At 69.1% G+C, this 43,477-nt stretch carries 38 protein-coding genes and 1 pseudogene; 14 read left to right on the forward strand and 25 right to left on the reverse strand.

Going from position 1 to position 43,477, the window contains the following annotated elements:
- A pseudogene (locus WU80_RS26390) lies at positions 1–183 on the forward strand (hypothetical protein); the annotation flags it as partial.
- A 1-nt stretch (position 184) separates the two neighbouring features.
- Here WU80_RS26390 and WU80_RS11925 read toward each other — a convergent pair.
- The 4 genes from WU80_RS11925 to WU80_RS11935 form a co-directional block, all read right to left on the reverse strand.
- Positions 185–1,630: a lipase maturation factor family protein gene (locus WU80_RS11925; RefSeq protein ID WP_055402821.1), complete on the reverse strand. Its 1,446-nt coding sequence runs from the start codon at positions 1,628–1,630 to the stop codon at positions 185–187.
- A 126-nt stretch (positions 1,631–1,756) separates the two neighbouring features.
- On the reverse strand, positions 1,757–5,980 hold the full coding sequence (locus WU80_RS11930) for an alpha-(1->3)-arabinofuranosyltransferase (protein WP_231633814.1): 4,224 nt from the start codon (positions 5,978–5,980) through the stop codon (positions 1,757–1,759).
- 64 nt (positions 5,981–6,044) lie between these two features.
- Positions 6,045–6,218: a DUF2613 domain-containing protein gene (locus WU80_RS25405; RefSeq protein ID WP_065443914.1), complete on the reverse strand. Its 174-nt coding sequence runs from the start codon at positions 6,216–6,218 to the stop codon at positions 6,045–6,047.
- Positions 6,219–6,300: 82 nt separating this feature from the next.
- Positions 6,301–6,510 carry a DUF2613 family protein gene (locus WU80_RS11935; RefSeq protein WP_055402822.1) on the reverse strand — a complete coding sequence of 70 codons (210 nt, stop codon included), beginning with the start codon at positions 6,508–6,510 and terminating at the stop codon, positions 6,301–6,303.
- A gap of 125 nt (positions 6,511–6,635) precedes the next feature.
- On the opposite strand from WU80_RS11935, the gene WU80_RS11940 reads away from it, so the two are divergent.
- The 3 genes from WU80_RS11940 to WU80_RS11950 all read left to right on the forward strand — a co-directional run bounded on the left by WU80_RS11940 (position 6,636) and on the right by WU80_RS11950 (position 9,780).
- On the forward strand, positions 6,636–7,772 hold the full coding sequence (locus tag WU80_RS11940; RefSeq protein ID WP_055402824.1) for a glycoside hydrolase family 3 N-terminal domain-containing protein: 1,137 nt from the start codon (positions 6,636–6,638) through the stop codon (positions 7,770–7,772).
- Positions 7,773–7,859: 87 nt separating this feature from the next.
- Complete coding sequence (locus WU80_RS11945) at positions 7,860–8,513, forward strand: TetR/AcrR family transcriptional regulator (RefSeq protein ID WP_055402826.1); 654 nt, start codon at positions 7,860–7,862, stop codon at positions 8,511–8,513.
- A gap of 16 nt (positions 8,514–8,529) precedes the next feature.
- On the forward strand, positions 8,530–9,780 hold the full coding sequence (locus tag WU80_RS11950) for a chloride channel protein (protein ID WP_055402828.1): 1,251 nt from the start codon (positions 8,530–8,532) through the stop codon (positions 9,778–9,780).
- 10 nt (positions 9,781–9,790) lie between these two features.
- Here WU80_RS11950 and WU80_RS11955 read toward each other — a convergent pair whose 3' ends face one another.
- Positions 9,791–10,633: a MaoC/PaaZ C-terminal domain-containing protein gene (locus tag WU80_RS11955; protein WP_055402830.1), complete on the reverse strand. Its 843-nt coding sequence runs from the start codon at positions 10,631–10,633 to the stop codon at positions 9,791–9,793.
- 15 nt (positions 10,634–10,648) lie between these two features.
- Positions 10,649–12,013 (reverse strand): 3-oxoacyl-ACP reductase, encoded by a 1,365-nt coding sequence (locus WU80_RS11960; RefSeq protein ID WP_055402832.1) that lies wholly within the window; start codon positions 12,011–12,013, stop codon positions 10,649–10,651.
- 144 nt (positions 12,014–12,157) lie between these two features.
- On the opposite strand from WU80_RS11960, the gene WU80_RS11965 reads away from it, so the two are divergent.
- Positions 12,158–13,504: an acetyl-CoA C-acetyltransferase gene (locus tag WU80_RS11965; protein WP_055402834.1), complete on the forward strand. Its 1,347-nt coding sequence runs from the start codon at positions 12,158–12,160 to the stop codon at positions 13,502–13,504.
- A 266-nt stretch (positions 13,505–13,770) separates the two neighbouring features.
- Here the strand turns inward: WU80_RS11965 and WU80_RS11970 are convergent, their stop codons facing one another.
- Positions 13,771–15,606: an acyl-CoA dehydrogenase gene (locus tag WU80_RS11970; protein WP_055402836.1), complete on the reverse strand. Its 1,836-nt coding sequence runs from the start codon at positions 15,604–15,606 to the stop codon at positions 13,771–13,773.
- 202 nt (positions 15,607–15,808) lie between these two features.
- Here WU80_RS11970 and WU80_RS11975 point away from each other — a divergent pair, with 202 nt between their 5' ends.
- Together WU80_RS11975 and WU80_RS11980 are read left to right on the forward strand one after the other, a co-directional pair.
- Positions 15,809–16,834 carry an isopenicillin N synthase family oxygenase gene (locus WU80_RS11975; protein WP_055402838.1) on the forward strand — a complete coding sequence of 342 codons (1,026 nt, stop codon included), beginning with the start codon at positions 15,809–15,811 and terminating at the stop codon, positions 16,832–16,834.
- A 6-nt stretch (positions 16,835–16,840) separates the two neighbouring features.
- Entirely contained in the window at positions 16,841–17,329 is a 489-nt protein-coding gene (locus WU80_RS11980; protein ID WP_055402840.1) for a flavin reductase family protein, read from the forward strand.
- Between the two features lie 6 nt (positions 17,330–17,335).
- On the opposite strand, the gene WU80_RS26100 is transcribed toward WU80_RS11980, so the two are convergent.
- From WU80_RS26100 to WU80_RS12000, 5 genes are all read right to left on the reverse strand, one after another.
- Positions 17,336–17,491 carry a hypothetical protein gene (locus tag WU80_RS26100; protein ID WP_197281207.1) on the reverse strand — a complete coding sequence of 52 codons (156 nt, stop codon included), beginning with the start codon at positions 17,489–17,491 and terminating at the stop codon, positions 17,336–17,338.
- 72 nt (positions 17,492–17,563) lie between these two features.
- On the reverse strand, positions 17,564–18,310 hold the full coding sequence (locus tag WU80_RS11985; RefSeq protein ID WP_055402842.1) for a succinate dehydrogenase/fumarate reductase iron-sulfur subunit: 747 nt from the start codon (positions 18,308–18,310) through the stop codon (positions 17,564–17,566).
- The gene (locus tag WU80_RS11990) at positions 18,310–20,226 is read right to left on the reverse strand and encodes a fumarate reductase/succinate dehydrogenase flavoprotein subunit (protein WP_055402844.1); all 1,917 of its coding nucleotides are present in this window, start codon (positions 20,224–20,226) and stop codon (positions 18,310–18,312) included. The genes WU80_RS11985 and WU80_RS11990 overlap by 1 nt, the downstream gene beginning before the upstream one ends.
- A gap of 44 nt (positions 20,227–20,270) precedes the next feature.
- Positions 20,271–21,098: a hypothetical protein gene (locus tag WU80_RS11995; RefSeq protein WP_055402846.1), complete on the reverse strand. Its 828-nt coding sequence runs from the start codon at positions 21,096–21,098 to the stop codon at positions 20,271–20,273.
- An 89-nt stretch (positions 21,099–21,187) separates the two neighbouring features.
- Positions 21,188–21,484 carry a hypothetical protein gene (locus WU80_RS12000; RefSeq protein WP_055402848.1) on the reverse strand — a complete coding sequence of 99 codons (297 nt, stop codon included), beginning with the start codon at positions 21,482–21,484 and terminating at the stop codon, positions 21,188–21,190.
- A 90-nt stretch (positions 21,485–21,574) separates the two neighbouring features.
- Between WU80_RS12000 and WU80_RS12005 the strand changes: the two genes are divergently transcribed.
- The gene (locus WU80_RS12005; RefSeq protein ID WP_055402850.1) at positions 21,575–22,333 is read left to right on the forward strand and encodes an isocitrate lyase/phosphoenolpyruvate mutase family protein; all 759 of its coding nucleotides are present in this window, start codon (positions 21,575–21,577) and stop codon (positions 22,331–22,333) included.
- Between the two features lie 71 nt (positions 22,334–22,404).
- Here WU80_RS12005 and WU80_RS12010 read toward each other — a convergent pair whose 3' ends face one another.
- Complete coding sequence (locus tag WU80_RS12010) at positions 22,405–22,854, reverse strand: Hsp20/alpha crystallin family protein (RefSeq protein ID WP_055402852.1); 450 nt, start codon at positions 22,852–22,854, stop codon at positions 22,405–22,407.
- A gap of 227 nt (positions 22,855–23,081) precedes the next feature.
- On the opposite strand from WU80_RS12010, the gene nirB reads away from it, so the two are divergent.
- Positions 23,082–25,661 carry a nitrite reductase large subunit NirB gene (nirB, locus tag WU80_RS12015; RefSeq protein WP_082459834.1) on the forward strand — a complete coding sequence of 860 codons (2,580 nt, stop codon included), beginning with the start codon at positions 23,082–23,084 and terminating at the stop codon, positions 25,659–25,661.
- Complete coding sequence (gene nirD, locus WU80_RS12020; protein ID WP_055402857.1) at positions 25,658–26,014, forward strand: nitrite reductase small subunit NirD; 357 nt, start codon at positions 25,658–25,660, stop codon at positions 26,012–26,014. The genes nirB and nirD overlap by 4 nt, the downstream gene beginning before the upstream one ends.
- On the opposite strand, the gene WU80_RS12025 is transcribed toward nirD, so the two are convergent.
- The 8 genes from WU80_RS12025 to WU80_RS12060 form a co-directional block, all read right to left on the reverse strand.
- Complete coding sequence (locus WU80_RS12025) at positions 26,011–26,463, reverse strand: hypothetical protein (RefSeq protein ID WP_055402859.1); 453 nt, start codon at positions 26,461–26,463, stop codon at positions 26,011–26,013. The genes nirD and WU80_RS12025 overlap by 4 nt on opposite strands.
- 73 nt (positions 26,464–26,536) lie before the next feature.
- Positions 26,537–27,313, reverse strand: a complete 777-nt coding sequence (locus WU80_RS12030; RefSeq protein WP_055402860.1) for a sirohydrochlorin chelatase — start codon at positions 27,311–27,313, stop codon at positions 26,537–26,539.
- Positions 27,304–28,455, reverse strand: a complete 1,152-nt coding sequence (locus WU80_RS12035) for a uroporphyrinogen-III synthase (protein ID WP_055402862.1) — start codon at positions 28,453–28,455, stop codon at positions 27,304–27,306. The genes WU80_RS12030 and WU80_RS12035 overlap by 10 nt, the downstream gene beginning before the upstream one ends.
- Before the next feature lie 77 nt (positions 28,456–28,532).
- Positions 28,533–29,921 carry an MFS transporter gene (locus WU80_RS12040; RefSeq protein WP_055402866.1) on the reverse strand — a complete coding sequence of 463 codons (1,389 nt, stop codon included), beginning with the start codon at positions 29,919–29,921 and terminating at the stop codon, positions 28,533–28,535.
- A gap of 296 nt (positions 29,922–30,217) precedes the next feature.
- Positions 30,218–31,135, reverse strand: coding sequence for a 5-oxoprolinase/urea amidolyase family protein (locus WU80_RS12045; RefSeq protein WP_055402888.1), 918 nt, complete (start codon positions 31,133–31,135; stop codon positions 30,218–30,220).
- A 14-nt stretch (positions 31,136–31,149) separates the two neighbouring features.
- Positions 31,150–31,824, reverse strand: a complete 675-nt coding sequence (locus tag WU80_RS12050) for an allophanate hydrolase subunit 1 (protein WP_055402868.1) — start codon at positions 31,822–31,824, stop codon at positions 31,150–31,152.
- Positions 31,825–31,935: 111 nt separating this feature from the next.
- On the reverse strand, positions 31,936–32,934 hold the full coding sequence (locus tag WU80_RS12055; protein WP_055402870.1) for an ABC transporter substrate-binding protein: 999 nt from the start codon (positions 32,932–32,934) through the stop codon (positions 31,936–31,938).
- 57 nt (positions 32,935–32,991) lie between these two features.
- Entirely contained in the window at positions 32,992–33,576 is a 585-nt protein-coding gene (locus tag WU80_RS12060) for a TetR family transcriptional regulator (protein WP_055402874.1), read from the reverse strand.
- Between the two features lie 136 nt (positions 33,577–33,712).
- Here WU80_RS12060 and WU80_RS12065 point away from each other — a divergent pair, with 136 nt between their 5' ends.
- Positions 33,713–35,122, forward strand: a complete 1,410-nt coding sequence (locus WU80_RS12065; protein ID WP_055402876.1) for an MFS transporter — start codon at positions 33,713–33,715, stop codon at positions 35,120–35,122.
- 7 nt (positions 35,123–35,129) lie between these two features.
- On the opposite strand, the gene WU80_RS12070 is transcribed toward WU80_RS12065, so the two are convergent.
- Positions 35,130–36,380, reverse strand: coding sequence for a DNA polymerase domain-containing protein (locus WU80_RS12070; protein WP_369808514.1), 1,251 nt, complete (start codon positions 36,378–36,380; stop codon positions 35,130–35,132).
- Between the two features lie 59 nt (positions 36,381–36,439).
- Here WU80_RS12070 and fadD2 point away from each other — a divergent pair, with 59 nt between their 5' ends.
- The gene (fadD2, locus tag WU80_RS12075) at positions 36,440–38,119 is read left to right on the forward strand and encodes a long-chain-fatty-acid--CoA ligase FadD2 (protein ID WP_055402892.1); all 1,680 of its coding nucleotides are present in this window, start codon (positions 36,440–36,442) and stop codon (positions 38,117–38,119) included.
- 9 nt (positions 38,120–38,128) lie between these two features.
- Here the strand turns inward: fadD2 and WU80_RS12080 are convergent, their stop codons facing one another.
- A complete protein-coding gene (locus WU80_RS12080) occupies positions 38,129–38,494 on the reverse strand; it encodes a hypothetical protein (RefSeq protein ID WP_055402878.1) in 366 nt (121 codons plus the stop codon).
- Positions 38,495–38,981: 487 nt separating this feature from the next.
- Here WU80_RS12080 and WU80_RS25830 point away from each other — a divergent pair, with 487 nt between their 5' ends.
- The gene (locus tag WU80_RS25830) at positions 38,982–39,287 is read left to right on the forward strand and encodes a hypothetical protein (protein WP_156349524.1); all 306 of its coding nucleotides are present in this window, start codon (positions 38,982–38,984) and stop codon (positions 39,285–39,287) included.
- Between the two features lie 142 nt (positions 39,288–39,429).
- On the opposite strand, the gene WU80_RS12085 is transcribed toward WU80_RS25830, so the two are convergent.
- Positions 39,430–41,640 (reverse strand): acyl-CoA dehydrogenase, encoded by a 2,211-nt coding sequence (locus WU80_RS12085; protein ID WP_055402880.1) that lies wholly within the window; start codon positions 41,638–41,640, stop codon positions 39,430–39,432.
- Positions 41,641–41,741: 101 nt separating this feature from the next.
- Entirely contained in the window at positions 41,742–42,875 is a 1,134-nt protein-coding gene (locus WU80_RS12090) for an alpha/beta hydrolase (protein WP_055402882.1), read from the reverse strand.
- Positions 42,876–42,987: 112 nt separating this feature from the next.
- On the opposite strand from WU80_RS12090, the gene WU80_RS12095 reads away from it, so the two are divergent.
- The coding region (locus WU80_RS12095; protein ID WP_055405761.1) for a VOC family protein at positions 42,988–43,477 on the forward strand (490 nt) is incomplete at its 3' end.

Here is a 43,477-nt window from a genome sequence, read left to right on the forward strand (position 1 = left end):
CATCACCGCCTACTCACACCCGCCGGCTGGCGCACCCGCAAAAACACCAAAGGTGACACCGTCTGGATCCCCCCACCCCACCACGACCGGGGCCGCCCCAGAATCAACACCTTCCACCACCCCGAAAAACTCCTCCGCGACGGCGACGGCGACGGCGCCGACGATGACGACGACGCCGCATAGCTCAGCCTTGCCGTGACGTCGCCGCCGGCAACGCCATCGGCCGGACGTACCCGCCGATCAGCGTCCGATGCCACCAGGCCCGGTCACGGCGCAGCTCGGCGGGTGTGGTGAACCGATACTCGTAGAGCAGCGCACGCACGTACCGCGGCGGCGCATCGGCAAATGGGTTGCGCCGCAACAGGCGCAGCGTGGGCCGATCGTTGCGCAGCAGCCGCTGCAGGAACGGCGTCAACCACGGCTGCGCGTATCCCGGCGAGATGGCGGCGAACCACATCAGCCAGTCCAGGCGCAGGTGATAGGGCGCCCACTGTCGCGGGAGCCGGCGCACGGCGCCGGGCTTGCCCTTGAATTCGTATTCCTTCCACACCGTCTGGCTCGTCAGGTGGGTTTCGTCGGTGCCTTCGATCACCACCTCGCGGCGGATGCGCCCGATGCTGCCGAACGCGCCATAGGTGTTCACCAGATGAAAAGAGTTGAAAGAGGCGTTCATTCGCTGCCGCGAGGACAACATGTTGCGCATCGGCCAGTAGCTCATGAACAGCACCGCAGCCGCGAACGCGACCACTAGGGCCGCGAACCACACCGGTGTAGCCGAAAACACCGGACGATCGAGCCGGCCGACCACCGCGGACGCCGAGGAATCGTCGATCGCGCTGCACGCCAACAGGATCGTGACCCAGTTGAGCCAGGCGAAGTTGCCCGACGCCACCAGCCATAGCTGGGTGATGACGATGATCGCCGCGGCGACGCTGGCCACCGGTTGCGGCGCGAACAACCCGAACGGCACGATCAACTGCGAGAAATGGTTGCCCGCCACCTCAATTCGATGCAGCGGCTTGGGCAAATGGTGGAAGAACCAGCTCAACGGGCCGGGCATCGGCTGCGTTTCGTGGTGGTAGTACAGGCAGGTCAGGTCGCGCCAGCACGGGTCGCCCCGCATCTTGATCAGCCCCGCACCGAACTCGACCCGGAACAACAGCAACCGGACCATCCACAACGTCAACAGCGGCGGCGCCACTTGGTGATTGCCCAGAAAGATCATCAGGAAGCCGGTCTCCAGCAGCAGCGACTCCCACCCGAACGCATACCAGCTCTGCCCGACGTTGACGATGGAAAGGTAGAGCACCCACAGCGTCAGCCAGAGCAGCATCGCCGCCCACAGCGGCACCGCGTCGGCCGCACCGCCGACGATGGCCGCCGACAGCGCCGCGCCGAACCAGGACAACCCGGAGAACAGCCGATCCGAGTAGCGCAGGTGAAACAGGCTGGGGGTCCGCCAGAACGACTGCCCGGCCAGGAACCGCGGGATGGGCTGCATCCCGTGTTCCCCGATGAGCGCCCGGAATTGGGCCGCGGCCGCGACGAACGCGAGCAGGTAGACCACCGCGACGCCCCGCTCGAGCACCTCTGTGCCGAGCCAATATTCGGGTGCGGAAAACCAGCCCATGGCCGTAACTCCTCGGACGGTGGCGGTCACACAGACCCGCATATCCAGTGAATCAGCCGGTAAACGGCTAGCCAAGCCCCCGAGGCTATTCGGCGCCCGACCGCTCGGGCATCGTCACCGCGGGAGTCAATGCCGCGGTTCCTCCTCCGTCCGCTCCGCGGACGGCATCGTCACCGCGGACGCGGCGAGCACCGCAAGCGAAATCAACGCCAGCAGCTGAACATTCGCCGAATGGCCCGCGTACCCGTCAACCGATCGCCACGGATGCCGCGACAGCACGGCCCCGGCGAGAATCAGCCCGCCCGCGCTGAGCACCATCGCGGCCCGGTCGGGGCCCCGGCGCCGCAGTGCATACCGCAGGCCCAGGGCGGCGCCGATCACCGCGACCCCGGCCACGCCCGCGATCACCGCCCCGCACGCCAGCACCGCGACCGCCGCCGACGGTCCGGGCCGCCACGGTGACGCGGGCACGCCGTCGACCCCCGTGCGACGCGTGCGCCACAGCGCGAGCATGGCCAACAGCGGCAGCAGGGCCAGCCCCACCGCCAGGCCCGCCCGGTACGGCGCGTTGGACGGGAACGTCAGCGTGATGGTGCCGGGGTCGCCCGGGGGCACCACCCAGCCCTGCTGCCAGCCGTTGACGGCCACCGGCGTCAGCCGCGCGCCGGTGCCGGTGCGCGCCACCCAACCGGGGTTGATGCTTTCGGGGATGACCAGCACCCGCGACGTGGGCGACGGGGGCGCCTGCACCTCGCGACGATCCGGGCCCCACGCCCGCCACACCGGGGCCGCGGCGACGGCGGGGGCGCCGGCGTCGGCGGCCGGCGAGGACAGGTCGGCGCCGTCGACGACGAACTGGGCGCCCGGGCTGATCAACAGCTCCTGCTGGCCCGCCGGCAGCGTGATCGGATCGCGGTCGCACGCCTGCGCGGCGACGGGTTCGTCGTCGAGCAGGGCGCCCACGGTGGTGCGAATCGATGTGTGCACGAAGCGGCCCGCGACCGCGATGACCGGGCCGTGGTCGCAGTCGACCGTGATCTCGCGGGCCCGATTGCGGGCGGCGTCGGCGGGCGCGATCGGGTTGCCGTCGGCGCCCAGGGCCGCCACCTCGGCCAGCCCCGGCGGCTTGAGCTGGTCGAAGCCCAACGCGTTGCGGTCGATGACGTCTTCCCAGTCCAGCAGGCTGACGGTGACGCTGTCGGTCACCCGCGGAGTGAGCGAAAGAACCTGCGCCGCACCGGGTTTCAACGCGCGCACCTGCGGGCCGTCGCCCAGGTTGACCGCCACCATCGTCGGGTGGGCGGGCAGCGCGGAGGCGCCGGGCACCAGGCGCAGCCCGGTGACCTGGGTCGGTCGCGGCAGGCTGAGCGTCAACGTGGGCGGCGTCTTGTGCTGCACCACGCGCTGCGGCGCCGTCCACGCGGTGGCCGGGTCGCCGTCGGTCGCCGCATACGCCGAGCCCAGCACGTCCACCAGGTCGGCGTCGCCGCGCGCCCGGGTGGTGTTCGGCTCGGCGATCAGGTCGGCGAGCTTGGGCCCCTGCCGTGGCCGCACCCACACCAGCGGGGTCACCGACATCGGCGCGGGAACGGTCAGCGTCCGGCTGAGGTTGACCGGCTCCTCCGGGGCCAAGGCGATGGGGGCGCAGCGCACACCGTCGGGCGCCCGCGCGCAGCCCGGCCTGCCGAGCAGCTCGGAGCCCAGGTTCCAGCCCGCGATCGCCGAGCCGGGCGGCGGCCCGGGCACCCGCACGGTGTGCCGCAGTTCGACCGGGTGGGCGAATCCCGACGCGTCGTACTGGGTGATCGACAGGTCGGTGATCCCGAATTGCACGCCGGGGGAACCGTCGTCGGTGCCCGCGGCGGTGATCCGCACCCACGGCGTCTCGCCGTAGGGCAGCGCGGAGGCGAGCGGCTTGCCCGGCTCGTCGAACCGCAGGGTCGTGCTGCCGGTCGCGGTTTCGATCAGGATGCGGCGGACCTGCGCGCCGACGGCGGTCGCGCTTGGCGTGAGGGTGATCGCCGCGTTGGTCAGCGGGTGGTCGAAGTCGACCTGCAGCCACTGGCCGACGGCGGACTGCAGCGAGTTGGACACCCACGCGGTCGCCGGGTCGCCGTCGATGGCGGCGACGGACGAGGTGGCCGGCGCGACGTCGGGCATCGCGGTGGAGTCCGACGACGAGCTGGACACGGTGACCCGCCCGCCGCTCCAGGCGCCGACGACCGGGTCGGCCCCGGGGACCGGATAGTCGGGCACGCGGTTATAGGTATGCCGCGCGTCACCCGGGGCCCGGATGGCCGACGAGTGGTGGTCCACCCGGCCGTAGTCGGTTTCGCGGGCCACCGGGGTGTCGGTGACGGTCACCGCAGGCACCGGCAGGCCGGCGCCGCGCGCGTCGGCGCTCATCAGCACCGGCCCCAGCGGCGGCCGGCCCTCGAGCCGGCGCCGCTCGTCGAGGCGCAGCAGCACCTCCGGTCCGCCGTCGACGCGGGGCAGCCGGTCGACGTCGGCGAAGTACGGCGCGCCCGAACCGCCGGTGACCCGATACACCTCGACCGCCGGGTAGCGCGGGCGCAGCCCGCTGTCGGCGACGAACCCCGCCAGGGTCCCGGGGCCCACCGGCGCGCCGAACTGCGCCACCTTCTGCAGCCCCGGCGACCCGTCGATGGCGCGGTGCACCAGGATGGGGCGCGCCGACCGCGACGTATCCGGGTCCAGGTCGTTGCGCAGCACCACATACGAAATGCCTTGGCGCGCAAGGGTATCGGCGAGACCGGGCGAGGGGCGCCCGGCGGCGAACAGGCGTTGCACCGAATCGAGCGCCCGGATGGTTTGCGGCGGGGTCAACGGGATGGAGTCGCGCACCCCCCACGGGCTGCCGCCGAGCACCTGCAACGGCTCGTCGTGGCTGGTGCCCCACACCTGCGTCGCGAACGGCGCCCCCGGGACGACCAACACCCGGCCCGGGGCCGGCGTCCCGGTGTTGTGCCGGTCGAGCCAGTCGGCGGTCTCCTGCCAGTACCGGGGTATGGCGCTGAAAGTGCCCGGCGGGGTCAGCCGGCCGGTCCACGCCAGCGAGGTGCTCACCATCAGCGCCGTCAGCACCACGATCGCGACCGCCACCCGCCGGTCGCGCTCGGGGTGGGCGAACGCGCGCAACCACCCGGGCCGCCGCCCGGGCAGTGGCACCCGGCCCAGCAGCTGGGCCACCCCCAACGCGATCGGGATCCGCACCACCGAGCCCAGCTTGTGCACGTTGCGCAGCGGCGCGCCCCCGGCGTCCAGGAACACCTGCACGGCGTGCGCCACCGGCGAACCCAGCCCGCCGCTGTAGCCGGCGGCCATCAACACCACGCCGGCCAACAGCATCGTCACCAACCGCCCGCGGGCCGGCATCCTCGCGCCGGCCAGCCCCGCCAGCCCGGCCGCCGCGACCAGGCAGGTCGCCAGCACGGCCGCCGAACCGGTCACCAGCGGCGCGCCGGCGGTGGCGGTCGGCGCCACGTACGGGGTCCAGCTGTCGGTGCCGCGCAAGATCTCGGTGAGCGACGACCATTGCGTTGTCACACCGGAAGATTCGATGAAATCGAGGAAGGGCGGGCTGATGGCCCGCAGCATCAGCAGCGCCACCACCCACCACAGCGCCGCCAGCGCCAGCGCCAGCAGCCACCACCCGGTGTAGCGCCACCACAACCGGTTCGGCCGGTGGCAGGCCCACCAGATGACCGCGGGCAGGCAACCGGCCAGCGTGGCGATCGCGTTGACCGCGCCCATCAACGCCACGGCCAGGCCGGCCTGCGCCGCGAGCGCCCGCACCGACCGGTTGGCCGTGCCGCGCAGGGCCAGGATCGTGGGCAGCAACACCCAGGGCGCCAGCATCATCGGCAGCGTTTCCGACGAGATCGATCCCAGCGTGGTCAGCACCCGCGGCGACAGCGCGAACGCGACGGCCCCGATCACCCGGGAGGCGGGGCTGCCGATGCCCAGCGCCTCGGCGACCCGCAACAGCCCCCAGAAGCCGACCGTGAGCAGCAGCGCCCACCACAGCCGCTGGGTCACCCAGCCCGGCACCGCGAGCAGATGGCCGACGGCGAAGAAGGTGCCGTGCGGGAAGAAGTACCCGTAGGCCTGGTTCTGCGCCTGCCCGAACGGCAGCTCGCTGTTCCACAGGTTGGTGGCCCGGGCCAGGAAGCGCAGCGGGTTGGCGGTCAGGTCGAGTTTGGTGTCCGGGGAGATCCGGCCGGGGGATTGGGCGAACGTCAACGCGCAGGCGATCGCCCCGACCAACCACAGCCAGCGGCGCGACACGGGCGCGGCCGGCGACGACGAAGCCGGCGCGCCGGCCTCCAATTCCGCCGCTGAGTCTGACGGCGGCGACCCGCTACACCCGGCTGCGCCGCGCTTGCGATCGCCGCTAGCTACGGTTGCCGTACTCGACCCGGTTGAGCACTGACGACTGCGGATCGCCCCCGGGGAGTGGCGGTTTCGTGTCCTGCTGCACCATCAAGGTGATCCCGAAAATCGCTGCCGCGCCGAGCAACAGGCCGACCACCACGCTCGCGGCGGCGGGCGCAATGATCCGGTTCATCAACGGCTCCTCTATGGCATCTGGGAAAACGGCGGCTTAGCGCCAACCTAGCAGAAGCGCCCTCGGCGTCCCGAGACGCTCGTCAGGGCAGACAGTGCCCGTGAAAGCACCGGTCGCCGTATTGCACCTGGTGTGGCCCGAGCGGGATCAGCGCGGCCGGACCGGCCCGCACCGGGGCCGCACCGTGGTCGGCGACGGCCAGCGTGACGCCGACGGTCGTCGCGACGCCGACCGACAGACCCACCGCAATGCTGGCCGCCGCGGCCAGGGCGAAACCGGTCTTCGCTGGCATCTTGCCCCCTAGCCCCGCTGGCACCAGCCCAGGAGTGCCCCCGCACCCGAAGAAGAAAACCCCCGACGAAACCTCGTCGCTCCCCAGATCCAGAGGCCCGGATAGCGCCATGAAAGCATGGCCCGATGTCATTTTCGCGCACCCTGGCCGTGCTCGCCGTCGTGTCGGCTTTGGTGGCGGGCTGCGCTCACCACACCGGCCACCCGCCCGGCCCGTCGTCGACCTCGGTCAGCAAGCCGGCGGCCGCCCCACCGGCGTGCGGTGACGTCACGACGCTCCCGGTCCGCGACAAGCTGGCCCAACTGCTGATGGTGGGCGTGAAAAACGCCGACGACGCCCGGTCGGTGGTCGACGGCTACCACGTCGGCGGCCTTTTCATCGGCAGCTGGACGGACCTGTCGATCTTCAAGGGCCCGCTGGCCGACATCGCGGCGAAGGCCGGGCCGCTTCCGCTGGCGGTCAGCGTCGACGAGGAGGGCGGCCGGGTATCGCGGTTGCGGGCGTTGATCGGCTCGGCCCCCTCGCCCCGGGAGCTGGCGCAGACCCAGACCGTCGCCCAGGTCCACGACCTGGCGGCCGAGCGCGGCAAGAAGATGCACGACCTGGGCATCACCATCGACTTCGCCCCCGTCGTCGACGTCACCGATTCCAGCACCGGCGTCATCGGGGACCGCTCGTTCGGTGGCGATCCCAACACGGTCACCGCCTACGCCGGGGCGTACGCGCAGGGCCTGCGGGACGCCGGCCTGCTGCCGGTGCTCAAGCACTTCCCCGGCCACGGGCACGGCTCGGGCGACTCGCACACCGGCGGGGTGGTGACGCCGCCGCTGAGCGACCTGCAGAACGTCGACCTGGTGCCCTACCGGACGCTGGTGACCGTGGCCCCGGTCGCGGTGATGCTGGGTCACCTGCAGGTGCCCGGGCTGACCGGCGACGACCCGGCCAGCCTGAGCGCCGCAGCGGTGCGGTTGCTGCGCGACGGGGTCGGTTACGGCGCCCCGCCGTTCAACGGCCCGGTGTTCACCGATGACCTGTCCAGCATGGGCGCCATCTCGGACCGCTACGGCGTCGCCGAGGCGGTGCTGCGCACCCTGCAGGCCGGCACCGACGTCGCGCTCTGGGTCACCACCGACGAGGTGCCCGCGGTCCTGGACCGGCTGCAAAAGGCGGTCGCCGCCGGCGAGCTGCCCGCGCCGCGGGTCGACGAGGCGCTCGGGCGGGTGGCGGCGATGAAGGGCCGCAGCCCCGCCTGCGGCCACTAAGCGGGTCACCGCCGTTGGCACTAGCCGTGTGCGGGCCCCCGCCGTTGCTTACCCTGGAGTCAGATAGACGGGCTAGAGAGGCAAGCGATGGCGGGTGGCACCAAGCGGTTACCGCGCGCTGTCCGCGAACAGCAGATGCTCGACGCCGCGGTGCAGATGTTTTCGGTCAACGGCTACCACGAGACGTCGATGGACGCCATCGCCGCCGAGGCGCAGATCTCCAAGCCGATGCTGTACCTGTACTACGGCTCCAAGGAAGACCTGTTCGGCGCCTGCCTGAACCGGGAGATGGGCCGGTTCATCGATGCGGTCCGCGCCGACATCGACTTCACCCAGAGCCCGAAAGACCTGCTGCGCAACACCATCGTGGCGTTCATGCGCTACATCGACGCCAACCGGGCGTCGTGGATCGTGATGTACACGCAGGCGACCAGCTCGCAGGCGTTCGCCCACATGGTGCGCGAGGGACGCGAAAAGATCATCGAGCTGGTCGCGGGGCTGGTGCGGGCCGGCAGTCGCACCCCACGCACCGACCGCGAGCACGAGATGATGGCCGTGGCGCTGGTGGGCGCCGGCGAGGCCACCGCCAACCAGCTCAGCATCGGTGACATCGACGCCGACGAGGCCGCCGAGCTGATGATCAACCTGTTCTGGCATGGGCTCCGGGGCGCCCCGGAGGAGCGGGAGGCCGCCGTCGCGGCCCGGCCCGAGCAGGGCGGGCCCGGCGCCGCCGGCCGCTAGCCCCTACATTCGTCATGTGGCTCGACCGCCCGCGCGCCCAAACGTCGACTTCTTCTGCGCCGTAGTCATCGTCGGGTTGCTGGCCGGGGCCGCCGGGTTGGCGACGACGTACGTGCTGCGCTTCGTCCAGCACGTCACGTATCACTACACCTTCGGCGCGCTGCTCGCCGGCGTCGCCGCCAGCAGCCCGGTGCGCCGCGCCCTGGGGCCGATGATCGGCGGTGCGTTGGCCGCGATCGGGTGGTGGCTGTTGCGGAGCAGGACCGACGTGCCGCCGCTGGCGGAAACCATTGAACGCCGCGAGCGGATACCTCGGCTGGCCTGGAGCGTCGACGCCATGCTGCAGGTGCTGCTCGTCGGTTCCGGGGCGTCCCTCGGGCGGGAGGGCGCCCCGCGCCAATTCGCCGCGGCCCTGGGCGATTTCGGGACCGGCTGGCTCAAGCGGCTCTCGCCATCCGATCGGGAGGTGTTGCTGGCCTGCGCGGCAGGCGCCGGGCTGGGTGCCGTCTACGCCGTCCCGCTGGCCGGCGCGCTGTTCTCGGTGCGGATCCTGCTCAACACCTGGCGTCCGCGGGCGGTGGGCGCGGCGTTCATCACCTCGAGCCTGGCGGTCGCCGTCGGCTCGGCGGTCACCCGCGACGAGCCCAACCTGCAGTGGCCGGTCGGCGAGTCGACCTACCTGCTGACCGCGCACGGGCTGCTGCTGGCGCCGCTGACCCTCGCGGTGGGGCTGGCCTTCAGCCGGTTGATGGCGGCGGCCCGGCCGGCCACGCCGATGCGGAACTGGGTGCTGGTCCCCGCGCTCGCGGGCGCCGGCCTGGTGATGGGCATCTGCTCGCATTGGTGGCCCGAGTTGCCCGGCAACGGCCGAAGCATCCTGACGGTCAGCCTGGCCAGCGGCATGACGCTGGTATCGGCGCTGGCCATCTTGGCCCTCAAACCGTTGCTGACCGCGTTGTTCCTCCGTGCCGGCGGCGCCGGCGGCATGCTGACGCCCTCGCTGGCCACCGGCGCGGCCGCCGGTGCGGCGCTGGTGCTGACGATCAACTGGGCGACCGGCACCCACCTGCACGTGCCGGCGGTGTCGTTGGCGGGGGCGGCCGGGGTGCTCGCGGTCACCCAGGGCTCACCGATCTGGGCGGCGATCTTCGTCTGGGAACTCGCCCGGCCGCCGGTGTGGTTGTTTCTGCTGTTCCTGCTGACGGCGACCAGCGCCCACGGCCTGAAAGTCCTGGCCAAGGGCCGCGGCCCGACACATTCCGGCTAGTGCCTCAGCACTAAACCGCCCGGACCGTGCCGGTCAGGTACGGGTAACCCTTGGCGATGTTGCGCAGCGAAATGTCCCAGCCGTCATGGCTTTCGTCGATGTAGAGCCCCGCGGTGCCGGGCAACACCAGCGGCTTGCCGAACTTCACCGAGTACTTCACGGCATCCGGCAACCGCGCCTCGATGTTGGCCAATACCGCTGCGGCGCTGAACATTCCGTGCGCGATGACGGTGGGGAAGCCGAACAGCTTGGCGGCGATCGGGTTGGTGTGGATCGGGTTGTGATCCCCGCCGACGGCGGCGTAGCGCCGGATCAGGCCGGGGCTGACGCGCACGACGGTGCTCGGCGGGGGCAGCTTCGGTTGCTTCTGCGGCGGCGGCTTGGGCTCGTCGGACAGGCTGGTGCGTTGCTGGTGCAGGAAGGTGGTCACCTGGTGCCAGGCGGTGTCGTTGCCGACGCTCACCTCGGTCACCAGGTCGACCAGCAGGCCTTTGCGGTGCTCGCGCAGGTTCTCCGCGTGCACCTGCACGCCGACGGTGTCGGTGACCGCGATCGGCCGGTATTGCGTGATGTGGTTTTCGACGTGCACCGAACCCATTGCGGCGAAAGGAAAGTCGAACCCGGTCACCAGCGACATCATCGTCGGGAAGGTCAGCGCGAACGGGTACGTGAGCGGCACGTTGTTGCCGTACCGCAGGCCGGTTACGGCCGCGTACTCGGCCACGTTCGTCTGGTCGATGGGTAGTTCATCGATCTCCACGGTGCGCGTGGGCAGCTGGTTCCCGCGGGGCACCACCGGCAGTGCCCCGGCCGCCGCGCGCAGCATGTTCTTCAGGCCGCTTGGCTGGTTCATCGGGTTCTCCTCGACCTAGGCGCCCAGCATGGCCTGGCCGCAGACGCGAATGACGTTGCCCGTCACCGCGTTTGACGCCGGGCTGGCGAAGTAGGCGATGGCCTCCGCGACGTCCACGGGTTGCCCGCCCTGCAGCAGCGAGTTCATCCGGCGGCCCACCTCGCGGGTGGCCAACGGAATGGCGGCCGTCATCTGCGTCTCGATGAAACCGGGTGCGACCGCGTTGATCGTGATGCCCTTGCCGTACAGCTCCGGCGCCAGCGCCTGGGTGAGGCCGATCATCCCGGCCTTGGTGGTCGCGTAGTTGGTCTGCCCGCGGTTGCCCGCGATGCCGGCCATCGAGGACAACCCGATCACCCGGCCGCCTTCGCCGATGCTGCCGTTGCCCACAAGGCCTTCGGTAAGCCGCAGTGGCGCAAGCAGATTGACGGCCAGGACCGCGTCCCAGCGGGCGTCGTCCATGTTGGCCAGCAGCTTGTCGCGGGTGATGCCGGCGTTGTTGACCAGGACGTCGGCGCGTCCGCCGTGGTGCTCGCGCAGGTGCTCGGTGATCTTGTCGACGGCGTCGTCCGCGGTAACGTCGAGCCACAGCGCGGTGCCGCCAACGCGGCTGGCCGTCTCGGCCAGCGTCTCGGCGGCCGACTCGACGTCGATCGCGACCACGCGGGCGCCGTCGCGGGCGAACACCTCCGCGATGGTCGCGCCGATGCCGCGGGCCGCGCCGGTCACGATCGCGACCTTGCCGTCGAGCGGCCGGTCCCAGTCGGCCGGCGGGGTGGAGTCGGCCTCACCGACGTAGAAGACCTGGCCGTCGACGTAGGCGGACTTGGCCGACAGGATGAACCGCATGGTCGATTCCAGGCCCGTCGCGGCGGGCTTGGCGTCGGGCGACACGTACACCAGCGCCACCGTGGCGCCATTGCGCAGCTCCTTGCCCAGCGAGCGGGTGAATCCCTCCAGCGCGCGCTGAGCGATCCGCTCGTACGGGCTGGCGGCGGCGTCGGGCGTGGTGCCGACCACCGCGACCCGCGCGGAATGGCCCAGGTTGCGCAGCAGGGGCGTGAAGAACTCGTAGAGCCCCCGCAGCCCCTCCGGGGTGGTGATGCCGGTGGCGTCGAAGACCAGGCCGCCGAACTGGTCGGCCCAGCGGCCACCGAGGTTGTCGCCCACCAGGTCGTAGTCCTTGGCCAGGGCGGCGCGCAGCGGTTCGACCACCCGGCCCTCACCGCCGATCAGCAGCGCCCCGGCCAGGGGCGGATCGCCGGGGGAGTAGCGGCGCAGCGTCTCGGGTTGCGGGACCCCGAGCTGCTTGGCGAGAAACGATCCAGGACCGGAATTGACGATCTGAGAGAACAGATCGGAGGACACCTTGGGAGCCACCGGAGCTACCTTCCATATTCTTTCGAAGTCGGGGTATGCCTACCGCACAACCGTATCGAGGACGAACTTACTTCAGAGTAAGAACAGTGGGTAGTATGGCCCAGACGGGCGACCCCAAACCGATAGACCCCAGATAACACGGAGATGACAGTGGCCCCTGCAAGTTCCGAGGCAAGCAACCAGCGCAGTTCGCAGCGGCGGCGAGTCGCCGTCCTGGGCGGCAACCGGATCCCGTTCGCCCGGTCCGACGGCGCCTACGCCGAGGCGTCTAATCAGGACATGCTCACCGCGGCGCTCGGCGGGCTGGTTGACCGCTTCGGGCTGGCGGGCGAGCGGCTGGGCGCGGTGGTCGGCGGCGCCGTGCTCAAGCACAGCCGGGACTTCAACCTCACGCGCGAATGTGTGCTGGGCTCCGAGCTGTCGTCGTACACCCCGGCGTTCGACCTGCAGCAGGCCTGCGGCACCGGCCTGCAGGCGGCCATCGCCGCGGCCGACGGCATCGCGGCCGGGCGCTACGAGGTGGCGGCCGCCGGCGGCGTGGACACCACCTCCGACCCGCCGATCGCCCTGGGCGACAACCTGCGCCGCACCCTGCTCAAGCTGCGCCGGTCCAAGTCCAACGTCGAGCGGCTGAGGCTGGTCGGCACGCTGCCCGCCAACGTCGGGATCCAGATCCCGGTCAACAGCGAGCCGCGCACCGGGCTGTCCATGGGCGAGCACCAGGCGATCACCGCCAAGGAGATGGGCATCAAGCGCGTCGACCAGGACGAGCTGGCCGCCGCCAGCCACCGCAACATGGCCGCCGCCTACGACCGGGGCTTCTTCGACGACCTGGTCACCCCGTTCCTCGGGCTGTACCGCGACGACAACCTGCGCCCGGACTCGTCGGCGGAGAAGCTGGCCAAGCTCAAGCCGGTGTTCGGCGTGAAGAACGGCGACGCGACGATGACGGCGGGCAACTCGACCCCGCTGACCGATGGCGCCTCGGTTGCGCTGCTGGCCAGCGAGGACTGGGCGAGCGCGCATTCGGTCACGCCGCTGGCCTTCCTGGTGGACGCGGAGACCGCGGCCGTCGACTACGTCAACGGCCGCGACGGCCTGCTGATGGCGCCCACCTACGCCGTACCGCGGTTGCTGGCCCGCAACGGGCTGAGCCTGCAGGACTTCGATTTTTACGAGATCCACGAGGCCTTCGCCTCGGTGGTCCTGGCGCACCTGCAGGCCTGGGAGTCGGAGGACTACTGCAAGGAGCGGCTGGGCCTCGACGCGGCGCTGGGGTCGATCGACCGGTCCAAGCTGAACGTCAACGGCTCCTCGCTGGCCGCCGGCCACCCCTTCGCCGCCACCGGCGGGCGGATCCTGGCCCAGGCGGCCAAGCAACTCGCCCAGAAGAAGGCGGAGCAGAAGGGTGGCGCCGGCAAGCCGTTGCGGGCCCTGGTCTCCATCTGCGCCGCCGGCGGCCAGGGTGTGGCCGCGCTTCTGGAGGCCTGACCGACCGCTTCATGAAATCCGTCACACCGGGTTAGCAACCGCGGCTGCGGGGTACCCGTAAGCGCGGATGACCCCGTGTTGTGGTCTGACCCCCCGACCCCGACGGCAATACGGGGCATCCCTGGAACGACCGCCGGTCAGCGCGGACGGGCGTACGAAAATGGCCGCCGCTGGAGTGAGGGGATCCAGCGGCGGCCTTTTTGTGTCGGTGTCGGGACAAGCGAAAGCCCCGCTCCCTTCGGGAAGCGGGGCTTTTGCTTTGCCGGTCAGAAGGCGGCTTCGTCGAGCTCCATGATGTCGTTGTCCAGCGTCTCGATCACCTCGCGGGTGCTGGCCAGCAACGGCAGGAAGTTCTTCGCGAAGAACGAGGCCACCGCGACCTTGCCCTCGTAGAAGGACCGCTCTTCGCCGCTGGCGCCGGCATCCAGCGCCTGCACGGCGACGGCCGCCTGGCGCTGCAGCAACCAGCCGATGACCAGGTCGCCGACGCTCATCAGGAAGCGCACCGAGCCCAGACCAACCTTGTAGAGGCTGGTCACGTCCTCCTGCGCGGCCATCAGGTAGCCGGTCAGCGTGGCCGCCATGGCCTGGACGTCGGCCAGGGCCTTGGCCAGCAGCTCGCGCTCGGACTTGAGCCGGCCGTTGCCGGACTCGCTGTCCACGAACTTCTGGATCTCGCCCGACACGTGGGCCAGCGCCACACCCTTGTCGCGGACGATCTTGCGGAAGAAGAAATCCTGCGCCTGGATGGCCGTGGTGCCCTCGTAGAGGGAGTCGATCTTGGCGTCCCGGATGTACTGCTCGATCGGGTAGTCCTGCAGGAAGCCGGACCCACCGAAGGTCTGCAGGCTCTCGGTGAGCTTGGCGTAGGCCTGCTCGGAGCCGACGCCCTTGACCACCGGCAGCATCAGGTCGTTGACCTTGACGGCGAGCTCGGCGTCCACGCCGTGCACCGCCTGCGCCACCGCCGCGTCCTGGTAGGTCGCGGTGTAGAGGTACAGCGCGCGCAGACCCTCGGCGTAGGCCTTCTGGGTCATCAGCGACCGGCGCACGTCGGGGTGGTGCGTGATGGTCACCCGCGGCGCGGTCTTGTCGGTCATCTGCGTCATGTCGGCGCCCTGCACGCGGGACTTGGCGTACTCCAGCGCGTTCAGGTAGCCGGTCGACAGGGTCGCGATGGCCTTGGTGCCGACCATCATGCGGGCCTGCTCGATGACCTCGAACATCTGCGCGATGCCGTTGTGCACCTCGCCGACCAGCCAGCCCTTGGCGGGCACGTCGTGCTGGCCGAAGGACAGCTCACAAGTGGCCGAAACCTTCAGGCCCATCTTGTGCTCGACGTTGGTCACGAAGACGCCATTGCGCTCGCCCAGCTCGCCGGTCTCGAAGTCGAACAGGAACTTGGGCACGAAGAACAGCGACAGGCCCTTGGTGCCCGGGCCCGCGCCCTCGGGGCGCGCCAGCACCAAGTGGAAGATGTTCTCGAACAGGTCGCCGGAGTCGGCCGAGGTGATGAATCGCTTCACGCCCTCGATGTGCCACGAGCCGTCGTCCTGCTTGATCGCCTTGGTCCGCCCGGCGCCGACGTCGGAACCGGCGTCCGGCTCGGTGAGCACCATGGTGGAGCCCCACCCGCGCTCGGCGCAGATCACGGCCCACTTCTTCTGCTCCTCGGTGCCGAGGTGGTACAGGATGTTGGCGAAGCCGGCGCCGCCGCCGTACATCCACACGGCCGGGTTGGCGCCGAGCAGGTGCTCGTGCAGCGCCCACACCAGCGCGCGGGGCATCGGCATGCCGCCGAGGACCTCGTCGATACCGACCTTGTCCCAGCCGGCCTCGGTAACCGCGCGAACCGACTTCTTGAAGGCCTCCGGCAGCGTCACCGAGTGGGTCTTCGGGTCGAAGACCGGCGGATTGCGGTCACCCTCCACGAACGACTCGGCGATGGGCCCCTCGGCCAGCCGGCTGATCTCGGTCAACATTTCGCGGGCGGTGTCGACATCCAGATCGCTGTAGTCGCCGGCGCCCAAAGCCTGCTCAACGCCCAAGACCTCGAACAGGTTGAATACCTGGTCACGGACGTTGCTCTTGTAGTGGCTCACTACGGTTTCCTCCTCGTTGAGAATGCCACTCGTGGTTGGGTACTACTTCTAAGTTACCCACCAGTAACACCGATAAAGTAACGCTCTCGACAACTTCAACGCAAGTCAATGTGAGCTAAATTTCACTGTCTAAGTAACCAACCGGTTGGGAAGCCCGACCGGGGCCTCTGACCTGCGCCGATAACGAAACGGATCTCAAACTATGGGATGCATCACCACCCTGCCGGTGGTGGATCTGCGCACGTCGGAGGCCCAGCTGCGGCGGGGGTTGCGCGAGGCCGCGCACGAGGTGGGCTTCTTCTACCTGACCGGCCATGCCGTGCCCGATGAGCTGTCGGCCCGCGTGCTGGCGGCGGCCCGCCGGCTGTTCGAGCTGCCCGCGGCCGACAAGGAGGCGGTGGCCATGGTGCGCAGCCCGCACTTTCGTGGCTACACCCGGATGGGCGGCGAGCTGACCCGCGGCCAAGTGGACTGGCGCGAGCAGATCGACATCGGACCCGAGCGCGCCCCGATCGCGGCGCCCGGCAAGCCCGACTACCTGTGGCTGCAGGGGCCCAACCAGTGGCCGGACGCGTTGCCCGAGCTGCCGGGCATCATCGCCGAGTGGGACGCCGCGCTGTCCGCGGCCGCCCGCACCCTGCTTCGGCACTGGGCGGCCTCGCTGGGCAGCCCGGGCGACGTCTTCGACGCCGCCTTTGCCGAAACGCCCGCCACGCTGATCAAGATCGTGCGCTATCCGCGCAGCGCCGCCTCGTCGCAGGGTGTGGGCCCGCACAAGGACTCCGGCGTGCTGACGCTGCTGCTGGCCGAGCCGGGCAGCCGCGGCCTGCAGGTGCGCAGACCCGATACCGCGGAGTGGGTCGACGTGCCGCCCCTGGACGGGGCTTTCATCGTCAACATCGGCGAACTGCTCGAGGTGGCGACCGGCGGCTACCTGCGGGCCACCGAGCACCGGGTGAACCTGGACGGGCAGCCGGCCGACCGCATCTCGGTGCCGTATTTCTTCAACCCGCGGCTGGACGCCCAGATCCCCGTGCTGACGTTGCCGCCCGAGCTGCGGGCACGCGCCCGCCGGGTGACCGATCCCGCCGACCCGATCTTCTCCGTCTACGGACGCAACGCGTGGAAGAGCCGGTTGCGCGCGCACCCCGATGTGGCTTCGGCGCACGGACATTCGGCGGGTAGGGTCGGGGACGAGAATCCCGTTCTCGGCTCAAGGGGCGAATGAATTCCGGTGAACGCGCACACGAACCTGACACCGTCCACACTTCGTGAGGCCTTCGGCCACTTCCCGTCCGGGGTGGTCGCCATCGCCGCCGAAGTCCAGGGCACCCGGGAAGGCCTGGCGGCCAGCACCTTCGTTCCGGTCTCCCTGGAGCCGCCGCTCGTGTCGTTCTGCGTCCAGAACACGTCGACGACCTGGCCCAAGCTCAAAGACCTGCCCATGCTGGGCATCAGCGTGCTCGGCGAGGCACACGACGCGGCCGCGCGCGCCCTGGCCGCCAAGACCGGCGACAGGTTCGCGGGCCTGGAAACGGAATCCCGGGAGAGCGGCGCGGTGTTCATCAAGGGCACCGGCCTGTGGCTGGAAAGCGCTATCGAACAGTTGATTCCGGCCGGCGATCACACCATCGTGGTGCTTCGGGTCAAGGAAGTGACCATCGACGCCGACGTCGCGCCGATCGTGTTCCACCGCAGCACGTTCCGGCGCCTCGGCGCCTGACCGCGGCTACGGGCGCCGGCTGAGTTCCGCCCGGAAGCCCGCTATCCGTTGCTCGATTTCCGCGGCGTCGTCGTGACGGCCGTCCTTGTGCGCGAGATCGGCGCGGACGGACAGCTCGCGGATGGCGGTTCGAATTTCGTTGACGCTGGTGGTTTCTCGCATATCTCCCACGCTGCCTTTCGGAGTTTGGGTTGCTATGCGGGTACCCGGCGCACCGGAAGGGCTAACGCCAGGTCAGCGGCGGAACAGCTTGTTGCCCAGCCACACCACCGGGTCGTACTTGCGGTCGGCGACCCGCTCTTTCATCGGGATCAGCGCGTTGTCGGTGATCTTGATGTTCTCCGGGCAGACCTCGGTGCAGCACTTGGTGATGTTGCAGTAGCCCAGGCCGTGTTCCTCCTGAGCCTGGTTGCGCCGGTCCAGCGTGTCCAGCGGATGCATCTCGAGCTCGGCGATCCGCATCAAGAAGCGCGGGCCGGCGAACGCCTTCTTGTTCTCCTCGTGGTCGCGGACCACGTGGCACACGTTCTGGCACAGGAAGCACTCGATGCACTTGCGGAACTCCTGCGAGCGCTGCACGTCGGCCTGCGCCATCCGGTACTCGCCCGGCTGCAGGTCCTTCGGCGGCGCGAACGCGGGGATCTCGCGCGCCTTCTCGTAGTTGAACGAGACGTCGGTGACCAGGTCGCGGATCACCGGGAAGGTCCGCAGCGGCGTCACCGTCACCACCTCGTCCTCGGCGAACGTGGACATCCGGGTCATGCACAGCAACCGCGGCACCCCGTTGATCTCCGCCGAGCACGAGCCGCACTTGCCCGCCTTACAGTTCCACCGCACCGCCAGGTCGGGCGTCTGGGTCTGTTGCAGGCGGTGGATGATGTCGAGCACCACCTCGCCCTCGTTGACCTCAACCGTGAAGTCCTGCAGCGCGCCGCTGGCATCGTCACCGCGCCACACACGCATGGTCGCGTTGTAGGTCATTAGCCTCTCCGTCCTGGATGCTCGGCCAGCTCGTCGTCGGTGTAGTACTTCTCCAGCTCGGAGATCTCGAAGAGCTCCAGCAGATCCGGTCGCATCGGCACCTGGTCCTTGCGGGTGATGCTGATGTCGGGAATCACCTCGTCGCCCCCGGCGGCCTGGCACACCAGCAGCACCTTGCGCCAGCCCGAGTCCATCGCGGGGTGGTCGTCGCGGGTGTGCCCGCCGCGGCTTTCGGTGCGCTCCAGCGCGGCCTTGGCGACGCACTCGCTGACCAGCAGCATGTTGCGCAGATCGATGGCCAGGTTCCAGCCGGGGTTGTACTGGCGGCCGCCGTCGACGTGCATGTTCTTGAACCGCTCGCGAAGCTTGTCGAGCCGCGCGAGGGCCTCGGAGACCTCGTCGGCCTTGCGGATGATGCCCACCAGGTCGTTCATCGACTGCTGCAGCTCGAGCTGCAGCGTGTAGGGGTTCTCCGCCGGCGCGCCGTCGGCCGGTCCTTCGAAGGGGGACAGCGCCCTCTTCGCCGCGGTCTCGACGGCGTCGGCCGAGATGGTCGGACGGCTGCTCAGCGCCCGCACGTAGTCGGCCGCGCCCAGGCCGGCCCGCCGGCCGAAGACCAACAGGTCCGACAGCGAGTTGCCGCCCAGCCGGTTGGAGCCGTGCATGCCCCCGGAGCACTCGCCCGCGGCGAACAGGCCCGGGACCGTCGCGGCGCCGGTGTCGGCGTCCACCTCGACGCCGCCCATCACGTAGTGACAGGTGGGACCGACTTCCATCGGCTCCTTGGTGATGTCGACCCCGGCCAGCTCCTTGAACTGGTGGTACATCGACGGCAGCCGCCGCTTGATCTCTTCGGGCGTCAGCCGGGACGCGATGTCGAGGTACACCCCGCCGTGCGGGGTGCCCCGGCCGGCCTTGACCTCCGAGTTGATCGCGCGCGCGACCTCGTCGCGCGGCAGCAGGTCCGGGGTGCGACGGGCCGAGTCGTTGTCCTTGAGCCACTGGTCGGCCTCTTGCGCGGTTTCGGCGTACTGGCCCTTGAACACCGGCGGGATGTAGTCGAACATGAAGCGCTTGTCGTCGGAGTTCTTCAGCACCCCGCCGTCGCCGCGAACGCCCTCGGTGACGAGGATCCCCTTCACACTCGGCGGCCACACCATGCCGGTCGGGTGGAACTGCACGAATTCCATGTTGATCAGCGACGCGCCCGCCCGCAGGGCCAGCGCGTGCCCGTCGCCGGTGTACTCCCAGGAGTTCGAGGTGACCTTGAACGACTTGCCGATGCCGCCGGTGGCCAGCACCACGGCCGGCGCCTCGAACAGGACGAAGTTGCCGCTCTCGCGCCAGTAGCCGAACGCCCCGGCGATCGTGTCGCCGTCCTTGATCAGCTCGGTGATGGTGCATTCGGCGAACACCCGGATGCGCGCCTCGTAGTCGCCGAGTTCGGCGTAGTCCTCTTGCTGCAGCGAAACGATCTTCTGCTGCATGGTGCGGATCAGCTCGAGGCCGGTGCGGTCACCGACGTGCGCCAGCCGCGGGTAGGTGTGCCCGCCGAAGTTGCGCTGGCTGATCTTGCCGTCCTTGAGGCGATCGAACAGTGCGCCATAGGTTTCCAGCTCCCAGACGCGGTCCGGGGCCTCCTTGGCGTGCAGCTCGGCCATCCGCCAGTTGTTGAGGAACTTCCCACCACGCATCGTGTCGCCGAAGTGGGTCTTCCAGTTGTCTTTCGGGTTGGTGTTGCCCATCGACGCCGCGCAGCCGCCCTCGGCCATGACCGTGTGGGCCTTGCCGAACAGCGACTTGCACACCACCGCGACCTTGAGGCCGCGTTCCCGCGCCTCGATGACCGCACGCAGCCCCGCGCCGCCGGCACCGATGACGACTACGTCGTAGGCATGCCGTTCGACCTCAACCATGGAAACCCTCGCTAGCTAAGTCTGATTGTTCTTCGAATCGCTTTTCAGCCAACAAATCTCAGGTCAGGAATCGTGTTGCTGGCCACCAGCGCGATGTAGAAATCGGTGAGCATCAGGGTGCCCAGCGTGATCCAGGCGTACATCTTGTGCCGGGTGTTGATGTTGCTGACCTGGGTCCAGATCCAGTACCGCACAGGGTGCTTGGAGAAGTGCTTGAGCCGCCCGCCCGTCACGTGCCGGCAGGAATGGCACGACAGCGTGTAGATCCACAGCATGATGACGTTGCCCACCATGATCAGGTTGCCCAACCCGAACCCGAAGCCGTGCGGGCCGGAGTCGGAGTGGAAACCGATGATCGCGTCGTAGGTGTTGATCACCGAGATGATGCCGGCGATGTAGAAGAAGTACCGGTGGCTGTTCTGGATGATCAGCGGGAACCGGGTCTCGCCGGTGTAGTGGACCCGTGGTTCGGCGACGGCGCAGGCGCTGGGCGACTGCCACACCGTGCGGTAGTAGGCGCCGCGGTAGTAGTAGCAGGTGAGCCGGAACAGCAGCAGGAACGGCAGCGTCAGCGCCGCGTACGGCAACCACCACACATCGGGCAGGATCTGGGGCCAGAAGTCGCCGGCCTCGCCGCAGGCCTTGCTCACGCAGGGCGAGTAGAAGGGCGTGAGGTAGTGGTACTTAGGAACGAAGAAGTAATCCTGCTGGAACGCGCGCGCGGTCGCGTAGATCAGGAACGCGGCGAAGCCCAAATCGATCCGCAGCGGCGACATCCACCACCGGTCGGTGCGTAGGGTCCGTTGCGGGATGCGGGCGCGCGTGGGTGAAAAGACACCTGACGCAGGACGGTTCGCCGTGGGTGCGCTCATCTAGTGTTCCTCTTCGAACGGGCTGTTGGTCGAAGGGTACACAGAGAGGACCCCCCTCATTTCCGGGGGGCTTGGGTTATTCGAGGTTGTCAGGACCGGTTGTGACCCCCGACACCCTCGTCGTCGACATCGCGCCAGAATTCGCTGTCGTACTGGGTGTCGGGAATGACGATCTTCTCGCCGGACTGCTGCACGGTGGCGCGCGCCAGGTCCAACTCCGCTATGTCGGTGTCGAGCATTTCGACGTCGGAGATGATCCGGTCGGCGTCGATGACGATGCGCCGCATCGCCGGGCTGTCGCCGTAGCGACTCTTCAGGGAGCCCACGCACCGCCGCAGGCCGCCGATGAGGTCGTGAAGTTCGGCGAGTTCAGTCGCGGTGCTCAACGGATCTCCTACTTGTTTTCAGGGCAGACGGTGTTGCGGATCACAGTACGCCCCCGATAGTAGCCACCGCGGCGGCCTAATGTCGGACGCATGACAGGCCACACCGCCGCCGACCGCGCCGCCGCGCTACTCGCCCTGCACCGCCCGGGCGACCCGGTGATCCTGCCGACGGTGTGGGACGCCTGGTCGGCCCGCCTCGCCACCGGCGCCGGGTTCGCCGCGCTCACCGTGGGCAGCCACCCGCTGGCCGATTCCATCGGCAAGTCGGACGGCGAGGGCATGTCGTTCGACGACGTGCTGGCCCGGGTCGCCCAGATCACCGCCGCGGTCGACGTTCCGGTGTCGGTGGACATCGAATCCGGGTACGGGCTCGCGGCCGAGCGGCTGATCGAGGGATTGTTGAGCGTGGGCGCGGTGGGGCTCAACGTCGAGGACACCGTCCACTCGGAGGGGAAGCGCCTCCGATCCGCCGGCGAGCACGCCGAATTGGTCGGTGCGCTGCGGTCGGCCGCCGACGCGGCCGGGGTGCATGTCGTGATCAACGCACGGACCGATCTGTTCCTGCGCCAGGACGGCGACCCGGCGGATCGCGTCGAGCGCGCGGTGGACCGGTTGGCGCTGGCGGCGGCCGCGGGGGCCGACGTGCTGTACCCGGTGGGCCGCCACGACCCGGAGACGTTGCGGCGCTTGGCCGCAGAGCTGCCGCTTCCGGTCAACGCGATTGCGTTGCCCGACCAGGACGACCCGGCGTCGTTCGGGCCGCTGGGTGTCGCCAGGATCAGCTTCGGCCCGTTCTTGCAGGCGGCGCTGGCCACCCGGGCCAACGAGTTGCTGGCCCGCTGGGCCTAGCCCTGCGGAAACCATTGTGGGACAGGCGAATCCGGCGGGGTCGGTGACCCCGCCGGTTCGTTGCCCACCTATTACTTGGTGATCGCGATCCGCTGCGGCTGGTTTCCGGCGTACGCGCCGGTGACCCGCACGGTCAGCACCCCGGCGTCGTAGGAGGCCGTGATGGCTTCCCCGGTGACGTGGGCGGGCAGGGCGAACGATCGGCGGAATGATCCGTACCGGACCTCACGCAGGGTGCGTCCGTCCCCTTCCCCTTCGTCCTGCACGTGCTGATCCCGGCGTTCGCCGTGGATGACGAGTCGGCCGCGGTCGACCTCGACGTTGACGTCCTTATCGACGTCAACACCCGGCAGTTCGACGCGTACGACCGCGTCCTCGCCGTCCTTGACGACCTCCGCGGCGGGATTGAATCCGCTGGTCACCGACTTGTTCCAGTCCGATGCGGCGGCGGGGCCGAAGAAGTCGCGCAGCCACCGGTCGGTGTCCCAGGCCGGTCGCGACCACAGTGCGAGGTTACTCATGGGGATCTCCTTGTACTTCCTTGAGCTTTGTTGTGGATCTGCTGTGTCCGGCGCCCTTCCGGCCGGCTATAGGTTCAAACATGAGTCGACCACGCTAAAGTTCCACCTAGGCGTTCGCCGTGGGCGAACGAATATTCACAGGGCTCCCTGTGAGTTGTGAGATCCTCGTCATAGGACCGTCACATTGGGCGAAATCGCGGTAATTTCCGGCCGCTAACCTCAAACCCATGGCTGCAGACGGGATTTCGCGTGCGCACTGTGCGGGCCGTCACATCGTCGTAGTCGGGCACGGCATGGTGGGGCACCGGTTTGTCGAGGCGCTCAGGGCGCGCGACACCGAGGGATCTTGGCGCATCACGGTTTTCGCCGAGGAGGCCGACGCGGCTTACGACCGGGTGGGGCTGACCTCGTACACCGAGAGCTGGGATCGCAAGCTGCTGGCGCTGCCGGGCAACGACTACGCGGGTGACGAGCAGGTGCGGTTGGTCTTGAACACCCGCGTCACCGAGATCGACCGGGAAGCGAAGTCGGTGCTGACGGCCGACGGGCAGCGGCACGGTTACGACGCGCTGGTGCTGGCCACCGGTTCCTACGCGTTCGTTCCGCCGGTGCCCGGCCACGAGCTGGCCGCGTGCCACGTCTATCGCACCCTCGACGACCTCGACGCCATCCGGGCCGACGCCCAGCGCACCGTGGCGGCCGGCCGCACCCCGGCGGGCGTGGTCATCGGCGGTGGGCTGCTGGGGCTGGAAGCCGCTAATGCATTGCGCCAGTTCGGTTTACAAACGCACGTCGTCGAGATGATGCCGCGGCTGATGGCCCAACAGATCGACGAGGGTGGCGGCGCACTGCTGGCCAAGATGATCGGCGACCTGGGTATCGAGGTGCACGTGGGCACGGGCACCGAGTCGATCGAGGCGATCGACCACTCGGACGGGGTGTCGTCGGTGCGGGTGCGGCTGAGCGACGGCGAGGTCGTCGACGCCGGGCTGGTCATCTTCGCGGCCGGCATCCGCCCGCGCGACGAGCTGGCCCGTCAGGCCGGCCTGGCGCTCGCCGAGCGCGGCGGTGTGCTCACCGACTTAGCTTGCCGCACAAGCGATCCCGACATCTATGCGATCGGTGAGGTCGCCGCGATCGGTGGCCGGTGCTACGGCCTGGTGGGGCCCGGTTACACCTCTGCCGAGGTGGTGGCCGACCGGTTGTTGGACGGCGCCGCGGAATTCGGCGAGGCGGACCTGTCGACCAAGCTGAAGTTGCTCGGTGTCGACGTCGCCAGCTTCGGCGACGCGATGGGGGTGACCGAGAACTGCCTCGAGGTCGCCATCAACGACGCGGTCAAGCGAACCTACGCCAAGCTGGTGCTTTCCGACGACGCCAAGACCCTGCTGGGCGGCGTCCTGGTGGGCGATGCCTCGTCGTACGGGGTGTTGCGGCCGATGGTCGGCAGCGAGCTGCCGGGGGATCCGCTCGCGCTGATCGCCCCCGTTTCCGGCGACGCGCCGGCGCTCGGAATCGGGGCGCTGCCCGACAACGCGCAGATCTGTTCGTGCAACAACGTGACCAAGGGCGACCTAAAGTGCGCGATCGCCGACGGCTGCGCCGACGTCCCGTCGCTGAAGTCGTGCACGGCGGCCGGCACGTCGTGCGGTTCGTGCGTGCCCCTGCTCAAGCAGCTGCTGGAGGCCGAGGGCGTCGAACAGTCCAAGGCGCTGTGCGAGCACTTCAGCCAGTCGCGCGCGGAGCTGTTCGAGATCATCTCGGCCACCGAGATCCGCACCTTCTCCGGCCTGCTGGAGCGCTTCGGCCGCGGAAAGGGTTGCGACATCTGCAAACCCGTGGTCGCCTCCATCCTGGCCTCCACCGGCTCGGAGCACATTCTCTCCGGCGAGCAGGCCTCGCTGCAGGACTCCAACGACCACTTCCTGGCCAACATCCAGAAGAACGGCAGCTACTCCGTGGTGCCGCGGGTCCCCGGTGGTGACATCAAGCCGGAGCACCTGATCCTGATCGGGCAGATCGCCCAGGACTTCGGCCTCTACACCAAGATCACCGGCGGCCAGCGCATCGACATGTTCGGCGCCCGGGTGGACCAGCTGCCGGAGATCTGGCGTCGGCTGGTCGACGGCGGCATGGAATCCGGCCACGCCTACGGCAAGGCGCTGCGCACGGTCAAGAGCTGCGTCGGCACCGACTGGTGCCGCTACGGTCAGCAGGACTCGGTGCAGCTGGCCATCGACCTGGAGCTGCGCTACCGGGGCCTGCGGGCGCCGCACAAGATCAAGATGGGCGTTTCGGGTTGCGCCCGGGAGTGTGCGGAGGCGCGGTCCAAGGACGTCGGCGTCATCGCCACCGAAAAGGGTTGGAACCTCTACGTCGGCGGCAACGGCGGCATGACGCCCAAGCACGCGCAGTTGTTGGCCAGCGACCTGGACACCGAGACGCTGGTGCGCTACGTCGATCGGTTCGTCATGTACTACATCCGCACCGCGGACCGGCTGCAGCGCACGGCGCCGTGGGTCGATTCCCTCGAGGGCGGCCTCGACCACGTGCGGGAGGTCGTGTGCGAGGACTCGCTGGGGCTGGCCACGGAATTCGAGGCCGCCATGGAGCGGCACGTGCAGAACTACAAGTGTGAATGGAAGGGCGTGCTCGACGACCCGGACAAGCTGTCGCGGTTCGTCTCGTTCGTCAACGCCCCGGACGAAGTCGATTCCACCGTGGAATTCACCGAACACGCGGGGCGCAAAATCCCTGTGTCCATTGGCATGCCGAAGATCCGTACGGGAGCTGGAGATCAATCATGACACTTCTCAACGACATTGCGGTGTGGACGACGGCCTGCGAGTACGACCGTCTCATCCCGGGCCGGGGCGTCGGCGTGCTGCTCGACGACGGCTCCCAGGCGGCGTTGTTCCGGCTGGACGACGGCTCGGTGTGCGCGGTGGGCAACGTCGACCCGTTCTCCGGCGCGGCGGTGCTGTCGCGCGGGATCGTGGGAGACCGCGGGGGCCGGGTGGCGGTGCAATCGCCGATCCTCAAGCAGGCCTTCTCGTTGGAAGACGGTTCCTGCCTGGACGATCCGAACTTCTCGGTGCCGGTGTATCCGGCGCGCGTCACCGCCGACGGATTCGTTCAGGTCGGCCGCTTCGCCGCCTAACGGGTGATGTCGCCGACGAGGTAGCGCTGCATCGTCGGGCCGATGGCGTCGACGATCGCGTCGACGGACATCGAGTGCAGCGGCTCGGATCGGATGCCGTAGCGCATGATGCCGAGGCCGACCAGTTGCGAGGCGCACAGCGACGCCCGGGTGGCGGCCTTGTCGGCGCCGAGCACCTTGAGCAGCGGGCCGAAAACCGGTCCGATGAACATGGATTGCACGGTTTCGGCGGTCTTGGCCATCCCGGTGGAAGCGATCGCGCTCGCGGCGAAGGGGCCGCCGCCCGCGGCGTCCCAGGTGGTGATCAGCATGCGCAGCGTCTGCCGGCCCACCTGGTTGGCCCCGCCGGTGACGATCCGGTCGATGAATTCCGGTGTGCCGAACGGCAACCGCAGCATCTTGGCGACCGGGTCAAGGAGCCCACGCGACGGCTCTTCGCGACGGGGCATGCTGCCAGGATCGTCGGAATCCGACCAAAGATCAAGCGCCGCCGGTCGTCGGCGCGCCTTTGCGTCAACGCGGTCAGGCCGCCGAATTCGGCCGCAAGGCCCGGCCGTGGACCAAGCGCTGCGCGCTCGATCGGCGCGACGCGTGCCGCGCGGTGGGGGCCAGGACCGGCGTCATGGCCCGGCGGAAACGATTGGCGATCAGCCGCGCCAGGCCGGGATGGGTGCCCAGCGGCCGGCTGACCAGATCGGCGCCGCAGGCGTGCAGCCGCTCCTGGAACAGGCCGTCGGCCAGCAGGTAGGAGGCCACCACCACGCGCGCGTCGCCGCGCGCCCGGCGCCTGGCCTGGTCCACCGCCTCGGGCAGCCGCGGGCCGCCGGTGGCGGCGAAAGCGAGGCTCACCCGTGACCCGGTGAGCGCGGACACCAGCGTCGCGGTGGTGTGCAGATCGGCGCGCGCGTGGGGGTCCGACGTGCCCGCCGCGGCGAGAATCACCGAATCACCCGGTCGCCAACCGCATTTGACCAACTGGTCGCCGACGATCCGGGCGATCTGACCGCTCGGGCCCAGCGCCGGCGTGACGATGACCTCGGGGTGCCCGCTCTGCTCGACGTGGGCCGGCAGGTCGGCGCGGACGTGGTAGCCGCGCGACAGAAACGCCGGCAGCACGATGGCGGGCCGGCCCGTCGCCCGCACCCGGGACAGCACCTCGCCGGGCGTGGGGCCCAACACGTCGACGAACGCGACTTCCACCGGTCGGCTGGTCAACGAACTCGCTTGCGCGGCAAGCTCTTCGAGTTGTCGCACACCCTCGGGCCGACGGGTGCCGTGCGCGACCAGGATCAGCGCCATGCCGCGTCCACCCGTTGTTCGGTGGCCAACCGGTAGCCCCGCTTGACCACGGTTGCGACGATGTTCTTGTCGCCCAATGCCGTTCGCAGCCGCAGCACGGCCGTGTCGACGGCGTGCGGGTCGTTGCTGTTGCCGGGCAGCGCCCGCAGCAGGTCACCGCGCGCCACGACGTCGCCCGGGCGTTTCGCCAACTCGCGCAATATCCCCATGCCGGACGGCGAGAGCACCTTGATCGAGCCGTCCACCAGCACGCACGTGCCTCGGATGTCGACCGTGTGACCGGCCGCCCGCACGGTGCACGAACCGAGCAGCGGTAGCTCCTCGGCGACGTGACGGGCCAAGGCGCCCAACCGCATTCGTTCGGGCGATGAGGTCGGTACACCCTTCCGGATCAGCGGCTTGGACGTCACCGGGCCGACGCACATCGCGTGTACGTCGCTGCGCAGCGCCCCCAGCAGCTGGTCTTCGACGTCGAGCTCACGGCTGCGCTCCAGCACCGCCGCGGCCGCGGGCGCCGAGGTGAAGGTGACGGCGTCGAACTGCCGTCCCGCGATCCCCATCACGAGCTGATCGAAGGTGCCGCCCAACGGCGTTGGCTTCCACCGATACACCCGGACGGGCACCACTTCGGCGCCGGCCAGGCGCAATCCGCCCAGGAATTCGGGGAAGGGGTCCCACGCGTCGGCGGCGCCGTGCAGCTGGACGGCCACCCGCTGCCCGGCCACGCCCGAGCGGAGCAGGTATTCCAGCACCTCCTGCGAGGACTCCGATTCCGGCGACCACTCCTCGTGCAGGCCGGCGGCGCGCAGCGCGCCGGTCGCCTTGGGGCCGCGCGAGACGATCCGGGCGGACGACAGTGCGTTGAGCAGCGGGCTGACCAGCCCCCACCCCTCGGCGGCGGCCAGCCAGCCGCGAAACCCGATGCCGGTGTGCGCGACCAGGATGGCGGGGGGCTCGGCGATCAACGCCTCGGTGTTACGGTGCAGTTCGTCGTCGTCGGGGAGCGCGATCATGTTGATCGCGGGCGCGCTGCACACCTCGGCACCCTGGCGGCTGAGCAGCGCGCAGAGCTCCTCGGAGCGCCGACTCGAGGTCACCGCGATGCGGTAACCGGTCAGCGGCGGGGAGTCGGGCTGGCCCATATTTCCTGTGTATGCCTGTCAGATTTCGGTCTCGTTACCTGGCAATTGCTTGCGCATTGCCCACCGTGAGGCCACGCTCACACCCGGGCCAGCGCGGCGGCCGTGTCACCGTGAGCCGCGGCGGGCAGCCGCGGGCGCCGCACGTACACCGCCCAGGTGACGATCGCGGAGACGACATAGGAGGCCAGGAACGCCCAGTACGCCGACGTCCCGGTCCCGGTGGCCAGGTAGGACTGGCGCAGCGCGAGGTTGATGCCCACGCCGCCGAGGGCGCCGACCGCGGAGCAGACGCCGATCAACGAACCGGACCTCGCGCGCGCCCAGTGCCGCCGCTGCGCCTCGCTCATCTCCAGGGCGCGGCTGCGCACCTCGTAGACCGAGGGGATCAGCTTGAACACCGAACCGTTGCCCATCCCGGACAGGACGAACAGCACCATGAAGCCGGCGACATAACCGGCCACGCTGGTCGAGTGCGCCGCGCGATCGTCGAAAGTGCTGATGCCGACCAGTAATCCGGCGCCCAGGGTCATGCCGGCGAGCACGGCGAGCGTGACCCGGCTGCCGCCCTTGCGGTCGGCCAGCCGGCCACCGTAGATCCGGGCCAGGGAGCCCAGCAGTGGGCCGAGGAAGGCCACCTGCGCGGCGTGCAGGGCGGCATGCCTGGCGCTTTCGCCGTGGGCGAGGAAGTTGACCTGCATCACCTGACCGAAGGCGAAGGAAAACCCGATCCAGGAGCCGAACGTGCAGATGTAGAGCAGGGAGATGACGTAGGTGTCGCGCTCGAACAGGATCGAGCGCATCGTGTTCAGCTCGGTGCCGTGGCCGACGTTGTCCATGAACAGCGCGGCCGCGACGCCCACCACGGCGAGCGCCAGCAGATACACCGCACACACCCAGTACGGCGCCTCGTGCCCGGCCGTGGCGAGCACCAACAACGCGACCAGTTGGATCACCGCCACCCCGAGGTTGCCCACGCCGGCGTTGACGGCCAGCGCCGAGCCCTTGAGCCGCTGCGGGTAGAAGACGTTCACGTTGGCGAGCGAGGCCGCGTAGTTGCCGCCGCCCAGGCCGGTCAGCGCGGCGCAGACCACGAAGGGCCACAGCGGCAGCCCGGGATTGGCCAACAACACGATGGTGCCCGCCGTCGGGATCAACAGCACGAAGGCCGAGAAGACGGTCCAGTTGCGGCCGCCGAAGGCGGCGATGCCCAGGGTGTAGGGGATCCGGGCCAGGCCACCGACCAGCGTGGCGACTGCGCCCAGCAGCAGCTTGTCGCCGGCGGAGAAACCGTAGACGTGCGCCGGCATGAACAGCGCCATGACCGGCCACAGGGTCCAGACCGAAAAGGCGACGTGGTCGCCGGCGATGGTGCACAGCAGGTTGCGGCGGGCGATCTTCTTGTCACCGGCCTCCCAAGCCCCCGTGTCCTCCGGATTCCAGTCCGCGATGCTGTGATTGCGGGCCATCCGATCGTCACCTTTCGTCGACCGCGCTGGGGTGCATGAATTCGACTGCGCGCGTTGGGAACTGGTCTGCATGCGGGCGCGCCGAACGAAGAGGCATGCCCCGCGGTGTATTTCGATGCTCACATTCGGACCGGGGACGGGTCAACTCAAACGGGCGTAAATCGGCTGTTAGTTGATTACCAGTTATCTGGTAAGTCCCTGTAGACCGAACATGGTGAAATCACGTCCCGATCAACGTGATTCGACCCCGGATCCGCAATTGCGTGTGAGCTGGACTACATGCCCTCGGGCGAGGCCTACGAGAACGGCCAGTCCGCGGCGCCGGACTGCGCATGGGCGCCCACCAAAATCCTCGGGCGGGACCAGTGCAGGCGCACCGACTGCCCGGGACGCACCTGGGCGATTTTGTCGATGTCCTCGTCGATCACCACACCCACCACGGGGTAGCCGCCGGTGACGGGATGGTCGGGTCCCAGGATGACCGGTAAGCCGTTGGGCGGCACCTGAATTGCGCCGCGGGTGGCACCCTCGCTGGGCAGCTGCCGGTCCGGGTAGCAGTACTGCAGCGGGCGGCCGACCAGTCGCATCCCCACCCGGTCGCTGCGATCGGACGCCACCCAATCGTTGTGCACCAGCAGATCGGGGTCGACGAACCAATCGTCACGCGGGCCGGGCACCACCGCCAGCTCGACCACGCTGCCGGTGATCGCGGCCACCGGGGCCTGGTCCAGTTCGGGGTAGTCCGGGGTGTGCTCCCCGACGGGGAGCCGATCTCCGGCCCGCAGCGGCGCCGGGCCGATGGCGGACATCACGTCGTAGCTGCGCGAGCCCAGCACCGGCTGCACGCCGATACCGCCCCGCACCGCCAGGTAGGTTCGCAGCCCGGCGCGGGGCGTGCCCAGGGTGATCACCTGGCCGTCGCGGACATGCTGAATGCTGTTGGTGCCGAACTTGATTCCGTCGACGGTCGGGTCGGTGTCGGCCCCGGTGACCGCGACGTCGATGCCCCCGCCGCGGACCCGGGCCGCGAAACCGCCGAAGGTCACCTCGACGGTGGCGCGGTCGGTGGGGTTGGCCACCAGCCGGTTGGCCAGTTGATGGGCGCGGCGGTCGGCGGCCCCGGACCGGCTCACGCCGAGGTGGGCGAGCCCGGGCCGGCCCAGGTCCTGGACGAGGGCGAGCGGTCCGGTGCGAAGGATCTCGAGGGTTATCACGGCGATCTCCTTGCTCAGACGGCCCGGAATTGAACCCACATGCCCTGCGTCAGCAGCGCGGGGTCGGGCCGCTCGATGTCCCACAGGACGGCGTCGGTGCGGCCGATCAGTTGCCAGCCGCCGGGCGACCTACGCGGGTAGACCGCGCTGAATTCGCCGGCCAGTCCCACCGAGCCGGCGGGCACCGCGGTGCGCGGCTCCGAACGGCGCGGCACCCGCAGGCGCGCGTCACCGTCGACCAGATACGCGAAACCCGGGGCGAACCCGCTGAATCCGACCCGCCACAACGAACCGGTGTGGGCGTCGATCACCTGCGCGGTGGTCAGCCCGGTGACCTCGGCGACCTCGGCGAGATCCGGGCCGTCGTAGACCACGTCGATGACGACGTCGGCGCGCCGATCCGGCTGGGGGGCGTCCCCGGCGGCCACCCGCATCTTGCGCAGCCGCTGACGGATCACGCCTTGGCGCCGCGGGGAGTCCAGTTTCACCAGAACCGTCCGGGCGGCCGGGACGATGTCGACGACGCCCGGCAACGCCGCCTCGCGCAACTGCGCCGCCCACGCCAACACCTCGGCGGTGCTGCCGCATTGCAGCAGCAGCGCGCTGTCGCCGAAGTCCAGAACCGTGTTGCCGACCAGTTCCGTCGGCAGTCCCTTGGACACGTTGTCGGTAAGGTCGGTCACGCTCATACTCGACGGTAACCTCCCCATCGCGGGGCGGGCGAGGGGCGAGCGAGGGATTTTCGAACACTGCCAGAGGTGCCTTAGCAAACGTTCAAACGCCACTGGCGCTCAGGCGATCTAACCGAGGATTTTGTAGATCAGCGGCGGCAGTTGATCGGCGACCAGTTGGTAGCTCAGGGGCGAGGAAAAGGCGATCGCGCCGGCCTGCTCCTTGGTGGTGAAGATGTGCCGGTACTGCGCGGTGGCCTGTGCCGCCGCCACGTCGGGGTCGGCGAGCAACGCCTTCTGGTCGTCCGGGCTCTCGGTCGTCCAGATGATCACATCGGCGGAATCGAGCACCGCCTTGACGTGATCGCGCGGGATGACGGCGCGGTGGTCGGTGCCGAAAGACCTGATGCTGTCGGCGATCACGAGACCCATCTGGTTGAGGAAGTCCGTGCGCCAGCCGGCCATGGTCGCGACGACGGTGCCCTGCCACAGCGCGCCCTCCATCAGCAACGCCTTCTTGCCCGTCCAGACCGGGTGTTCCTTGCCGACCGCGGTGAACTTCTGGTCGACGGCGGCGATCTGCGACTTCATCTGGTCGGCCAAAAATACCGCCTGGCCGATGGTGGTCGCCTGCTCCTTCCAGGGTTCGAAGAAGGCGTCGCCGTCCGACTGCGGCACGGTCGGGGCGATCGCGGACAGCTTCTTGTAGGTGTCGGCGTCCACCCCCGCGTTGACGGCGACGATCAGGTCCGGTTTGAGGCCGGCGATCTGGTCGACCGGGATCCCGTTGTCGAGGTTGAGCACCACCGGCTGCGCGCCGCCGAGCTTGGGCTGGGCCCACGGCCACACCGCGAACGGTTGATCGCCGAACCAGTTGGTCACCGCGATCGGCACCACCCCGACCGCGAGCAGGTCGTCCTGCTCGGTATAGCCGGCGCTGACCACGCGCTTGGGCGGTTCCTTGATGACGGTCTGGCCGAAGAGGTGGTTGATCGTCACGGCTTTGCCACCGGAGGTGTCCGAGGGCGGTTTGCCCGACGAGCACGCGGCCGTCGCGCCGGTGACCCCGGCGACCGCCGCAGCCCCCGCGAGCTGCAAGAATCCCCGTCGATTCCAACCGTGGCGCATCGCGTGAGATTAGCGCGTCACGCGCCCGCAGCGCCCGTCGCCGCGCGGTTGCGCCGCTCAATCCAGCGGCATGCCGGCATCCAGGAAGTCCAGGGCCCGATAGATGGTGTCGGCCGTTTTCGGCGCGCTGTCGAAGGCCGCCATCATGGCGCCGACCATCGCGCCGACGAACACCCGAACCTCGAAATCGGTTGCGCTACGGCCTATTCGGCGACCGATCGCCTCCGCCATGACGTTGACGGTGCGGTAGTACTCGTCGTAGAGGGCGGCCTTGAGTTCGGGTATCGAGAAGATCAGCCGCTGGCGGGTGTTCTCGAACTCGAGTTGCTCGGGGGACAGGCCGGCCATGGTGGTCGCGTAGGCCCGCCGGATGGCCTGGCTCGGTGACAGCTCGGGCGGCTGGGCGTCGAACGCCGCCAGGATCAGCGGATCGAGGTCGTCGGCGAGCAGCAGCGATTCCTTGGACCCGAAGTACCGGAAGAACGTGCTGGGCGACACCTCGGCGGCCTCGGCGATCTGCTCGACCGTGGTGGCGGCGTAACCGTTCGCGTCGAACAGGCGGAACGCCTCGCGCCGCAGGGCGTGGCGGGTCTTGATTTTCTTGCGTTCCCGCAGCCCGAGCCGCTGGTCAGTCGCCTGCATGCGGCAATTCTCCCGCATCGCGGGGCCAAAAAGTTCTGACAACGGGCGAATGGCCGCTGCGAGATCCACGTATCTCCGGCGTAACTGCGGACACGCAGACCGGTAACAGTCCTTTCCTAGCGTCGGGACCGTGACCATGACGACCTCCGCAGAGCCGACCACGCCGGTCCTTGCCCCCGCGCCCGAGCGCCCACCGCACCGCGGCGGGCACTGGATCGACGACTGGCGCCCCGACGACCCCGAGTTCTGGGAGACCACCGGCAAGCCGATCGCCCGCCGCAACCTGATCTTCTCGATCTTCGCCGAGCACGTCGGGTTCAGCGTGTGGATGCTGTGGAGCATCGTCGTCGTCCACATGACCGCCGGCGCCCACGGGCACCCGTCGGCGTCCGGCTGGGCGCTGTCCGCGAGCCAGGCGCTGTGCCTGGTCGCCGTGCCCAGCGGGGTGGGCGCCTTCCTGCGCCTGCCCTACACGTTCGCGGTCCCGCTGTTCGGTGGCCGCAACTGGACCACCATCTCGGCGGCCCTGCTGTTGATCCCGTGCGCGCTGCTGGCCTGGGCGGTCGGCCATCCCGGGCTGTCGTTCGGCGTGCTGGTCGCGATCGCCGCGACCGCGGGCTTCGGCGGCGGCAACTTCGCCTCGTCGATGGCCAACATCTCCTTCTTCTACCCGGAGAAGGAGAAGGGCTGGGCGCTGGGCCTCAACGCGGCCGGCGGCAACATCGGGGTGGCCGTGGTGCAGAAGATCATCCCGCCGATCGTCGTCGCGGGGGGCGGGGTGGCGCTCTCGCGCGCCGGCCTGTTCTACGTGCCGCTGGCCGTGGTGGCCGCGGTGTGCGCCTTCCTGTTCATGAACAACCTGTCCGAGGCCAAGGCCGACGTGAAGCCGGTCTGGCAGTCGCTGCGCCACCCCGACACCTGGGTGATGTCGCTGCTCTACATCGGCACGTTCGGCTCGTTCATCGGCTACTCGGCGGCCTTCCCGACCCTGCTCAAGACGGTGTTCGGCCGCGGCGACATCGCCCTGACCTGGGCCTTCCTCGGCGCCTGCATCGGGTCGGTGATCCGGCCCGTGGGTGGGAGGCTGGCCGACCGGATCGGCGGGGCGCGCATCACCGCGGCCAGCTTCGTCATGCTGGCCGCGGGCGCCTCGGCGGCGCTGTGGTCGGTGCACGCCAGGAACCTGCCGTTGTTCTTCGCCAGCTTCATGTTCTTGTTCGTCGCGACCGGCATCGGCAACGGCTCGACCTACCGGATGATCTCCCGGATCTTCATGATCAAGGGCGAGCTCGCCGGCGGCGACGCCGACACCATGGTGCACATGCGCCGCCAGGCCGCGGGCGCGCTCGGCGTGATCTCGTCGATCGGCGCCTTCGGCGGGTTCGTCGTGCCGCTGGCGTACGCCTGGTCGAAGTCGCAATTCGGCAGCATCGAACCCGCGCTGCGGTTCTACGTCGCCTTCTTCCTCGCCCTGCTTGTGGTGACCTGGTACCGCTACCTGCGCAAGAAGAGCGGCTCCAACGCCCTGGCGCGGGCCGGGGTGTAGCGCGGCCTCACGGGCGCTGCCTGCCGCCGTAACCCTCCCAAGGGCTGTAGTCGGCGATCAGGTCTTCCTGCGGAGGCCGCTGGTCGGCCGGCACGTGCTGCAGGTTGATCCGGATCCGGTACCAGATCGAACTCGGCCCGCGCATGCCGTCGACCAGGACGTCGGCCGGCTGCAGCAGGCGCGACGCCTCCGGGTAGCGGCCGCGCCAGGTGTCCAGCGCGGCGAGCGCCTCGTCCTTGGTCTTGGTGCGGGCGATCTCGATGAGCGGCATCACCGACCGGCGCCGCCCGGCGCTGCTGCCGCCGGATCCCCTGGGCGCGCGCTCCGGGGGGCCCATCTCCTCGGCCAGCACCAGCAGCCGGTTCAGGTCACCGACGGCGTCGTCCATGCCCGCCCACGGGTCGCCCATGGCGGCGAACCGCTCGGGCACCGTGTCGATGGTGAACTCCTCGGGCCGGCGCTCGGTGACTTCGTCCCACAGCAGCGGCGTCGACACCCGGGCGTCCGGCGTCGCCCGCACCGAGTAGGCGGACGCGACCGTGCGGTCCTTGGCGTTCTGGTTGAAGTCGACGAACACTTCTTCGCCGCGCTCCTCCTTCCACCAGCGGCTGGTCGCCGCGTCGGGGATCCGCCGCTCGACCTCGCGGGCCACCGTCTGGGCGGCCAGCCGCACCTGCCGGAACTCCCAGTGCGGGGCGATCCGGGCGTAGATGTGGAAGCCGCGCGAACCCGACGTCTTCGGCCAGGCGACCAGGCCGTAGTCCTCCAGCACCTCGCGCGCCACCAGGGCGACGTCGACGATGCGCTCCCAGGAGACCCCGGGCATCGGGTCGAGGTCGACCCGCAGTTCGTCGGGGTGGTCGAGGTCGTCGGCCAGCACCGGGTGCGGGTTGAGGTCGACGCAGCCCAGGTTGATCGCCCAGGCCAGGCCGGCGGCGTCGCGGATGACGGCCTCCGCGGCGGACGTGCCCCGGGCGTAGCGCAGTTCGGCGACGTCGACGAAGTCGGGCCGGTTCTGCGGCGCGCGCTTCTGGAACACGGCCTCTTGCGCGATGCCCTTGACGAAGCGTTTGAGGATCATGGGCCGGCCGCCCACGCCGCGCAGCGCCCCGTCGGCGACGGACAGGTAGTAGCGGACCAGGTCAAGCTTGGTCCGCGGCCCGGCGTCCCCGTGCGTCTCGAACACCACCTTGTCGGGATGGGTGATGGTCACGCGATGCCCGGCCACATCCAGCGAAACCGGGCCCATGTTCATCATCGTAAGTCGATGGGTACATACCCCTGGTATTGCGACGGACGTCACATAGGGTGGGATTCATGCCTAATCTGATCGGCCTGCCGGGGCAGGCAGTTGCCAAGGTTCAGCAGTACTTGGAGCGCGGCTCGGCCGAACTGCACTACGTGCGGAAGATCTTCGAGGCGGGTGCGTTCCGGCTGGAGCCGCCGCAGAACTACGCGGCCATGGCCAACGACATCTACAAGTGGGGCGAGTTCGGCATGCTGCCGTCGCTCAACGCCCGACGCCATCCCGATCGGGCCGCCTGCATCGACGAGGACGGCGAGTTCAGCTTCAAGGAGCTCGACGACGCCGCCCACGCGGTGGCGAACGGCCTCATCGAGATGGGCGTCAAGGGCGGTGACGGGATCGCGATCCTCGCCCGCAACACCCGCTGGTTTTTGATCGCCTACTTCGGGGCGGCCCGGGTCGGCGCCCGCATCATCCTGCTCAACAGCGAGTTCTCCGGGCCGCAGATCAAGGAGGTGTCCGAGCGCGAGGGCGCCAAGCTGATCATCTACGACGACGAGTACACCAAGGCCGTCAGCAAGGCCGAGCCGGAACTGGGCTTCCTGCGCGCGCTGGGCACCAACCCCGACGCCGACGAGCCGTCGGGTAGCAAGGACGAGACGCTGGCCGACCTGATCGAGCGCAGCAGCTCCGAGCCCGCCCCGAAGGCGAGCAAGCACTCGTCGATCATCATCCTGACCAGCGGCACCACCGGCACGCCGAAGGGGGCCAACCGCAGTACCCCGCCGACGCTGGCGCCGATCGGCGGGATCCTGTCGCACGTGCCGTTCAAGGCCAACGAGGTGACCTCGCTGCCCGCGCCGATGTTCCACGCCCTGGGTTTCCTGCACGGCACCATCGCGATGTTCCTCGGTTCGACCCTGGTGTTGCGGCGTAAGTTCAAGCCGCCGCTGGTGCTCGAGGACATCGAGAAGTACAAGGTGACGGCGATGGTCGTGGTGCCGGTGATGCTGTCCCGGATCGTCGACGCGATCGAGAAGATGGACAAAAAGCCGGACTTGTCGAGCCTGAAGATCGTGTTCATTTCGGGATCGCAGTTGGGCGCCGAGCTGGCCACCCGCGCGCTCAAGGACCTGGGTCCGGTGATCTACAACATGTACGGCTCGACCGAGATCGCGTTCGCGACCATCGCCGGGCCGAAGGACCTGGAGAAGAACGCGGCGACGGTCGGGCCGGTGGTCAAGGGCGTGAAGGTGAAGATCCTCGACGACAACGGCAAGGAGAAGCCGCAGGGTGAAGTCGGGCGGATCTTCGTCGGCAACGCGTTCCCGTTCGAGGGCTACACCGGCGGCGGTCACAAGGAGATCGTCGACGGCCTGATGTCCTCGGGCGACGTGGGTTATTTCGACGAGGACGGGCTGTTGTACGTCAGCGGCCGCGACGACGAGATGATCGTCTCCGGCGGCGAGAACGTCTTCCCCGCCGAGGTCGAGGACTGTCTCAGCGGGCATCCCGATGTCGTCGAGGCCACCGCGATCGGCGTCGAGGACAAGGAATGGGGCCACCGGCTGCGCGCCTTCGTGGTCAAGAAGGACGGTTCCGACGTCGACGAGGACACCCTCAAAAAGCACGTGCGGGAGGAGCTGGCCAGGTACAAGGTGCCGCGCGAAGTCATCTTCCTCGACGAGCTGCCGCGCAACCCGACGGGCAAGGTCCTCAAACGCGAGCTGCGTGAGATGGAAATCGACTAGTCGGGCGACTTAGCGCCGGTCCTTGATGGCGCGGGTGATCTGCGCCGAGAGCTTGGGGTCGACCAGCAGCTGGTCGATGAGCGCGGTGAGGACCTCTTGTCCGGTCACCCGGGCGACGCCCAGGCGGTCGGCCGCCTCCCGCTGCCAGATGTCCAGCGCGCGATGGGTGGCCGCCGACAGGTCGACGGTGCGCCGCGTCCGCTGGCCCCGTCCGGCCTGGCCGGCCGCGGGCTGGCCGGCCATCCGCTGGGGGCTCTGCTGGCCGAGCCCGGTGAGGCGCTCGGTGGGCGCGGCGTCTCCCGCCGGGCCGGCCGACGGCGAAGGGCCTCGGAACGTGCCTGCGCCGGGTCCGATGTGGCTGGGGTTGAAGTTCACTGCGGCGGTCGTCCTCCGGTGAGTGGCCAATCAGTAAATCAGCCCGCGAGTGTGTCAATACTGATTCTTCCACCGACGGCGTCGTAAGTCGCGCCCCCTTGCCAAACGTCCCGCGCGCGCGTTCGCGGCGACCGGCCCACCAGCGGCGTTCTCCAGCAAATGTAAAGAGATAGCTGACCGGCGCGCTTCTTCGCCGCTGCCGTCGGGGTCTCAAGTGGTTCGGTTATCCGTAATTCAGTCGATCCGCCGATACGTAAGAACGGAAATCCGTATATCAGTATATGGCTCTCTAACAGCTGTTATCGAAACATTACCGGATTCAGTATCGGGCAATATCCTGATATATGGAACTCAGGAAAATAAACACTTTTGCCATTTGTTACATAATTCACAGCTTTATTCGGGTGTGGCCGCATTGTTTGCCGGGAAACTTCTGGCTAACGTTGGTTTCAACGTCGATTTCAAAGGGTCCTGGAAAGGGTTGGCGATGATGATCTCGTCACGACCGCTGCGCTACGCGGTCGGGGCCTCCGCGATGGCCGGGGCGCTGCTGTGCGCTGCCGGCCCCGCGGCCCACGCCGCTCCCGTGCCAGGAACCCACACCAGCTTCACCACCACCGGTCCGCACGGCGCGCCCGGTGGACCCGGAATCATTCCGGACCGGCCAGGCGGGGGTCATGGCGGCCACGGATGGGGCGGCGGCCACGGATGGGGCGGGGGAGGCCACCGTGGTTGGGTATCGGGCGACCGCGGATTCTGGGCACCCGGGCGCTGGTGGAACTGGTGGTGGTGAACCACCTCCCGTGGTAACCGGCCAGCCTTGGCGTGCCGATCCACAATAGGCTGACCGGCCCACGGGATTTGGGGGACCCATGCCGGCCTGACCACCCCTCAGGTCGGCATGGCCCTCTCCACGGCCAAAGCGCAAGCGCGCGTTAGGGATCGCGGGGCAGTCCGAGCAGCCGCTCGGCGATGATGTTCAACTGCACCTCGGAGGTGCCGCCGTAGATAGTGGTCGCGCGGCTGGCCAACAGGTATTCGCCCCACATGCCGGCCGGTTCGTCCGTGCCGCCGATCGCGGCGTCGGTGCCGAACGAGGACACCGCGAACTCGGCGTAGCCCTGCCCGGTGCGCATCGACAGCAGCTTGGAGATCGCCGCCGACGGCATGGCATCGCCGCCGGCCAAGGTCAGCAGGGTCGAGCGCAGGTTCAGCACCTTGGCGGCGTGGCCCTCGGCGATCAACTGGCCCGCCCGGTGCTGCGCGACCGGGTCGAACTGCCCCTCGCGAACGAAGTCGACGAACTGGCCCAGCGTGGCCAGGAAGTTCGCCTCACTGCTGCCGATCGAAACCCGTTCCGCGGTAAGGGTATTGCGGCTGACCTCCCAGCCCCGGTTCACTTCGCCGAGCACGCATTCGTCGGGCACGAACACGTCGTCGATGTAGACGGTGTTGAACATCGCGTTGCCGGTGAGCTCGCGCAGCGGCTTCACCTCGACGCCCTCGCTGTGCATGTCGAGCAGGAAGTAGGTGATTCCGTTGTGCTTGGGCGCCGACGGGTCCGTCCTGGCCAGCAGCGCGCCCCACTGGGACAGCTGCGCCGCCGTGGTCCAGATCTTCTGGCCGGTGATGCGCCAGCCGCCGTCGGTCCGCGTCGCCTTCGTGCTCAGCCCCGCGAGGTCCGAGCCGGCGCCCGGCTCGGAGAACAGCTGGCACCAGATCATCTCGCCGCGGAAGGTCGGCGGCAGGAATCGCTGCTTTTGCTCCTCGGTGCCGAAGGCCACTATCGACGGGATGATCCACGTCGCGATGCCCATCTGCGGCCGCTTGACCCGCCCGGCGGTGAATTCCTGGGCGATGATGATCTGTTCGACCGGGCCGGCGGCGCGGCCCCATGGTTTCGGCAGGTAGGGCAGCGCCCAGCCGCCCTCGGCGATGGCGACCTTGCGCTGGTCGCGCTCCATCGCCTTGAGCGCGCCGACCTCGGCTCGGATCTCCTCCCGCAGTTTCTCGGTGTCGGGGTCGAGGTCGATGTCGACGGTCCGCATGCCGGTGCCGGTGGCGGTGTGCACCACCTTCTGCGGGTACTCCGAACCGCGGCCGAAAGAGGCGGCCAGCATCAGCGCCCTTCGGTAGTACACGTTCGTGTCGTGCTCCCAGGTGAAGCCGATCCCGCCGTGCACCTGGATGCAATCCTGCGCGCACCGCTGAGCGGCCGCGGGCGCCAGCGTCGCCGCGACGGCGGCGGCGAACTCGACGTGGGAACCGGCTGTGTCCCAATCGTTTTCCCGCGCCTCGTCGATGGCGCGGGCGGCGTCCCACACCGCGGCGGTGGCCCGCTCGGTGTCGGCGATCATCTCCGCGCACTTGTGCTTGATGGCCTGGAACTGGCCGATCGGCCGGCCGAACTGCTCGCGGATCTTGGCGTACTGCGACGCGGTGTCCGTCGCCCAGCGCGCCACCCCGATCGCCTCGGCGGACAGCAGCGTCGTCATCAGCGCGTGCGCGGTCGCCATGCTCAGGTTGCACAGGGCGGCGTCGGCGGCGACCTCGACGGCGTTGGCCCGCACGTGGGCGACGGGGCGCAGCGGGTCAATGCTTTTCACGGGCTCGATCTCGAGCTCCTCGGCGCGCAGCACCACCCATTCCTCGCCGCTGTCGATCGCGACCGGGAGCACCAGCACCGACGCCTGCGCCGCCGCGGGAACCGCGCGCACCTCGCCGCGCAGCACTAGCGTTTCGTCGTTGGGACCGTGCCGGGTGGCGGTCAGCCCGCAGCAGTCCAGCGCGTAGGCGGCGATGGCCGCGCCGGACGCCAACTCGGAGAGCACCTTCGCGTTCGGGTCGTTGGCGGAGATCAGGGCGCTCGCGATCGCCGAGGGCACGAAGGGCCCGGGCACCGCTCCGTAGCCGAATTCGGCCAGCACGATGGCCAACTCGAGGATGCCGAAGCCCTGCCCGCCCACCGACTCGGCCAGATGCAGGCCCGGCAGGCCCTGCTCGGCCGCCGCCTGCCAGTACGGCGGGGGATTGTCGATCGGGGTTTCCATTGCCGCGTGCAACGCCTCGGACGGCGCGATGCGCGCGACCAGCGACCGCACCGAATCGGCCAGGTCTTGATGCTCAGGAGTGATAGCGATCGGCATTGGTCGCCTTCCCATGCTTTCGAGTTCCGTCTCGGCCAAGCACCTTCCAAACTAACAACCGGTCGGTTGGTTGACCACAGGGGTCAGCGGCTGACGGGGCCTCAGCGGAACCGCTTGGCGATCCACTTGGCGATGATGTCGGCCTGCTCGCTGCGGGCGCCCGGGGTGGTGAAGTAGTGATCGGAGTCGATCGATGCCTGCGTCTTGTCGGTGGCGGCCAGCGCGGTGAAAATCCGTTGGGCGTCCGACGGAAAGACGCCGGTGTCGGCGTCGGCGTTGATCACCAGGGCGGGGCAGGTGATCCGGGCCAGGTGCGGTTCGGCCCGGGTCTGCGCCACCCGCAGGCTCCACATCCCCAGCCAGCTGCGCAGCGTGCAGGCCGCGGCGATCCCGTGCGCCGACCGGTTCGCCTTCGCGGGCGGGCCGGCGTAGCACATGTTCGGTTGCCGCTTGGTCGGCTCGATGGTGGCGTCGACCATTCGGGGGTCCGCCCAGGTGCGCATGACGCTGAACGGGCGGTCGGAAAACCCCGCGGCGCAAACGCGTTTGAACTCCTTCTCGGCCCAGTCGGTGATGGCGTGGTTGCGCGCGGTCTGCGCGCGGCGGTAGCGGGTGAGGAACTCCGGCGAATAGGGCGGCCCGTTGCGCTCGTTGAACAAATCGAGGTCGGCGTCGGTGGCGACCGGGTCGTTCTCGTCGACGACGGCCGCGTCCATCCAGGCCGTCAGCACGTCGGGCCGCCCCGGATGCGCGGCGGTGGCCACGTAACCGTCCGCGGCCGGCAATTCCGTGACGCCCGCCGCCGGCCGCATCCCGTCCAGCGGGGTGACGTTCGGCTCCACGGCCTGCGACTGATATGCGGCCATCAACGAGCCGCCACCCGAGTTGCCAAGCAAGACAACGGTTTCCACGCCCTGCACGTCCCGCAGCCAGCGCACGCCGACGCCGATGTCGACCAGCGCGTGGTCGAGTAGGAAGCTGCTTTCGAAGCCCCGGAACCTGGTGTTCCAGCCCAGGAAGCCGATGCCGCGGGTGGCCATGTAGTCGGCGAGGTAGTGCTCGGAGAAGTCGATCTGGTAGTGCGTGGCGATCATCGCCACCTTGGGCTTGCGACCCACCCCGCGGTGGTACAGCCCCTGGCAGGGATGCCCCCCGGCGCCGGCGCGCGCGGCGGTGCGCGACGGTAGCCCGACGAACTCGCGGACCACCCCTGCGGCACCGGTGTGAAGAGTCATTTCAGCGGCCCTGCTGGCGATGGACTTTTCGAAAGAAAACTCGAAGCTGATGTTAGATTCAGAAATACATCTTGGCCAGGACTCCAAGCCGGAGACCGAGGGGAGCCGCCCGATGATCAAACCGCACAACACCAACACCGAATTCGAACTCGGCGGGATCAACCACGTCGCGCTGGTCTGCTCGGACATGGCTCGCACCGTCGACTTCTACACCAACATCCTCGGCATGCCGCTGATCAAGTCGCTCGACCTGCCCGGTGGCCAGGGGCAGCACTTCTTCTTCGACGCCGGCAACGGTGACTGCGTCGCCTTCTTCTGGTTCGCCGACGCCCCGGACCGGGTGCCGGGCATCTCGTCGCCGGGCGCCATCCCCGGCATCGGCGACATCACCAGCGCGGTGAGCACCATGAACCACCTGGCGTTCCACGTGCCGGCCGAGAAGTTCGACGCCTACCGCCAGCGGCTCAAGGACAAAGGGGTGCGGGTCGGCCCGGTGCTCAACCACGACGAGAGCCCGATGCAAGTGTCCGCGACGGTGCACCCCGGGGTGTACGTGCGGTCGTTCTACTTCCAGGACCCCGACGCTGTCTCTTATACACATC

Origin of the sequence: Mycobacterium sp. UM_11 (assembly GCF_001414075.1) — a bacterium.
Taxonomy (GTDB): domain Bacteria; phylum Actinomycetota; class Actinomycetes; order Mycobacteriales; family Mycobacteriaceae; genus Mycobacterium.

Coding starts and splice junctions, on each gene's coding strand:
- WU80_RS12070 (WP_369808514.1), bottom strand. CDS start 36,380: ATGATGAACATGGGCCCGGTTTCGCTGGATGTGGCCGGGCATCGCGTG.
- WU80_RS12030 (WP_055402860.1), bottom strand. CDS start 27,313: ATGGCGCTGATCCTGGTCGCGCACGGCACCCGTCGGCCCGAGGGTGTG.
- WU80_RS12025 (WP_055402859.1), bottom strand. CDS start 26,463: ATGCCCCGTCGCGAAGAGCCGTCGCGTGGGCTCCTTGACCCGGTCGCC.
- WU80_RS11935 (WP_055402822.1), bottom strand. CDS start 6,510: ATGCCAGCGAAGACCGGTTTCGCCCTGGCCGCGGCGGCCAGCATTGCG.
- WU80_RS11940 (WP_055402824.1), top strand. CDS start 6,636: ATGTCATTTTCGCGCACCCTGGCCGTGCTCGCCGTCGTGTCGGCTTTG.
- WU80_RS12085 (WP_055402880.1), bottom strand. CDS start 41,640: ATGCCGATCGCTATCACTCCTGAGCATCAAGACCTGGCCGATTCGGTG.
- WU80_RS12055 (WP_055402870.1), bottom strand. CDS start 32,934: ATGCGCCACGGTTGGAATCGACGGGGATTCTTGCAGCTCGCGGGGGCT.
- WU80_RS12005 (WP_055402850.1), top strand. CDS start 21,575: ATGACAGGCCACACCGCCGCCGACCGCGCCGCCGCGCTACTCGCCCTG.
- WU80_RS25830 (WP_156349524.1), top strand. CDS start 38,982: ATGATGATCTCGTCACGACCGCTGCGCTACGCGGTCGGGGCCTCCGCG.
- WU80_RS12050 (WP_055402868.1), bottom strand. CDS start 31,824: ATGAGCGTGACCGACCTTACCGACAACGTGTCCAAGGGACTGCCGACG.
- WU80_RS11990 (WP_055402844.1), bottom strand. CDS start 20,226: ATGGTTGAGGTCGAACGGCATGCCTACGACGTAGTCGTCATCGGTGCC.
- WU80_RS12065 (WP_055402876.1), top strand. CDS start 33,713: ATGACGACCTCCGCAGAGCCGACCACGCCGGTCCTTGCCCCCGCGCCC.
- WU80_RS11995 (WP_055402846.1), bottom strand. CDS start 21,098: ATGAGCGCACCCACGGCGAACCGTCCTGCGTCAGGTGTCTTTTCACCC.
- WU80_RS12060 (WP_055402874.1), bottom strand. CDS start 33,576: ATGCAGGCGACTGACCAGCGGCTCGGGCTGCGGGAACGCAAGAAAATC.
- WU80_RS25405 (WP_065443914.1), bottom strand. CDS start 6,218: ATGAACCGGATCATTGCGCCCGCCGCCGCGAGCGTGGTGGTCGGCCTG.
- WU80_RS12035 (WP_055402862.1), bottom strand. CDS start 28,455: ATGGGCCAGCCCGACTCCCCGCCGCTGACCGGTTACCGCATCGCGGTG.
- WU80_RS11955 (WP_055402830.1), bottom strand. CDS start 10,633: ATGAACCAGCCAAGCGGCCTGAAGAACATGCTGCGCGCGGCGGCCGGG.
- WU80_RS26100 (WP_197281207.1), bottom strand. CDS start 17,491: ATGCGAGAAACCACCAGCGTCAACGAAATTCGAACCGCCATCCGCGAG.
- WU80_RS11945 (WP_055402826.1), top strand. CDS start 7,860: ATGGCGGGTGGCACCAAGCGGTTACCGCGCGCTGTCCGCGAACAGCAG.
- WU80_RS12090 (WP_055402882.1), bottom strand. CDS start 42,875: ATGACTCTTCACACCGGTGCCGCAGGGGTGGTCCGCGAGTTCGTCGGG.
- WU80_RS12040 (WP_055402866.1), bottom strand. CDS start 29,921: ATGGCCCGCAATCACAGCATCGCGGACTGGAATCCGGAGGACACGGGG.
- WU80_RS12010 (WP_055402852.1), bottom strand. CDS start 22,854: ATGAGTAACCTCGCACTGTGGTCGCGACCGGCCTGGGACACCGACCGG.
- WU80_RS11985 (WP_055402842.1), bottom strand. CDS start 18,310: ATGACCTACAACGCGACCATGCGTGTGTGGCGCGGTGACGATGCCAGC.
- fadD2 (WP_055402892.1), top strand. CDS start 36,440: ATGCCTAATCTGATCGGCCTGCCGGGGCAGGCAGTTGCCAAGGTTCAG.
- WU80_RS11925 (WP_055402821.1), bottom strand. CDS start 1,630: ATGGGCTGGTTTTCCGCACCCGAATATTGGCTCGGCACAGAGGTGCTC.
- nirB (WP_082459834.1), top strand. CDS start 23,082: ATGGCTGCAGACGGGATTTCGCGTGCGCACTGTGCGGGCCGTCACATC.
- WU80_RS11975 (WP_055402838.1), top strand. CDS start 15,809: ATGGGATGCATCACCACCCTGCCGGTGGTGGATCTGCGCACGTCGGAG.
- nirD (WP_055402857.1), top strand. CDS start 25,658: ATGACACTTCTCAACGACATTGCGGTGTGGACGACGGCCTGCGAGTAC.
- WU80_RS11965 (WP_055402834.1), top strand. CDS start 12,158: ATGACAGTGGCCCCTGCAAGTTCCGAGGCAAGCAACCAGCGCAGTTCG.